General features: G+C 67.9%; 58 protein-coding genes, 1 tRNA gene and 1 pseudogene (1 of these 60 cut by a window edge). 27 read left to right on the top strand and 33 right to left on the bottom strand.

Annotation, left to right across the window (positions count from 1 at the left end; all coding sequences use genetic code 11):
• The 3 genes from ACNSN7_RS11105 to aroA form a co-directional block, all read right to left on the bottom strand.
• Positions 1–210, bottom strand: partial view of a deoxyribonuclease IV gene (locus tag ACNSN7_RS11105; protein WP_418282350.1) — the 5' portion only. It extends 627 nt beyond the left edge of the window; the window shows 210 of its 837 coding nt (coding positions 1–210); its start codon is at positions 208–210; its stop codon lies beyond the left edge, outside the window.
• 66 nt (positions 211–276) lie between these two features.
• Positions 277–1,203, bottom strand: a complete 927-nt coding sequence (locus tag ACNSN7_RS11100) for a lipoate--protein ligase family protein (RefSeq protein ID WP_418282394.1) — start codon at positions 1,201–1,203, stop codon at positions 277–279.
• Positions 1,204–1,366: 163 nt separating this feature from the next.
• Positions 1,367–2,722 (bottom strand): 3-phosphoshikimate 1-carboxyvinyltransferase, encoded by a 1,356-nt coding sequence (gene aroA / locus ACNSN7_RS11095; protein WP_418282349.1) that lies wholly within the window; start codon positions 2,720–2,722, stop codon positions 1,367–1,369.
• Positions 2,723–2,947: 225 nt separating this feature from the next.
• Here aroA and ACNSN7_RS11090 point away from each other — a divergent pair, with 225 nt between their 5' ends.
• The 12 genes from ACNSN7_RS11090 (at position 2,948) to ACNSN7_RS11035 (ending at position 14,449) form a co-directional block, all read left to right on the top strand.
• Positions 2,948–3,475 (top strand): multiprotein bridging factor aMBF1, encoded by a 528-nt coding sequence (locus tag ACNSN7_RS11090; protein ID WP_418282348.1) that lies wholly within the window; start codon positions 2,948–2,950, stop codon positions 3,473–3,475.
• A 34-nt stretch (positions 3,476–3,509) separates the two neighbouring features.
• Positions 3,510–4,043, top strand: coding sequence for a DUF6517 family protein (locus tag ACNSN7_RS11085; protein ID WP_418282347.1), 534 nt, complete (start codon positions 3,510–3,512; stop codon positions 4,041–4,043).
• A 108-nt stretch (positions 4,044–4,151) separates the two neighbouring features.
• Positions 4,152–5,321: a bifunctional phosphopantothenoylcysteine decarboxylase/phosphopantothenate--cysteine ligase CoaBC gene (gene coaBC, locus ACNSN7_RS11080; protein WP_418282346.1), complete on the top strand. Its 1,170-nt coding sequence runs from the start codon at positions 4,152–4,154 to the stop codon at positions 5,319–5,321.
• Between the two features lie 121 nt (positions 5,322–5,442).
• Complete coding sequence (locus ACNSN7_RS11075; protein ID WP_418282393.1) at positions 5,443–6,654, top strand: monovalent cation/H+ antiporter subunit E; 1,212 nt, start codon at positions 5,443–5,445, stop codon at positions 6,652–6,654.
• Positions 6,651–6,956: a cation:proton antiporter gene (locus ACNSN7_RS11070; RefSeq protein ID WP_418282345.1), complete on the top strand. Its 306-nt coding sequence runs from the start codon at positions 6,651–6,653 to the stop codon at positions 6,954–6,956. The genes ACNSN7_RS11075 and ACNSN7_RS11070 overlap by 4 nt, the downstream gene beginning before the upstream one ends.
• Positions 6,956–7,282: a monovalent cation/H(+) antiporter subunit G gene (gene mnhG, locus ACNSN7_RS11065; protein ID WP_418282392.1), complete on the top strand. Its 327-nt coding sequence runs from the start codon at positions 6,956–6,958 to the stop codon at positions 7,280–7,282. The genes ACNSN7_RS11070 and mnhG overlap by 1 nt, the downstream gene beginning before the upstream one ends.
• On the top strand, positions 7,279–7,857 hold the full coding sequence (locus ACNSN7_RS11060; RefSeq protein ID WP_418282344.1) for a DUF4040 domain-containing protein: 579 nt from the start codon (positions 7,279–7,281) through the stop codon (positions 7,855–7,857). Before mnhG ends, ACNSN7_RS11060 begins: the two co-directional genes overlap by 4 nt.
• Entirely contained in the window at positions 7,854–8,447 is a 594-nt protein-coding gene (locus ACNSN7_RS11055) for an MnhB domain-containing protein (protein WP_418282343.1), read from the top strand. The genes ACNSN7_RS11060 and ACNSN7_RS11055 overlap by 4 nt, the downstream gene beginning before the upstream one ends.
• A complete protein-coding gene (locus ACNSN7_RS11050) occupies positions 8,444–8,905 on the top strand; it encodes a cation:proton antiporter subunit C (protein ID WP_418282342.1) in 462 nt (153 codons plus the stop codon). Before ACNSN7_RS11055 ends, ACNSN7_RS11050 begins: the two co-directional genes overlap by 4 nt.
• The gene (locus ACNSN7_RS11045; RefSeq protein WP_418282341.1) at positions 8,902–10,530 is read left to right on the top strand and encodes a proton-conducting transporter transmembrane domain-containing protein; all 1,629 of its coding nucleotides are present in this window, start codon (positions 8,902–8,904) and stop codon (positions 10,528–10,530) included. Before ACNSN7_RS11050 ends, ACNSN7_RS11045 begins: the two co-directional genes overlap by 4 nt.
• Positions 10,527–12,653, top strand: a complete 2,127-nt coding sequence (locus tag ACNSN7_RS11040; protein ID WP_418282340.1) for a cation:proton antiporter — start codon at positions 10,527–10,529, stop codon at positions 12,651–12,653. The genes ACNSN7_RS11045 and ACNSN7_RS11040 overlap by 4 nt, the downstream gene beginning before the upstream one ends.
• Positions 12,650–14,449, top strand: coding sequence for a Na(+)/H(+) antiporter subunit D (locus tag ACNSN7_RS11035; protein WP_418282339.1), 1,800 nt, complete (start codon positions 12,650–12,652; stop codon positions 14,447–14,449). Before ACNSN7_RS11040 ends, ACNSN7_RS11035 begins: the two co-directional genes overlap by 4 nt.
• A 60-nt stretch (positions 14,450–14,509) precedes the next feature.
• Here ACNSN7_RS11035 and ACNSN7_RS11030 read toward each other — a convergent pair whose 3' ends face one another.
• From ACNSN7_RS11030 to ACNSN7_RS11015, 4 genes are all read right to left on the bottom strand, one after another.
• A complete protein-coding gene (locus tag ACNSN7_RS11030; RefSeq protein WP_418282338.1) occupies positions 14,510–15,571 on the bottom strand; it encodes a S66 family peptidase in 1,062 nt (353 codons plus the stop codon).
• Between the two features lie 71 nt (positions 15,572–15,642).
• Positions 15,643–16,782 carry a pyridoxamine 5'-phosphate oxidase family protein gene (locus ACNSN7_RS11025; protein WP_418282337.1) on the bottom strand — a complete coding sequence of 380 codons (1,140 nt, stop codon included), beginning with the start codon at positions 16,780–16,782 and terminating at the stop codon, positions 15,643–15,645.
• 105 nt (positions 16,783–16,887) lie between these two features.
• Entirely contained in the window at positions 16,888–18,711 is a 1,824-nt protein-coding gene (locus ACNSN7_RS11020) for a ribosome biogenesis/translation initiation ATPase RLI (RefSeq protein WP_418282336.1), read from the bottom strand.
• Positions 18,712–19,014, bottom strand: coding sequence for an EMC6-like membrane protein (locus tag ACNSN7_RS11015; protein WP_418282335.1), 303 nt, complete (start codon positions 19,012–19,014; stop codon positions 18,712–18,714).
• Between the two features lie 348 nt (positions 19,015–19,362).
• On the opposite strand from ACNSN7_RS11015, the gene ACNSN7_RS11010 reads away from it, so the two are divergent.
• Entirely contained in the window at positions 19,363–19,644 is a 282-nt protein-coding gene (locus ACNSN7_RS11010) for an ArsR family transcriptional regulator (RefSeq protein ID WP_418282334.1), read from the top strand.
• On the opposite strand, the gene ACNSN7_RS11005 is transcribed toward ACNSN7_RS11010, so the two are convergent.
• On the bottom strand, positions 19,641–19,949 hold the full coding sequence (locus tag ACNSN7_RS11005; RefSeq protein ID WP_418282333.1) for a DUF7536 family protein: 309 nt from the start codon (positions 19,947–19,949) through the stop codon (positions 19,641–19,643). The two genes, ACNSN7_RS11010 and ACNSN7_RS11005, sit on opposite strands and share 4 nt — an antisense overlap.
• 146 nt (positions 19,950–20,095) lie before the next feature.
• On the opposite strand from ACNSN7_RS11005, the gene ACNSN7_RS11000 reads away from it, so the two are divergent.
• From ACNSN7_RS11000 to ACNSN7_RS10990, 3 genes are all read left to right on the top strand, one after another.
• The gene (locus ACNSN7_RS11000) at positions 20,096–20,686 is read left to right on the top strand and encodes a winged helix-turn-helix transcriptional regulator (RefSeq protein ID WP_418282332.1); all 591 of its coding nucleotides are present in this window, start codon (positions 20,096–20,098) and stop codon (positions 20,684–20,686) included.
• An 85-nt stretch (positions 20,687–20,771) separates the two neighbouring features.
• Positions 20,772–20,844, top strand: a tRNA-Gln gene (locus ACNSN7_RS10995).
• A gap of 412 nt (positions 20,845–21,256) precedes the next feature.
• Positions 21,257–21,763: a hypothetical protein gene (locus ACNSN7_RS10990; RefSeq protein ID WP_418282331.1), complete on the top strand. Its 507-nt coding sequence runs from the start codon at positions 21,257–21,259 to the stop codon at positions 21,761–21,763.
• A gap of 44 nt (positions 21,764–21,807) precedes the next feature.
• Here the strand turns inward: ACNSN7_RS10990 and ACNSN7_RS10985 are convergent, their stop codons facing one another.
• The 5 genes from ACNSN7_RS10985 to ACNSN7_RS10965 form a co-directional block, all read right to left on the bottom strand.
• Positions 21,808–22,878 carry an actin-like salactin gene (locus ACNSN7_RS10985; protein ID WP_418282330.1) on the bottom strand — a complete coding sequence of 357 codons (1,071 nt, stop codon included), beginning with the start codon at positions 22,876–22,878 and terminating at the stop codon, positions 21,808–21,810.
• Positions 22,865–23,356: a FlaD/FlaE family flagellar protein gene (locus ACNSN7_RS10980; protein ID WP_418282329.1), complete on the bottom strand. Its 492-nt coding sequence runs from the start codon at positions 23,354–23,356 to the stop codon at positions 22,865–22,867. Before ACNSN7_RS10980 ends, ACNSN7_RS10985 begins: the two co-directional genes overlap by 14 nt.
• Before the next feature lie 89 nt (positions 23,357–23,445).
• Entirely contained in the window at positions 23,446–23,973 is a 528-nt protein-coding gene (locus tag ACNSN7_RS10975; RefSeq protein ID WP_418282328.1) for a DUF7575 domain-containing protein, read from the bottom strand.
• Between the two features lie 80 nt (positions 23,974–24,053).
• Positions 24,054–24,767: an imidazole glycerol phosphate synthase subunit HisH gene (hisH, locus tag ACNSN7_RS10970; RefSeq protein WP_418282327.1), complete on the bottom strand. Its 714-nt coding sequence runs from the start codon at positions 24,765–24,767 to the stop codon at positions 24,054–24,056.
• A gap of 89 nt (positions 24,768–24,856) precedes the next feature.
• Positions 24,857–25,471, bottom strand: coding sequence for a uracil-DNA glycosylase (locus ACNSN7_RS10965; RefSeq protein ID WP_418282326.1), 615 nt, complete (start codon positions 25,469–25,471; stop codon positions 24,857–24,859).
• Between the two features lie 515 nt (positions 25,472–25,986).
• Between ACNSN7_RS10965 and ACNSN7_RS10960 the strand changes: the two genes are divergently transcribed.
• A complete protein-coding gene (locus ACNSN7_RS10960) occupies positions 25,987–27,639 on the top strand; it encodes a GTPBP1 family GTP-binding protein (RefSeq protein ID WP_418282325.1) in 1,653 nt (550 codons plus the stop codon).
• Positions 27,640–27,670: 31 nt separating this feature from the next.
• Here ACNSN7_RS10960 and ACNSN7_RS10955 read toward each other — a convergent pair whose 3' ends face one another.
• From ACNSN7_RS10955 to ACNSN7_RS10945, 3 genes are all read right to left on the bottom strand, one after another.
• The gene (locus tag ACNSN7_RS10955; RefSeq protein WP_418282324.1) at positions 27,671–28,099 is read right to left on the bottom strand and encodes a Zn-ribbon domain-containing OB-fold protein; all 429 of its coding nucleotides are present in this window, start codon (positions 28,097–28,099) and stop codon (positions 27,671–27,673) included.
• A complete protein-coding gene (locus ACNSN7_RS10950) occupies positions 28,096–29,262 on the bottom strand; it encodes a thiolase domain-containing protein (protein ID WP_418282323.1) in 1,167 nt (388 codons plus the stop codon). The genes ACNSN7_RS10955 and ACNSN7_RS10950 overlap by 4 nt, the downstream gene beginning before the upstream one ends.
• A 63-nt stretch (positions 29,263–29,325) precedes the next feature.
• Entirely contained in the window at positions 29,326–30,078 is a 753-nt protein-coding gene (locus ACNSN7_RS10945) for a proteasome assembly chaperone family protein (RefSeq protein ID WP_418282322.1), read from the bottom strand.
• Positions 30,079–30,313: 235 nt separating this feature from the next.
• Here ACNSN7_RS10945 and ACNSN7_RS10940 point away from each other — a divergent pair, with 235 nt between their 5' ends.
• Entirely contained in the window at positions 30,314–30,940 is a 627-nt protein-coding gene (locus tag ACNSN7_RS10940; RefSeq protein WP_418282321.1) for an L-threonylcarbamoyladenylate synthase, read from the top strand.
• Between the two features lie 29 nt (positions 30,941–30,969).
• Here the strand turns inward: ACNSN7_RS10940 and ACNSN7_RS10935 are convergent, their stop codons facing one another.
• Together ACNSN7_RS10935 and ACNSN7_RS10930 are read right to left on the bottom strand one after the other, a co-directional pair.
• Positions 30,970–31,236 (bottom strand): HAH_0734 family protein, encoded by a 267-nt coding sequence (locus ACNSN7_RS10935; protein ID WP_418282319.1) that lies wholly within the window; start codon positions 31,234–31,236, stop codon positions 30,970–30,972.
• Positions 31,237–31,335: 99 nt separating this feature from the next.
• On the bottom strand, positions 31,336–32,076 hold the full coding sequence (locus ACNSN7_RS10930) for a hypothetical protein (RefSeq protein WP_418282317.1): 741 nt from the start codon (positions 32,074–32,076) through the stop codon (positions 31,336–31,338).
• A 224-nt stretch (positions 32,077–32,300) separates the two neighbouring features.
• On the opposite strand from ACNSN7_RS10930, the gene ACNSN7_RS10925 reads away from it, so the two are divergent.
• On the top strand, positions 32,301–32,528 hold the full coding sequence (locus ACNSN7_RS10925; protein ID WP_418282316.1) for a DUF7472 family protein: 228 nt from the start codon (positions 32,301–32,303) through the stop codon (positions 32,526–32,528).
• A gap of 3 nt (positions 32,529–32,531) precedes the next feature.
• Here the strand turns inward: ACNSN7_RS10925 and ACNSN7_RS10920 are convergent, their stop codons facing one another.
• The 7 genes from ACNSN7_RS10920 to ACNSN7_RS10890 form a co-directional block, all read right to left on the bottom strand.
• Positions 32,532–33,791 (bottom strand): DNA primase, encoded by a 1,260-nt coding sequence (locus tag ACNSN7_RS10920; RefSeq protein ID WP_418282315.1) that lies wholly within the window; start codon positions 33,789–33,791, stop codon positions 32,532–32,534.
• A 147-nt stretch (positions 33,792–33,938) separates the two neighbouring features.
• Positions 33,939–34,772 (bottom strand): ABC transporter permease, encoded by an 834-nt coding sequence (locus ACNSN7_RS10915; protein ID WP_418282314.1) that lies wholly within the window; start codon positions 34,770–34,772, stop codon positions 33,939–33,941.
• The gene (locus ACNSN7_RS10910; protein WP_418282313.1) at positions 34,769–35,776 is read right to left on the bottom strand and encodes an ABC transporter ATP-binding protein; all 1,008 of its coding nucleotides are present in this window, start codon (positions 35,774–35,776) and stop codon (positions 34,769–34,771) included. The genes ACNSN7_RS10915 and ACNSN7_RS10910 overlap by 4 nt, the downstream gene beginning before the upstream one ends.
• 86 nt (positions 35,777–35,862) lie before the next feature.
• Entirely contained in the window at positions 35,863–36,516 is a 654-nt protein-coding gene (locus ACNSN7_RS10905; protein ID WP_418282311.1) for an HVO_2922 family protein, read from the bottom strand.
• Positions 36,517–36,549: 33 nt separating this feature from the next.
• Positions 36,550–37,206 carry a protein sorting system archaetidylserine decarboxylase gene (locus ACNSN7_RS10900; protein ID WP_418282310.1) on the bottom strand — a complete coding sequence of 219 codons (657 nt, stop codon included), beginning with the start codon at positions 37,204–37,206 and terminating at the stop codon, positions 36,550–36,552.
• A 1-nt stretch (position 37,207) separates the two neighbouring features.
• The gene (locus ACNSN7_RS10895; protein WP_418282309.1) at positions 37,208–38,257 is read right to left on the bottom strand and encodes an AAA family ATPase; all 1,050 of its coding nucleotides are present in this window, start codon (positions 38,255–38,257) and stop codon (positions 37,208–37,210) included.
• Positions 38,258–38,420: 163 nt separating this feature from the next.
• Positions 38,421–39,185 (bottom strand): VOC family protein, encoded by a 765-nt coding sequence (locus ACNSN7_RS10890; protein ID WP_418282308.1) that lies wholly within the window; start codon positions 39,183–39,185, stop codon positions 38,421–38,423.
• Between the two features lie 136 nt (positions 39,186–39,321).
• Here ACNSN7_RS10890 and ACNSN7_RS10885 point away from each other — a divergent pair, with 136 nt between their 5' ends.
• The 3 genes from ACNSN7_RS10885 (at position 39,322) to ACNSN7_RS10875 (ending at position 41,655) form a co-directional block, all read left to right on the top strand.
• Positions 39,322–39,579: a DUF7123 family protein gene (locus ACNSN7_RS10885; protein ID WP_418282307.1), complete on the top strand. Its 258-nt coding sequence runs from the start codon at positions 39,322–39,324 to the stop codon at positions 39,577–39,579.
• An 85-nt stretch (positions 39,580–39,664) separates the two neighbouring features.
• Positions 39,665–40,099: an EamA family transporter gene (locus ACNSN7_RS10880; protein WP_418282306.1), complete on the top strand. Its 435-nt coding sequence runs from the start codon at positions 39,665–39,667 to the stop codon at positions 40,097–40,099.
• Between the two features lie 113 nt (positions 40,100–40,212).
• Positions 40,213–41,655 (top strand): MATE family efflux transporter, encoded by a 1,443-nt coding sequence (locus ACNSN7_RS10875; RefSeq protein WP_418282391.1) that lies wholly within the window; start codon positions 40,213–40,215, stop codon positions 41,653–41,655.
• Positions 41,656–41,790: 135 nt separating this feature from the next.
• Here the strand turns inward: ACNSN7_RS10875 and ACNSN7_RS10870 are convergent, their stop codons facing one another.
• Entirely contained in the window at positions 41,791–42,087 is a 297-nt protein-coding gene (locus ACNSN7_RS10870; protein WP_418282305.1) for a ribonuclease P protein component 4, read from the bottom strand.
• Positions 42,088–42,216: 129 nt separating this feature from the next.
• On the opposite strand from ACNSN7_RS10870, the gene ACNSN7_RS10865 reads away from it, so the two are divergent.
• From ACNSN7_RS10865 to ACNSN7_RS10850, 4 genes are all read left to right on the top strand, one after another.
• Complete coding sequence (locus ACNSN7_RS10865) at positions 42,217–42,411, top strand: methytransferase partner Trm112 (protein ID WP_418282304.1); 195 nt, start codon at positions 42,217–42,219, stop codon at positions 42,409–42,411.
• 62 nt (positions 42,412–42,473) lie between these two features.
• Positions 42,474–43,055 (top strand): DUF7524 family protein, encoded by a 582-nt coding sequence (locus tag ACNSN7_RS10860; RefSeq protein WP_418282303.1) that lies wholly within the window; start codon positions 42,474–42,476, stop codon positions 43,053–43,055.
• 81 nt (positions 43,056–43,136) lie between these two features.
• Entirely contained in the window at positions 43,137–43,325 is a 189-nt protein-coding gene (locus ACNSN7_RS10855; protein ID WP_418282302.1) for a DUF1918 domain-containing protein, read from the top strand.
• A 24-nt stretch (positions 43,326–43,349) separates the two neighbouring features.
• Positions 43,350–43,793, top strand: a complete 444-nt coding sequence (locus ACNSN7_RS10850) for an RNA-binding protein (RefSeq protein WP_418282301.1) — start codon at positions 43,350–43,352, stop codon at positions 43,791–43,793.
• Positions 43,794–43,996: 203 nt separating this feature from the next.
• Here the strand turns inward: ACNSN7_RS10850 and ACNSN7_RS10845 are convergent, their stop codons facing one another.
• From ACNSN7_RS10845 to acs (ACNSN7_RS10815), 7 genes and pseudogenes are all read right to left on the bottom strand, one after another.
• Positions 43,997–44,416, bottom strand: a complete 420-nt coding sequence (locus ACNSN7_RS10845) for a DUF8119 family protein (protein ID WP_418282300.1) — start codon at positions 44,414–44,416, stop codon at positions 43,997–43,999.
• Between the two features lie 77 nt (positions 44,417–44,493).
• Entirely contained in the window at positions 44,494–44,955 is a 462-nt protein-coding gene (locus tag ACNSN7_RS10840; RefSeq protein ID WP_418282299.1) for a universal stress protein, read from the bottom strand.
• Between the two features lie 2 nt (positions 44,956–44,957).
• On the bottom strand, positions 44,958–46,664 hold the full coding sequence (locus tag ACNSN7_RS10835; RefSeq protein ID WP_418282298.1) for a VC_2705 family sodium/solute symporter: 1,707 nt from the start codon (positions 46,662–46,664) through the stop codon (positions 44,958–44,960).
• Entirely contained in the window at positions 46,661–47,131 is a 471-nt protein-coding gene (locus ACNSN7_RS10830) for a DUF4212 domain-containing protein (protein ID WP_418282297.1), read from the bottom strand. The genes ACNSN7_RS10835 and ACNSN7_RS10830 overlap by 4 nt, the downstream gene beginning before the upstream one ends.
• 164 nt (positions 47,132–47,295) lie before the next feature.
• Positions 47,296–49,287 (bottom strand): acetate--CoA ligase, encoded by a 1,992-nt coding sequence (gene acs, locus ACNSN7_RS10825; RefSeq protein ID WP_418282296.1) that lies wholly within the window; start codon positions 49,285–49,287, stop codon positions 47,296–47,298.
• A gap of 75 nt (positions 49,288–49,362) precedes the next feature.
• Positions 49,363–51,234, bottom strand: coding sequence for a bacterio-opsin activator domain-containing protein (locus ACNSN7_RS10820; RefSeq protein ID WP_418282295.1), 1,872 nt, complete (start codon positions 51,232–51,234; stop codon positions 49,363–49,365).
• 216 nt (positions 51,235–51,450) lie between these two features.
• Positions 51,451–53,448 (bottom strand): annotated as a pseudogene (gene acs, locus ACNSN7_RS10815) (acetate--CoA ligase).
• A 212-nt stretch (positions 53,449–53,660) separates the two neighbouring features.
• On the opposite strand from acs (ACNSN7_RS10815), the gene ACNSN7_RS10810 reads away from it, so the two are divergent.
• Entirely contained in the window at positions 53,661–53,939 is a 279-nt protein-coding gene (locus ACNSN7_RS10810) for a DNA-directed RNA polymerase subunit L (protein WP_418282294.1), read from the top strand.
• Positions 53,940–54,304: the final 365 nt, after the last annotated feature.

The raw sequence follows: 54,304 nt of genomic DNA, 5'->3' as shown, positions 1-54,304 counted from the left end.
GGAGGTGTGGATCACCCACGGGCCGTCCAGGTCGCGGTCGGTCCCCGACCGGAACGACTCGGCCTCCTCGTCGCCGATGTTCGGGTCCTGCCACACCTGCGGTGAGTGGGTGAAGATCTGTCCGCAGTTGCCGCCGACGTCGGTCTGGTTGCCGACCGCGTTGTCGACGCCGCCCGCGATCGATACGTGTGCTCCGACTCGAAGGGTCATACCCGTCCCACGTGACGGACTCAAAAAGCCGCTTCGGAAGCGGCGCGTCGGGAGCGGCCGACGCGATCAGGAGCGGTCGCCGGGGCGCGTCCGGACCCACTCGTCCGCGCGGTACTTCTCCGCCACCAGCTCCCGTGCCCGGTCGAGCTCCGCGGCGGTCCACGAGCCGTCCGGATCCAGGGTTGCGCCGTTCGCGTTCCCGCCGACCCACTCGGCGAGCGACTCCTCGAACGCCCGCACGGCCTCCGTGCGGTCGACGTCGGCGAGGTCGTCGATCCCGACGACCCGGTCCTCGAACCGCTCGACGGATACCGGCGGCTCCGCGAACGTGCCGAGGTGTCGCTCGGCGTCGACGGCGTACGTGATCGAGCCGTGCTGGATGACGGCGTCGCGCTTGCGGTACTGGGCGTTGCCCGCGATCTTTCGACCGCGAACGCCGCCGTCGCCGTCACCGTCGCCGTCGCCGTCGTCGTTGTCGTTGCAACCGCCCGTCGAATCGCCGAGGCCTCCCGCCACCATGTCGTGTGCGGGATGGAGCTCGCGGAGGTAGCAGGCGGGGTGGTAGATCTCGGGGACCGTGTCGTCGACGTAGTCGACGTCGAGTCCGAGCGACTCGAACGCGTCGAGGACCGGCCGACAGAGGAGGTGATAGCAGTCGAGCAGCTCGCCCGGGACTCCCGAGGCGGGCGTCGCGATCGAGTAGGCGACGTCGCCGTGGCCGTCGTGGTAGATCCCGCCGCCGCCGGTCTGCCGTCGGGTGACGTCGATCCCCTCGCGATCGCAGAACCCCCAGTCGACGGTGTCGGGGTCCTGGTGGTAGCCGAGGGTGAGACAGCTCGGATCCCAGCGGTAGACCCTGACGGTCGACGGTCCCCCCGCGGCGGCGGTCTCGGCGGCGACCTCGTCGAGCGCCATCTGCATCGGTCCCGGTCGCCGCTCCTCGCGGATCAGTCGCCAGTCGCCGACGGGTGCGGTCGACTGCTCGTCTCCCATCGACCCCGCGTCGCGATCCTCGTCCGATGCGGTCATACCGTCGGGTCGGCCCGGCGGGAGCAAAGCGGTTGCGCTCCACGGGTCGCGTCCGTCGGGGGGCGAACGTTCGCTCCCATCGTGGCGCAAACGGCTCGCTCACGTCGCGACCGCGGACCGACCGCCCTCACTCCTCCCGATCGATCCGAGCCCCCAAGTCGTGGAGCGTCGAGAAGAAGTCGGGGAAGGAGACGTCGACGTGTTCGCCGCCGCGGATCGTCGTCGTCCCGTCGGCGACGAGGCCGGCGACCGCCAGCGCCATCACGATCCGGTGGTCGGCGCGGCCGTCGACGGTCGCCCCGCTGAGGTCGCTCTCGGAGCCGTGGACCGTCAGGACGTCCGGCTCCTCGGTCGTCTCCGCGCCGAGCTTCGCCAGCTCCTCGGCCATCGCGGAGACCCGGTCGGTCTCCTTGTATCGGACGTGTTCGCAGTTGACGATCCGCGTGTCGCCGTCGGCGATCGCGCCGAGCGTCGCGATCGTGGGCAGGAGATCGGGCGTGTCGCCGACGTCGACCTCGACTCCCGACAGCGCGGAGCGCTCGACGGTGATGACGCCGTCATCGCGGTTCCAGTCGATCGCGGCACCCATCCGCTCGGCGATCTCGACGATCGCGGAGTCGCCCTGTGCGCTCGGGCGCGCGCCCTCGATCCGGACCGAGTCGTCGGGATGGGCCGCGACCGCACCCGCGGCGACGAGATACGAGATCGACGAGAAGTCGCCGGGGACGGTGTAGGTTCCGCCGTCGGGTTCGTACGTCTGTCCGCCCGGCACGGAGAAGCCGTCCGCGCCCGCCGCACTCGTCGCACCCGTCGCGCGCTCCGCGTCCCGCGCGTCGCCGCCGATCGGCGTCGCCTCGATCCCGAACTCGGCGAGCAGTTCGAGCGTGATGTCGACGTACGGAGCCGATTTGAGCTCGGTCGTCAGCGCCACGTCGATCCCCTCGTCAGTGACCGCGCCGGCCATCAGCAGGGCGGTGACGTACTGCGAGGAGACGTCGCCGGGGATCGCGACGTCGCCGCCGGACAGCGGACCGAACACGACCAGCGGTGCCTGCCCGTTCCCCCGGGTCGACTCCGCGCGGACGCCCAGGTCGGAGAGGGCGTCGAGCAGGGGGCCCTGCGGACGCGACCGAAGCGAGGCGTCGCCAGTGAGCACGGTGCCGCCGTCCGCGAGCGCGGCGGTCGCGGTGACGAGCCGCGTCGTCGTCCCGGAGTTCGCACAGTCGATGACGTCGTCGGGGACGTCCGGGCGGCCCCCGAAGCCGTCGACGACGAACGCGTCGGCGTCCCTGTCGCGGTCGACGTCGCCGCCGAAGGCGGTCACCGCGCGTGCGGTCGCCTTCGTGTCCGCGGAGACGAGCGGCGACCGGACGGTCGCGCCGTCGCTGTATCCTGCCGCGAGCAGTGCGCGGTGCGTGTAGCTCTTCGATGGCGGTGCGCGGGTCGTACCCCGAACGTCGGAGCCGGTGACGTGAACGTCCATACCATCCCCTGCCGCACGCGGGGGTAAGTCGGTACCGGACGCGAGCCAGCATCGGACGCGAGTCGGTACTGGACGCGAGCCAGCATCGCCCGCGAGTCCAGCATCGGACGCGATGCTGTGCCGGACGCGACACGGCCCGCAGCGCGATCGCTCGAGCCGTCACCGGTGGGACCGACGACCGGTCGCGGCGTACCCTTTATACGACCGGGAGCGTTACCTCCGCGTATGCCCCAGTGTGAGATGTGTGGTGCCGATCAGACCTCGCTGACGACGACGAAGGTCGAAGGTGCCGAGTTGGAGCTGTGTAGTTCCTGTACCGACTTCGGCACGGAGGTCCGCGAGGAGCCGAGCACCGCGGGCGGGAGCAAGTACTCGACGAGCTCCAGTTCCGGAACGCCGTCCTCCTCGTCATCGTCGTCATCGTCGGGATCCGGCTCCTCGGGCGGGTCCAGCCGTCGTCGAGACATGTTCGACGACATGGAGGAGATCGCCACGGACTACGACGACCGCATCCGGACGGCCCGGGAGTCGGAGGGCCTGAGCCAGGAGGAACTGGCCGATCAGCTCAACGAGAAGGCGAGTCTCATCCGGAAGCTCGAACGCGGCGACACGCTCCCGACCGACGAGGTCCAGCGAAAGCTCGAACGCGCGCTCGACATCTCGCTCGTCGAGGGAGAGGACGTCGACGCCGAGTGGGAGTCGGGCGACTCCGGAACGATGACGCTCGGCGACGTCGTCAAGCGAAAGGACTGACGCGTCCCTCCGTTTTCGATCAGTGTGTCCGAACATGGATCCGCCGTCCGTCCCGACCGATCGGCTCGACGGATGGCGGCGCGTCGCGGAGACCACGGAGGTGCCGTTCTCGGCCGGTCCGGTGTCGGTGACCGCGGCGACGGTCCGATTCGAACCGGTCGACGACGCCGACCCCCGACCGTTCTTCTTCGCGAGTCGCCTTCGGATCGAACCGTCCGTCGCTCCGAACCCGGTACTCACCCGGCTCGTGGAGCGTCGGGCTCGCGCCGGGTTCCGCACCCGGCTCGCGGACAACGACATCCGCGACGTCGACCACCTCGATGATCGCGAGGTGAGGATCGACGATCCGGCGGCCTCGGCCGCGGCGCTGTCGACGTTTCGGGGGGAGTGTACGGTTGCCGATCGGTCCGCTGCCGGGGGCCGAACGGTGCCAGTCGAGGCGCTGCTCGCGGTCTGGTCGGTCGACGACTACCGGCTTGCCGGGGGCGCGTATCCGCTCGTCGGTGACGCCGACCGCGCTCGCCGCGATCTGCTTCGACTGATCCGTGGCGTTCGTTCGGCCCCGTGACGCTCGCCCGCGTGGCTCTGGCACCGAGACGGTCTCCCGGTCTCGGGGGCGTCGTCCCGGCTCGGTGACGCGACGATATTTAACGTCGGGGCGGCAACGTCTCCAGTAATGTTACAGGGGGTCAACGTCGCGCTCGGCGTGTCGGGCAGTATCGCGGCGGTGAAGGTCGTCGAACTCGCACACGAGCTCCGCCGTCACGGCGCGAGCGTCCGCGCCGTCATGTCTCCGGCCGCGACGAACATCGTCCACCCGTGGGCGGTCGACTTCGCGACCGACGAGCCCGTCGTGACCGAGATCACCGGCGACGTCGAACACGTCGAGCTGTGCGGGGCGGACGGCTGGGCGGACGTCCTCCTTCTGGCACCCTCGACGGCAAACACCGCGGGGAAGGTCGCCGCCGCCGTCGACGACACGCCGGTCACGACGTGTGCGACCACCGCGCTCGGGGCGGGGGTCCCGGTCGTGATGGCCCCGGCGATGCACGAGCCGATGTACGACCACCCGGGCGTGCTCGAGGCGCTCGACACGCTCGCGGCGTGGGGCGTGACGTTCGCCGATCCGCGAGTGGCGGAGGGGAAAGCGAAGCTCGCCGCCGAGGAGACGATCGTCACGGAGGTCGCGCGGGCGACGACGCCCGACTCGCTGTCGGGGACCCACGTCGTCGTCACCGCGGGCGCGACGAAAGAGCGGATCGACCCCATACGGATCCTCACGAACCGCGCGTCCGGCAAGACCGGCCGCGCCGTCGCTCGCGCGCTGTACATCCGCGGTGCGGACGTGACGCTCGTCCACGACGGGCCCGACGTCGAGTACGCCGACGTGATCCGCGTGGAGACGGCGGACGAGATGATGGCGGCCTGTCGGGAGGCGGCCTCGACGGCGGACGCGCTCGTGTCGGCGGCAGCGATCTCCGATTTCACCGCCGATGCGGTCCAAGAGAAGATCCGATCGGGCTCGCCGCTCGCGTTGGATCTCGAGCCGACGCCGAAGCTCATCGACTCCGTCCGCGAGGCGCATCCGGATATCCCGATCGTCGGGTTCAAAGCGGAGACGTCCGGCGACGACGACGCGATGATCGCGGAGGCCGAACGGATCCGCGACCGAGTCGGCCTCGCGTTCGTCGTCGCCAACGACGCAAGCGTCATGGGCGACGACGAGACGCGCGTGCTGCTGATCGGCGCGGACGGTGACGAACCCGAACCCGTAACGGGGACGAAAGACGCTGTCGCCGGGCGGATCGCCGAGAGACTTGGTCGGTTTTTGAACCGTGACGGATGATTCGGAGTATCGATGATCGATCGATCAATCCGTTGCGGGAGCGGGGAACTCGCATTCGGAAGCACTCCGAGTTGGCTGAGATAAGAACTGTTTTGAGTCGTCCGATCGACCCCTCGTGTAGATACCTACATGTGCATCGTCACAGTCGTTACCGACGCGTCCGGGGGTGAGGCGGGTGGCTGACTCCGACGACGGCGGTGGAGGCGGGGTCCTCGTTCCGGTCGATCGGACGTCGACGCTCCGTGCGACCGTCGCGCACGTCGCGGAGGCCGCCGCGCGTGGGGAGTACTCGTCGCTTCACTTCATCGCGCTCGCGTCGTGGCGTGACGACGACCCGAACGTCCGGTATCGGCGCGAGGCGGCCGAACAGCTCCTGAAACGGGTCGCGGTCTGGGCCGAGACGGACCTCGCAGACGCCGGCGTCGAGGACGTCGATATCGTCACCGGGATCGTCGGATCGGAGTCGTATCTGTTCGGCCCGAGCGACTTCGCCCGGAAACTGGCCGAGTACGCCAGCACGCACGACCTCGGGTCGGTCGTGCTGGATCCCGAGTACACGCCGGTCGGTAACACGACGCTGCTTCAGCCGCTTGAGTTCGAGCTCGCGAGCACCTCGCTGGACGTCATGGAGGCACCCGTGGACCGGCCGACGCGCCGCGAGCGACTCGTTCAGGAGGCGACCGGGATCCGATTCGCGGCCACGTTCGGCGTCTCGTTACTGTTCTATTTCGTGCTTGGCGATCCGCTCTACTGGTTCGACTGGGTGACCGGCGTCGCGACGGCGACGATCGTCGCGATCACCCTTTCGCGGATCAGCGTCGACAACGACCCGAGGTTCCCGGAGACGCCGCTGGTTCTCGCTCGCATGGCGGTGTACGTTCCCGTCCTCCTCATCGAGATCGTGCGGTCGAACGTCGTGGTCGCGCGCGTCATTCTCGATCCGCGACTCCCGATCGATCCCACGCTGAACCGTATGCGCGTGCTCGTCGGGAGCGGCGTTCCGCTCACGACGCTGGCGAACTCGATCACGCTAACGCCGGGGACGCTCACGGTTCGCGCCCGCGACGAGAACCTCTACGTTCACTCGCTCATCCCGTGGGCTCGCGAGGGGCTGTTCGACGGGTCGCTCGAACGATGGGTACGGTTGGTGTTCTACGGTCGGGAAGCGGCTCGTCTCCCGACCCCTCGCGAGCGCGACGACGTGGCGGTCCTACAGGGACCGAACGCGACCGAGGATCTCCCCATCGCGCGGGCGGACGGCGGTCCCGGCGCTGGACCGGAGCGTGCCGATGATCGGAGCTGTCGGAGCGACGAGGAGGCGATCGACGAATGAGCTTCGTCGACGCCACCGTGGTCGCCGGCTACTCCGTCGGCGACTTTCTGCTTGCGTCGGCAGCCGGCTTCGTCGTCCTCGCGATCGGTATGCTGTACCGCGCGGTGAAGGGCCCGACGATGCAGGACCGCGTGCTCGCCGTCAACGTGCTCGGTACCAACACCGTCGTGATCCTCGCGATGTTGGGAGCAGCGCTGTCGGAGCCGACGTTCCTCGACATCGCGCTGATCTATGCCCTGTTGAACTTCCTGATGGCGATCGCCATCTCGAAGTTCACCGTCGAACGGGGTGGTGTCCTGTGATCGACGCGCTCGAACCGGTTCGGCTCGGGCTCGTCGTCCTGTTCGTCGTCGTCGGACTGTTCTTCACGTTCGTCTCGATGACGGGCGTGATCCGGCTGCCCGACGTGTACTCGCGGGCACACACCGCATCACAGGCCGACACGCTCGGTGCGGGCTTCGCGCTGGCGGCCGTCGCGCTGGTGATCGGCTGGGAGGGTGCCGGGTTCAAGAGTCTCATCCTCCTGTTTTTCATCTTCGTGACGAACCCGACGGCGGCACACGGAATCGCCCGTGCCGCCCTCGAACAGGGGATCGTCCCGTGGACCGAGGGGGATGATCGCCGATGACGGGAGTCGCTCCCGTTCCGTCACCCGTCGTTGCCGAGATCACGGCCGTCGAGGCGAGCCTGTTCGTCTTCGTCGTCCTGACGGCGATCGTCACCGCGCTCGCACGTGACGTGCTCGCGGCCGTCATCGTCTTCGGTGCGTACAGCCTCGGAATGGCGGCGCTGTATACGTTCTACCGCGCCCCTGACGTGGCGATGACGGAGGCCGCGATCTCGGCGGGCATCACGACGATCCTGTTGCTTCTCACGCTCGCGAAGACCACGCGGATCGACCACGACGTCGCCTTCGAGTCGGTGAACTGGCCCGCGCTGGGGGCTGCCGGAGTGCTGTTCGCCGGCATGCTGTTGACCATGTCGGACGTTCCGGCCGTCGGCGACGCCGACGCGCCGGTGTGGAGCAACGTGGACGTCACGCAGTACTACATCACCAGTACGTACGCCGACACCGGCGTCGAGAACGCGGTGATGGCCGTGCTCGCCGCGTATCGGGGGTTCGACACCTTCGGCGAGGCGGTCGTCGTCTTCGCCGCCGGCGTCGCTGCGATGATCGTCCTTCACAGGGAGGTGTTCGCATGAGCGACCCGGACGCCGATCACGGCGTCGACATCGACCCGGCCGACGTTTCCTCGGCCGAACCGGATCGCGAGACGGAGATGGCGGGGGCCCGCGACCGTCCGCGTGTCTCCGAGATCGAACGGCAGAGCTCGCCGTACACGGAGAGTCAGGTGATCATGACCACGGTGAAACTGGTCGCACCGTTCGCGTTCACCTACGGGCTGTTCGTGACGTTCCACGGCGGCGGCTCTCCCGGCGGCGGGTTTCAGGGCGGTGCGATCATGGCCGCCGTCGTGTTCATGATCGCGTTCGCGTTCGGTATCGACTCGACGCGTCAGTGGCTCGCGAACACCGTCGTCGTCGGCCTCGCGGTCGGGGGGACGTTGATCTTCGCCGGCATCGGGCTGGCGACGATGGCGCTCGGCGGGGCGTTCCTGCAGTACGAGCTGTTGCCCATCCCCAAACCAGTCACGTACGGGATGGAGGGAGTGGAGATTCTCGGTATCGCCGCCATCGTGAGCGGGGTACTCATGGGACTGTTCTTCCTCCTCGCGGTCGGATTCGACCGGGGAGCGGATCCGACGTTTACCAACGACGGAGGCGATCAATGACGACATCACTGTTCATCGACGTACTGACAACGCGCCACGCCTACGTGGCGTTCTCGCTCCTGCTCTGTATCGGCCTCTACATGATGATCGCGAACCCGCACCTGGTGAAGAAGATCATCGGGCTCAACCTGTTCCAGACGGCGATATTCTTGCTTTTCGTCGCCGCCGCATACGTCGAGGGAGGCGCGATCCCGATCATCCCACCCGGAACGGAGACGGGTGCGGGCTACGTCAGCCCGCTCCCGCACGTGATCGTCCTCACCGCCATCGTCGTCGGCGTGAGCCTCACCGCGGTCGGGCTCGCGCTGTGTATCCGCATCTACGACGAGTACGGCACCCTTCGGGTGGACACGCTTCGCGACGTGCTGCGTGACGAGGGGACGCTCCCCGGCGGCGAGTACGACGGGGCGAACGGTTCCACGGCTGCGGGCGATGACGACGGAGGGACGGATCGATGATCGACCTCCTGCTCCCGCTTTTGGTCGTCGTCCCGATCGTCGCCGCGACGGTGCCGCTCGCGCTCGGCTTACGGTACGAAAACGTCGGCTGGCCGATCGCCGCCGGGACGACCCTCGGACTGGTCGGGCTCGCCACGGCGGTCGCCGTCGAGGTGTACACAGGCGGCGGGTTCAATCACGAACTCGGCGGCTTCGCGCCCCCGGTCGGGATCGAGCTCGTCGCCGACGAGCTGTCGGCGGCGGTGCTCGTGTTGATCGCCATCGTCTCCGTCCTCACGCTCGCGTTCTCTCGGGTCGCCGGGCCGCGCGGGAACGCGTTCTACAGCGGGTACCTGCTGCTCACCGGCGGCCTGATGGGCGTCGCGCTCACGGGCGACCTGTTCAACATGTTCGTCTTCCTCGAGATCGTCGGGCTGACGACGTACGCGCTCATCGCTGCGGACCGGTCCGGGGCGAGCGCGTACGCGTCCGTGAAGTACCTCGTGTTGGGCACCGTCGGCGCGTCGCTGTACCTCGTCGGCGTCGGCTACGTCTTTCTCGCGACCGGGACGCTGAACATGCTCGACCTCCAGTCGAGCATCGCCGCGGTCGGCTACACCGACCCCTTGATCCAGGCCGGTTACGCCTTCATCGTCGCCGGCTTCGCGCTGAAGATCGCTCTGTTCCCGGTCCACACCTGGCAGCCGGACGCCTACCAACGCGCGCCGGACGCGGTGACGGCGTTCGTCGCCGCGCTCGTCTCGACGGCGGGCGCGTACGCGCTCATCCGCGTCACGTACACCGTGTTCACCGTCGACTTCCTCGCGGCCAACGAGGCGATCACGGCGGGCGTGCTCGTCGTCGCCGGGGTCTCCATCCTCGCGGGGTCCGTGCTCGCCGCGATGCAGTCGGACCTCAAGCGGATATTCGCGTACTCCTCGGTGGCGCAGTTCGGGATGATCGCCGCCGCGGTCGCGCTCGCGAACGAGACCGCTCTCCTGGGCGGGATCGTTCACCTGATCGGTCACGGACTGTTGAAGTTCGGGCTGTTCCTCGCGGCGGGTCTGCTCGCGCTCGGCTACGGCGCTCGCCGGGTCGAGGACCTCGCGAGCCTCGCTCGCCGTGCCCCTTACACCGCGGGGTCCCTCGCGGTGCTCGGACTCGCTCTCGTCGGCATTCCGCCGTCGATCGGCTTTCTCGGCAAGTGGTACATCGCCTTCGGAGCGGTTCAGGAAAGCGGTGCCGGCGGCGGCGTGGCCGGGATCGCGATCGCGGGCGTGGTCTTCGTCAGCACGCTGTTCACGCTCGTGTACGTCGCACGGCTGATCGAGCAGCTCTACTTCGCCGGCGTCGGCCTCCCCGAGGCCGGGCACGGCGGTGATGGCCACGGCCACGACGACCACGGCCACGACTCCGATCGGCACGGTGACGCGGTCGCCGCCGACGGCGGTCACGACGCGGTCGCCGCCGACGAGCCCGTCGCGCCGAAGCCGGACGCACCGGATCCGACCGGGATTCCGGACCGCGTCCCGACGGCGGCGTTCCTCGTCCTCGTCGGGACGACGGTCGCTGCGGTCGCGCTCGGCTTCGCCGGAATCGTGTTCGCGGAGCTGTTCGATCCGTTCCTCACGGAGGTGTTCGCATGACTGAAGCCCCGATACAGGACCTACGTCCGCTACTGGCCGTTCTCGTCTCGTTCGTCGCGACCGTCTTCATCGTCGCGTCGTACCGCTCGCCGAACGTCCGCGAGGGCTGGACGATACTCGCGGCGGTCGTCAAGTTCGGCGTCGTCGCCTCGATGTTGCCCGGCGTGCTGGACGGTGTGACCTACGAAACGAGTATCGCGACGTTCCTGCCAGGCATCGAGTTCGCGCTCCGCGCCGACGCGCTCGGCATGCTGTTCGCGTTCCTCGCTAGCGGGCTGTGGATCATCACGTCGTTTTACAGCATCGGCTACATGCGCGGCAACGACGAGATCAACCAGACCCGGTACTTCGCCGCGTTCGCCGTCTCGCTGTCGGCGACGATGGGCATCGCGTTCGCGGGTAACCTCGTCACGATCTTCGTCTTCTACGAGCTACTGTCCATCGCGACGTACCCGCTCGTCGCTCACGACGAGGACGAGAAGGCCCGATCGGCGGGGCGGAAATACCTCGCGTACACGATGTTCGGCGGCGGCGTCCTGGTGCTGGCCGGCACCGTCATGGTGTACTGGCTCGCCGGGACCGTCGCGTTCACGCCCGGCGGCATTCAGGAACTCGCGAACGCCGACCCCGGCCTCGCGATGCTCGCCTTCTTCCTCCTCGCGATCGGGTTCGGCGTGAAAGCCGGGATCATGCCGCTTCATCAGTGGCTCCCCGAAGCGATGGTCGCGCCGACGCCCGTCTCCGGACTCCTCCACGCGGTGGCGGTCGTCAAGTCCGGCGCGTTCGGCGTCTCGCGGGTGATACTCGACGTGTTCGGTCCCGAACTCACGTTCGCGTTGTCGCTCCCGTTCGGATTCACCGCCGGTCTCGTCATGTCGATGATCGGCGCGATCACGCTGACTGCGGCCTCCTTGATCGCCTTACGGAAGGACCATCTGAAACAGCGGCTCGCCTACTCGACGGTGAGTCAGCTGAGCTACATCATACTCGGGCTCGGCCTGTTCGGCTGGTACGGGCTGATCGGTGCGCTCCTCCACATTCCGGCGCACGCGTTCATGAAGCTCACCCTGTTCTTCTGTGCGGGGGCGATCCACGTCGAGACGCACACCGACTACATCTCGGAGATGGCCGGGATCGGCAAGCGGATGCCGGTGGTGATGGGCGCGTTCACCGTCGCCGCCGCCGGGATGGCCGGCATCCCGCTGCTCGCCGGCTTCGTCAGCAAGTACTACATGCTGATCGGTGGGATCCAGATGGGTGCGGAGCTGACGCCCGTCGCCTACTACCTCGTCGGCGCGTTGCTGCTGTCCGGCGTGCTCAACGTGGCGTACTTCTGGCCCGTCGTGTACACGGCCTTCTTCGAGGCCGAGGATGACCACGACGCGAAACCGCTCGTCGACTTCCGGCTGGGCGGCGAGAGGCGGTCGACGCTCCCCGCGACCGACGGTGGTCGCGCAGCGGACGACGCGGCCACGGATGGAGGTCGCGCAGTGGACGACGCGGCCACGGATGGTGGTCGCGCAGTGGACGACGCGGCCACGGATGGTGGGCAACCGCGAGACGACGACGACGAGGAGATCGATGACGCCGAGATCCCCGACGCGGAGGGCGATGGCGCTCCCACGGACGAGGACGGCGTCATCCGTCCGGATTTCGACACCTCCGAACGCGACTTCTCGAAGCCGGCAGAGCGGGTCGACACGGGGGATTACGCCGTCGACCAGAAGCCCTCCGACGCCGACGTTCCGTTCGGCGTCGGTCGGGATCGTGACGCGTACGATGAACACGAGACCTCGACGGACCACGACGACGGGGTGCACGGACACGACGACCAGGAGCCGCATGCGGAGGACGACCACGACGACCAGGAGCCGCATGCGGAGGACGACCACGACGACCACGGGCACGGTCATCACGGCGGTCCGCCGCCGGGCGGTTGGGATCGCATCCGTGGACTCGCCGCCCTCCGCGGTGGCGAGTCGACGTGGTTCATGCTCGGACCCATCCTCTCGGCGATGGCGCTCGCGGTGATGCTCGGCGTGATCCCGTACGAGATGGGCTTTTTGGAGCTGATCGAGCTCATCGTTGACACGCGGCTCCCCGAGGAGGTGGCTCGCCCATGACCGCGCTCGACGCGCTGGTGACCACGGTCCCGCCGTGGCTCCTGCTCACGATCGCGGCGGGGCTCGCGGTCGTGCTGCCGCGGGTGCTGGGGCACGCCGCCGGCGTGCTCGCGACCGGATTCGTGTTCGTCCAGGCGTACCTCGCACCCGAGGGAACCCACCTCGCGACGGAGTTCCTCGGGTTCTCGGTCGTCCTCTTACACGTCGACGAGTTCTCCGCGATGATGGGGCTGGTCGTCGGCTTCCTCGCGACCGCCGCGGTGTTGTACGCGTACGGAAGCGGCGCACCGCGGTGGATGACCGGTTTCGCGCTGCTGTACGTCGCCTCCACTATCGGCACGATCTACGCCGGCGACTGGCTGACCGTGATCTTCTTCTGGGAGCTGATGGCCGTCACGAGCACGCTCCTCGTCTGGCACTACGGTGGCGAGGCGGTCCGTGCGGGTTACCGGTACGCGATCTTCCACGGCGTCGGCGGGACGATCCTGCTCGGCGCGGTCGTGGTCCACTTCGCTGCCGTCGACAGCTTCCTGTTCACGGCGGCGACCGGTATCCACGCCTCGGCGGCGCTGCTCGCGGCGATCGGCATCGGGATCAACTGCGGGTTCGTCTTCTTACACACGTGGATCCCGGACACCTATCCGCGTCCGCACATCGCCGCGTCGGTGTTCCTCTCGGTGTTCACGACGAAGACCGCGGTGTACGTGATGTACCGAGCGTTCCCCGAGGGCGGCTGGTGGCTGGCGTATCTCGGCGGTTTCATGGCCGTCTACGGCGTGTTCTTCGCGCTCCTCCAGTACGACCCGCGCCGGCTGCTGTCGTATCACATCCAGGCACAGGTCGGCTACATGCTCGCGGGGATCGGTCTCGCAACGCTGGGCGGACAGTGGGGCGAGTTCGCCGTCGCCGGCGGGTTCGCGCACCTGTTCAACAACGTCCTCTACAAGAGCCTGCTGTTCATGGCCGTCGGCGTCGTGATCTACCGCACCGGATCGAACTACATCAAGGAGATGGGCGGGCTCTGGAAGGTGATGCCCGTCGCGTTCCTGATCTACGTGATCGGTGCGGCGTCGATCACGGCGATGCCCGGGTTCAACGGGTACGTCTCGAAGGGGATGGTGCTGGACGCGACCGAACAGGTGAACAACGTCCCGCTGCTGTTCGGCTATGACCTCCTGTGGTGGCTGCTGATGATCGGCGCGGTCGGGACGTTTATGTCCTTCATCAAGCTCGGCTACTACATCTTCTTCCACGGGGAACCCTCGCGGGAACACCGCGGGCTCGCCGACACGACGCCGTTCCAGCTCGGCGGGATGTCGCTGGCGGCGGTCGCGTGCATCGCGCTCGGGGTCTCCTGGCAGACCCAGATCGGACTGCTCCCGTTCACGGAGTCGGCGATGGCGCTCGCGGACCCGTACAGCTGGTACGCCGACCCCCTCTACTTCGGCCACGTCGAGAAGGCGCTGGTCCTGATGACCGTCGGCTTCGTCGGGTTCTTCTCGCTGAAGCGCCCGCTCGGCTGGCTCGCCCACCACGTGCGTGACGTCGACGTGGTTCTCAACCCGGCGGTCTTCTACGCCGGTCGTGGCGCGGTGTGGGGCGTCACGGAGACCTGGGCCGCCGTCGACCGCTTCACGATGGCGCTCGCGGGCGTCACGATGTGGACGGCGATGCACCCGCGGGAGTTCCTCGTACGGGCCGGCGTCGACGCCGAGATCCGGACCGGTATCGGTCGAAGCGTTCTGTTCGTGACGCTGATCGCCGCCGCGGCGCTGTACGTGCTGCTGCTCGGGTGAGGCGATCGGCCGGGGTCGGTCCGTCATTCGACTCACGTGACGCGTCGAATACCGTCGGTGTCAGGCTTCGAGACACCGGACGCCGTCCGTATCGGGATCCAGTCGGATCCGCCCGCCGATCGGCAGCGGCGCGATCGGCGTGGTGTGTCCCCAGTCGAGACCGAGCACGACCGGCGCGTCCGGATTGTACCGGTCCACCTGTGCGACGATCGCGTCGTACAGCCGCTCACGGTACGCCATCCGTCCTTCCGCCGGCGGCTCTCGCAGGAAGCTTCGAGTCGGTGGACGGCCGACGACGACGCCGTCGAACCGCTCCAACAGTCCGCGCTCGCCGAGACACAGCAGCGTCGCGCCGACCGCCTCCGGTTCCGGGACCGTCTCGGCGGTTTCCAGACAGAGCACGGCTCCGTCGAGCTCCGCCGGCTCCGGGAGATACCGATCCGCCGCCAGCTGCCACTCAACGATCGCCCGCGATCCGCCCCACAGCCGACCCTCGACCTGTCGGTCGGCACCCTCCCACCGCCGGCCGGGGTTCGGCTCGTACGCCGGCGACGATCCCATCTCCGAGGGGTCGGTCCACCACGTCGACGGCTCGTCGGTCCACTCGTCGGCGGGTTCGATCGCGCCGATCGACGCGTCGAAGAACGCACGCCGACAGTAGCGTTCGGTGTACGTGGGCAGTTCGCCCGGGACCGCGAGCTCGTTCATCAGCTGCCCGCCGTTGTACGAGACGATCCCCGCGTTCCACAGCAGGAGCTGGAGGTTGGTGTTGTCGCTCATCCCGAAAAACCGGGGCGGGTTCTCGCGGAGCGTCTCGGGATCGAGATGCTGTAACACCCGCAGCTGGTCGCTCCCGCCGATCGTGGCGATTACCCCTCGGATATCGGGGTCGCGGAAGGCGGCGTGGACGTCTGCAGCGCGGGCACGCGGGTTCGCGGCGAGAAACGCGTCGCCCTGTCTGGCGGTCGGATAGACGACCGGTTCGAGGTCGAACCGCTTGCGGAGTCGACGCAGACCGAGATCGAACACGTGTCGGGCGTTCTGTGCCCCGCCGCTCGAGGGCGCGATCACGGCGACGCGATCGCCGGCCTCCAGCGGCGGCGGCGTCACGAACTCGCTCATGCGGGAGGGGTGACGCGTCGTCTACTTAAAACCGCTCGTGAGTGGTATCATACCACACACGAAGTCTCGTCTCACATCGATCCTGCACTCCGTCGGCCGGTGATCTCGGTCGGTTCGAGCACGTACCAGTCGAACTCGACGGTCGACGGATCGCGACTGAACACGTCGACCGAGGCGAGTTCGCTGTTGGCGAACACGGTCAGCGCGTCGCCGCTCCGGACCTCCTCCGCGGACAGCCGCGTCAACGACCCGACGACGACAACGCTGCGCCACCGGTCCGGTCGTTCGTATCGCGAGACGACTAGCGACACCGACGCCGACTCATCGAGACGGGCGCGTTTCTCGCTCCCCTCGAACCTCGACATGTGCGTGTATGCCACCCGCTCGTCGGGGTCGTACCCGTACGACATCGGAACCGCGTACGGCGGGTCCCCGCCGAACGCGAGCGTTCCGTACCCCTGCTCGGCGAGGAACGCGTCGATCTCGGCGTCGGTCATCGTCGCGGTCCGAGCCACGTCGGGGTCGGCCGGTGACGAGTTTGGGTTCGACTCGGATGCCGACGAGTTCGGTTCCGAACCAGGTCTCGTCGCTCCGGCGTCATCGCTCGGCGTGGTCGTGTCGTCGATCGTGTCACCGTCCTCGACGACGTGCGCGAAAAGCGACGTCAGCATGTGCAGCGTCGCGTCGTCTATCCCCGCCGGGTCGAGGTGTGCGTGCACGTCGGCTCCGGCTCCCTGTAGCGTCGCGAGAACTGTGTTGAGAAAGCGATAGATGAGGTCCGAATCGTGGTACGGGAGCAGTGACTCGAGGTCGCGCAGGCAGATCCTCACCGGCTCCTTCCCGTCCTCCCAGTGTTCGAGGAGACGGGAGAACGCGACGGAGATACCGGTCAAATCCTGTGGATCCACGCGAGAGGCGTACAGCGGGGTTCCCTCACCGACTTCCGAGGACTCCGACTCCTCGTCCGCGCGCGGCGTCATGATGATCACCGCGGCCTCGGAGGGGTCGTTGATCTCGCGCAGCTGTGCGTCGAGCGCGTCCCTGAGTTCGTCGAACGACTGTGCAGTGGTGAACTGAACCACTCGATACGGTCGGTCCGTCTCGTCGAACACCTCCGTACAGAACGCCTCGGTCGGATCGAGCGACTCGGACTCGAGGTGTAGCGCCGGTCCGGATGCGACGTCGTCGCTCCCGCCGTCGGTCTGGCTCATACCGGAACCGACAGCCCGTCCCGTAATACGTCTTGGTGAATCCCGGCGACCGCTCCGGCCCCGGGCGACTACGGTGCCGTCGCGAACCGCTCCGGCTCCGGGCGACTACGGCGCGTAGTAGTACTCACCGTCGCGTTTCTGCTGGCGGTCCTTCTGGGAGTCGGGCTTGTTGATCCGGGGGCGACCCGTCCGCTCGTCGCGGCGGAACGTGATGTCGAGGTCGGCGAGGAACTCGTTCATCCCCTCCCGCATCTCCTGTGGCGGTGTGGCGTGTCCGCGCTCGGCGGGCTCGCCGTCGAACACCATCAGGCGGTCCGCGAGGAGGTCGATCATGTAGATGTCGTGGTCGATCACCATCACGGTCGCGTCGTGGTTCTCCGCGTATCGACGGATGGCGGTCGTCGCGCGAACCCGCTGTTCGACGTCGAGATGCGCGGACGGTTCGTCGAGCAGGTACAAGTCGGCGTCCTCGGAGAGACACGCCGCGATGGCGACGCGCTGACGCTCGCCGCCGGATAAGTCGTTCAGGTTCTGTTCCATGATCCGGTCGAGCTGGAGGGGTTGTGCGACCTCCGTGTTCCAGTACGAGGAGCCGAACTCGTCGGTGATAGACGAGAGGAACACGTCGACGCGCATCGGCTGATCGATCTCGATGTACTGCGGCTTGTACGCGATGTCGAGCTCGAAGTCGAGTTCGCCGCTGTCGGGGTCGAGAGAGCCGGCGAACAGCTTCGCGAGCGTGGACTTTCCGATCCCGTTCGGGCCGACGATCCCGAGCACTTCGGACTCGTGGATCGCGCCGCCGTCGACGTGAAGCTCGAACTCTCCCTCGCCGTACGACTTCGAGAGGTCCGGGTACTCGACCAGCGGCGTCCCCTTCGAGGAGACGCGGGGGGCGTGCTCCTCGAAGGTGATGGCGCTCGGTCGGATCCGCATGTTCTCGTTGTCGAGGTAGCCTTTGAGGTACTCGTTGATCCCGTTGCGCACCGACTTCGGGTCGGTGATGACACCGTACGCGCCCGGCTCACCGTACGCGACGTGGAGGGTGTCGGCCAGGAGATCGAGGATCGCGAGGTCGTGCTCGACAACGAGCATCGAGCGGTCGGTCGTCTCGTCGTTCGCCAGCTCCTGGATGAGTCGCGCGGCGACCATCCGCTGGCCGATGTCGAGGTACGGCGTGATCTCGTCGAGGAAGTAGAAGTCGGCGTCGCGAGCGAGACACGCAGCGATGGCGACGCGCTGGAGCTCGCCGCCGGAGATCGAGTCGATGTCCTGATCCATCACCGGTCGGATGTTCAGCCGGTCGATGAGCCCGTCGAGCGCGCCCCGCTCGTCGGTTCGCTCCAGCAGATCCCGGGTGTTGCCGTCGAACTGCTTGGGGATCTGGTCGACGTACTGCGGCTTACGCGCGACCGTGACGTCGCCGCCCTCCAGCGCGGCGAGGTAGTTCTGTAATCCGGTGCCACGGAAGCGGTCGAGCACTGCCTCCCACTCGGGGTCCTCGGTTTCGTGGGACCCGAGGTTCGGAACCATCTCGCCCGCGAGCGCGTGGACCGCGGTCGACTTCCCGATCCCGTTGGGGCCGAGAATACCGGTGACGCTGCCGGGCTCCGGCGTCGGCAGGCCGTACAGCGCGAAGGCGTTCTCGCCGTATCGGTGGACGGGATCCTCCTCGAGCTCCGAGGGGAGGTTGATGATCTCGATCGCGTCGAACGGGCATTTCTCGACGCAGATACCGCACGTCTCGCCGAGACAGATCTCCTCGGAGATCCGGATCTGGTCCGGGTCGCCCTCGATCGTGTCCTCGCCGCGCTCGGTGATACACTCCTTGCCGGTCCGGTTCGGCGGGCAGTAGTTCGCACACTCGTAGCTGCATCGGTCGGGCTGACAGCGGTCCAGATCGACGACGGCGATGCTGTCGTCGGCCATCTACAGCGTCACCGCCGAACTGAGCAGGATCGTGTAGCTGATGAACCACAGCGTGAACGTCATAAACGCCACGTAGAGGTTGTCCTTTACGCCGAAGTCGCTGACGCCGATGACCTTGTACAGGGGGTACTGTGCGAGGACGAACACGCCCATCACCAGCACGGCCATCGTTTCGCCCGCGTTGGCGGGGTCGGTCCCGACGTAGACGGCCGACACCACGCCCGCAGCGATACCTGCGAGACAGCAGATCGTGGTAACGACCACGCTTCGGGTATGACCCGTGATTCCCGACTCGTCGCTCATACGTACGTGTCCGCTACCGCCCGTGAAAAGGTGTTCGTTCCGCCGAGCCGGGAGCCGACCGACCGCAACGGAATGACACGGTCCGCAACGAGGGATCGATCCGATCCCGAGTCGATGACCGACCCGACCGTCCGCCGATCGATCCCCTCCACCAGTGACACCCATCAGTGACACATGCACCGTCCGCGCGCGAGCCGATCCGCTGACTGACTGGTCAGTTCAACCCGTGATTACCGGCAGATATCACCCACACATGGGGTAGTATTAGGCTTATTTTGCCGGTTTCTGCGTCGGATCGGTCGGTGCTCCATCAACATTTATGGCTGTGTACGGTTTGCATCCGTCACGATGGCTGGAACCCAACAGGAGAGTCTCGACGACCTCCCACCGAGCGCGAAACTCGTCTTCAAAGTGCTCGAGTACAACGGTCCGCTGACGCAGAAGGGGATCGTACAGGAGTCGATGCTGTCCGCCCGAACGGTCCGGTACGCGCTCGAACGACTGGAGGGTATCGGGGTCGTCGACGAGGACGTCTACTTCGCGGACGCCCGACAGAACCTCTATCAGCTCACCGAGCCGGCCCAGGAGCTTACCGGCGACGACTGCGAGGCCTCGTGTACGGCTGACTAGCTCCGCTCTTCCGCCGAGATATTCTTTGCGCCACGGATCGCCTCGCCGATCGTGAGTGTCACGGCGACCAACAGCGCAAACGTCACCGTCAACACGACCGCCAGCAGCAGGAACCACAGCTCCGGGCCGACGATCGGGTAGTCCCGCGCCTCCGTCAACGGCCCCAGCAGTTCGAACGTCCGGACGAGGTACAACCCCGCCGCGAGAACGACGCCGGCAACGGCACCGATCCGGACGTTGCGGTAGAACTCCAGCGACTCGAGCAGGACGAGCATGGGCGGTTTCTCCGGTTCGTCGTCGCTCACACGTGGGCGTAGTTCCCGCGACAGCAAAGACGCATCGGACCGTCCCAGCGACTGGGACCGCCCGTGATCGCGAGGGGCACCACACACCGCGTGGGATAGCGAGAATCGACCGGACACTTTTACGTGTTCCTCGGAAATCTCGAGATATGCGCACGCTCGACGAGACGGACAGAGAGATCCTTCGGCTCCTGCTGGCGGACGCCCGCCGCGCGTACAGCGACATCGCCGACCGCGTCGGACTCTCGGCACCGGCGGTCTCCGACCGCATCGATCGCCTGCGGGAGGCGGGCGTCATCGAGGGGTTCACGGTGCGGATCGACGGCCGTGAACTGTCGGCCGGACTGGAGACGCTCGTGACGATTCGGTCCGCTCCGGCGGACGCGGCGGACGTGTACGAGTCGCTCGTCGACCACGAGCGCGTCGAGCACGTCTTCCTCACCGCCGAGGGCGACGTGACCGTCTCAGCGCGGATCCCCGACGGCGACGTCCGGGGACTGGTCGACGACGCGGTCGGTTTGGCGTCGGTCCACGAACTCTCCGTTCGGGTCGTCGACCGAGCCGACTGGTCGCCCGCGCTCGGCGACGTCGACCTCGCGGTCGACTGCGTCGAGTGCGACAACACCGTCACCGCCGAAGGGGAGTCCGCCCGCATCGACGGCACGCTGTATCACTTCTGTTGCGGCTCCTGTCTGCGCAACTTCGAGGAGCGATACGACCGCCTCTCCGAGGGAGCCTGACGCGATCGACGGGAGCGACGTCGCGGTCGGGGCGGTCGAAACGGAAAGTAACCTACTTGAGTCCGGGCGGGTTACGCGTACTCGCAGTCCCGTGGTGTAGTGGCCAATCATAATGGCCTTTGGAGCCATTGACGGCGGTTCGAATCCGCCCGGGACTATCCTGCGGCGAGCAACCCGCGAGCCGCAGATATCCGACGGATTCGAACCGCACTCGCTCCCGTTCGCTCGCTTTGCTCGCTCACCTCCCGCTCCCTGGTTCGAATCCGCCCGGAACGACGTACTCGGCGGTATCGTCGGCGAGTCGATCACTGCAGCGCCGGTTGGAGAGCCGTCTTCTCGGCGTTGTGACGGTCCCCAGACCGATGAGTGCGGACGTACCTGCGACGATCAACGCCAGTTATGAGTTCGCCAGCCTCTCCGCAGCCCCTTCGGGGAGTTCTTCGCGTCGGGAGTGTTCCGGACGTGACAGCTCGTTGCCTCCTCGTATCCGACGAGGGACGCGTATCGACGACGATCGCATGCCTCGTGATCACATATATCATTTTTAACCATGGAGTACGGACGACGGCCATGGATCACAGCCGGTACCACGATGCGGTCGTCGCCAAGCGACGGGAGCACGGGTTCGACGTCGTCGACGAGTGGACGAACGGGTTCGATCCCGTGTGGGCCGCTCGCGACGAGGATCCGACCGTCGGGGACGTACATCTGCTCGCGACCGTCGTCGACGGCACCGACTACGGCCCGTCGGCGGTGGTCGAGACCGCAGACGACTTCCGCGAGCTACTGCTCGAACGGGTCGTGAACCCCGGCGGCTCGACGACGCCGATCGGCTACGTCGTTGTCACCGTCCCCGCCCCCGACGAGGCGCTCGTCGAACGGGCGACGTCGTATACGGTCGCGAAGCGCCGGACGAACGTGTTCCCGCTCGTGTACGACCGCGCGGCGCGGCGGCTCCACACGCACTCGATCCCGCGGCTCAAGGGACGTGGGATCTACCGGAGACAGGTCGACGACGCCGAACGACTGTTCGACGTCCCGGACGTCGACGGTCGCTCCCGTTCGCGGTCACCGTAGCACGGACCAGTCAACGCCCGAGCCGACGCTCGCTCGGACCTCCGTTAGCTGGACGGAGACGCGAAGACCAATCGCGTGGCGACGCGTGCGGCACCCTCGGTGGCGGCCTCGGCCGGATCGTCAGGCGTGATGACCTCGATATCCCGGTCGAGCTCCTCGCTCAGTCGATGCTCGAACGCCTCGGCGAGTCCGGGGATACACGCCATCCCGCCGGTGACGACGACGGGCCGGCCGAGGGCGATCTGGGACGATTTCAGGTGGTCGGTCGCGAGTTCGGGCAGAAACTCGTTTGCGACGGCGTCGACCGCGTCGTCGATGTACCGCTCGACCGGCTCCCGAACGGCGCGGTCGACGGTGAACTCGCGGCTGTCACCGTCGGGCCCGTTGACGACGTCGGTGAACGGCTCGAAGTCGGACACGTCGGCGTGCTCCTCTTTGTACTCGCGGGCGGTCGTTCGATCGACGTGGACGCGTCCCTCAGTCTCCGCGTCGATGGCGGCGGCGATCCGACGGTCGACCTCGGTCCCGGTGACCGACTCCGTCGAGAACGGCGAGAGCTGCTCGCCGCGACGGTACGCACACGCCGTGAGCGTCGTCGCACCCGTGTTCACGGATACGAACACCTCGTCTATCGCGTCGAGACCGTCACCGAAGGCCGGAATCGCTCCGCACAGGGATTCTGGGAGGCATCGAACGGCGGCCTGACCGATCTCGGATCCCTCGATCACCACCTTCAGGTTTCGTATCCCGGTCTCGGTGTCGACGGTCGGGACGGCGTACACGACGGCGCTGTTCGCGGGAACGTCGTGGGCGTCGACGAGCGCTGCGAGGAAGCGCTTCGCGTCGGCGACGCGCTCCGCGTCCACGGGGAGCCCCGATCGAAGCATGAACCGTTCCGTCTCGGGACGCTCGGTCGGTGCGCCGTGGCCGAACCGGGCCCGCTCTTCGCCCGTGGTCTCGTCCCCGTCCGTCGCCGGACGGGTGAGCACGGAGTGACGCTCGCGCGTACCGTTCCCGTCCGGGAGATCGAGCACCGTTCGGGTGCTGCCGAGTTTCACGCCGACCGGAGCCGGGGCATCGCCACCGTCGAGCCGCGTGGGTTCATCGTCGCTCATGGTCGTCGCTCACGTACGAAGCGAGCCGAACAAGGGAGACGAGACTGATCCGGTGGTCTGCGGGAGTGAATGGCCTGTCGTGACGTGGCGTCTCGAAGCCGTGCAGGCGGCGTTCGAACGCGTCCGCGACCGCCGGCGCGATCCAGCCGATCTCCGTGTAGTACGACAGCGCGTCTCGGCTCCGAACGTGTCCTCCGACGTCGACGAGGTAGCCGAGCCACTCGCCGATCTCGTGTTCCGCGCCCGGCGATGCCGGGACCGCCGAGAGGTACGGTCGCTCGCCGTCGGTGACCTCTCGGAGGCCTCGTTGGCGCTGGAGGAGTTCCGTGAACGCCGCCGAGCGGACCGCCTGCTCCGTACGGGTTCGGCTCGGCTCACGGGCCGTCCGGCTACGAGGCGCGCCGTCGGCGGCGGGTCGGCGAGTTCCCGCAATCGATCGCAGCTCCCGCACGTCGTATCGTCGTGGATCCAGGGTCATGTTCGGTCCGTGGCTCGCGTTCCTACGGGAACCGTCACGAACACGGTATATGAGGGTTCGGCCGTGGCTATCAGAACTGAGAGACGTGGCTACTCGTCGTCGGCCCACGGGAGTGGTTCGGTACACCAGTGACAGAAGTCGATTTCGGCGTCCGTCTCGCGTCCGCAGTTCGGACACTGGATCGCCGATGGGACCTCGTCGCCGGCGGGTGCGTCCGCAGTCACCGCTCCCTCGGCGGGCGACGACTCGTCGATGACCGACCATGCGGCGTCGTCGTCCGCCGAGGACCGTCGACGAATCACCGCCTCTGCCGCCTCCGCCCGTGCCGCGGCCGTCTCGTCCTCCCGGCCGATGAGGTACGCGTCGATCGCGGACAGCGTCACGAGGACGGCGACCGGCAGCGACACCTCGAGCGGAACCGCGGTGGCGAACGTCGACGGGGCGGCCAGCGGGTCGATCGGCTCCACGTCGTAGAGAAGATACAGCGCGATTGTACCGCCGACGATCGTACCGTGCCACACCAACGCACGGCCCCAGCGTCGCACCAACACGTGTCCGAGCCCCGGCAGAACGAACGCGAGAAGCGCCGCCAGAAGGGGCCGGAGCCTGTTTCGCATACGACCCGCTTTCGGTGGGACGTATTTACCGACTGCGGTGTTCGGTTCAGCGGGGGTCGCCCCGACGGTACCCGATCCGGTCAGCGATCCGCGCAGTACTCGACGAAGTTACGGAGGATCCGAAGCCCAGTCTCGCCGCTCTTTTCGGGGTGGAACTGCGTGCCGAACACGTTACCCGCCTCGTTGGCGACGACGGCCGGGAAGTCGATGCCGTAGTCCGCCGTCGCGACGACGGCGTCCGGGTCGTCCGGTTCGGCGTAGTAGGAGTGAACGAAGTAGGCGTACTCGCCGTCGACGGACCCGCCGACGGGTCCACCCGTCTGCGAGGCCGCTGATCTCGCTTCGTCAACGCCGTCGACGATCGGGTGAGTACGGACGACCGAAAGCTCGTTCCAGCCCATGTGTGGCACCTTGCGGTCGATATCGAACCGAACGTTCGTTCCGGGGATCAGATCGAGGCCGGTCACTTCGCCTTCCCCCTCGTGATCCGCCTCCTCGCTCGTGGTGAGAAGCATCTGCATCCCGAGACAGATCCCGAACAGCGGTCGCCCCGCCTCGGCGTGGTCTGTCAGCGCCTCGCGGAGCGGTCCCGCGTTCTCCATGCCCTCGCGGAACGCACCGACGCCGGGTAAGACGACGCCGTCGGCGGCCGCGAACGCCTCGGGATCGTCGGTTATCTCCACGCTCGCGCCCGCTCGCTCCAGTCCGCGGGTCGCGGAGCGGAGGTTTCCCAGACCGTAGTCGACGAGGACGACGTCGGCCAGCGTCTCCGCGGGCGGCTCGAAGGTGCTCATAGGTCACGTTCGGTCGGCAACCGAGAAGTCGGTTTCCCTTCGTACAGACGAGGGGTGGCGAAACCACGGGGTGCGTGGGCGTCGACTCGTCAGAACTCGCCGAGCCGAGACTGTCCGCCGGAGCCGTCCGCGATCCCGGCCAGCTCCGCGGCGCGAGCGATCGTGTCGAAAAAGCCCTCGCGCTGGCTTCGGTCGTACAGCGTCGCCGCCGGATGGACGGAGAGCAACACTCGTCGCGACGCACCGGCGAGCCGGGCGTCGACGACGTCTCCCGATTCCGCGGTGATCGCGACCGAGCGATCGAGGAGGTGCTCGCTCGGGACCTTCCCGAGCGTCACGACGAGTTCGGGATCGAGCCGATCGATCTCCGCGTCGAGGTAGCCGCGGCAGTTCGCCAGCTCCTCGGCCCGCGGATCGCGGTTCTCGGGGGGTCGACACCGGACGCAGTTCGTGATGCGCACGTCGGTGCGTGCCAGTCCAGCGTCCCGGAGCGCCTCGTCGAGCACGTCCCCGGACCGCCCGACGAACGGCTCGCCCCGCTCGTCCTCGTTCGCGCCGGGTCCCTCGCCGACGAACAGCAGGTCGGCGTCGATCGGGCCGACGCCGTTCACGATCCGGCTCCGCGAGTCGACGAGCGCCGGACAGCGCTGGCAGGCAGTCACGCACAAGTCGTCGTCGAGACCGGGGCCCTCCTCGTCGGTCATGTCGCTCCGTCCGTCGCGGTCGCTTATAAGGGCGGGCGATCGGCTCGGCTCGTGCTTATAAGGGCGGGCGACCAGTCGGCTCGTGCTTATAGGAGCACGTGCGCGTCTCGACTCACACTCATAAGCGATCGCGTGGTGAACGGGGATACACGGCGACCGGGCCGACCGCACGGCCCCGCACCTCACTCCTCCCCAACCTCGCAGCCAGCCGGTCGCCGGACCGTTCGGCGACCGGCTGGCGGCTCCCTCGCGGACGGTTCGCACCCATGGGCGCGAACCGGCACGCCGACCGCGGTGGCGTTTATAAACCGGGGTCGACGTTCGGTTCCGGAATCCGCCCGCCGTATGTGGGGTCGAATCGGTCGCGCGGAGTCGGATCGGGTCGCGCGGAGTCGGACGGGTGGCACGGAGTCGGATCGGGTCGCGCGGAATCGGATCGGATCGCACGGAATATCGTGGGTACGAGTGACACACTCACGAAAACGGTTAAAGCCCGCTACCGCTTACGAGCGGGTATGAGCGCTGACCGGTCCGCGTTACGGCGGACCATCGAGCGTGGCGAGCGCGACGGCGGCGCGATCGAGTTCAAGGAGCGGCTGACACGCGAGGTCCACCTCTCGGAGGGGCGCATGGAGTCGCTCGTGGCGCAGCTGCGCCACCGAGTGCTCTCGGGGGACGGCGAGGCCACCTACGTCCTCGGCGTCACCGACGACGGGGGGCTCGCGGGCATCGATCCCGACGCGTTCTCGGAGACGATGGACGTGTTGTCGCTGCTCGCGGAGGAGGCGGACGCCCACATCGCGGACGTGGAGACGTGGAGCGCCGGCTCGGCCGGCAACGGCGACCGGGAAGGGCTCGTCGGGCTGGCGACGTTGCGGGAGGGCGGCATGTTCGAGGCGGACGACGACCACCTCGTCGTCGGCACGGCGGGCCACGTCGATCACGGCAAGTCGACGCTCGTCGGAACGCTCGTCACCGGCCGCGCCGACGACGGACAGGGAGGGACTCGCGGGTTCCTCGACGTACAGCCCCACGAGGTCGAGCGAGGGCTGTCCGCGGACCTGTCGTACGCCGTCTACGGCTTCGCGGCCGACGCCGACGAGCCCGTTCGGATGGAGAACCCGCACAGAAAGAGCGACCGGGCGGGGATCGTCGAGCGTGCGGACCGGCTCGTCTCGTTCGTCGACACCGTGGGCCACGAGCCGTGGCTCCGGACGACCATCCGTGGGCTGGTCGGCCAGAAGCTCGACTACGGGCTCCTCGTCGTCGCGGCCGACGACGGACCCACGAGGACGACGCGGGAGCACCTTGGGATCCTCCTCGCGACCGAGCTCCCGACGATCGTCGCGATCACGAAGGCGGATGCAGTGAGCGACGACCGACTGGCCGAGGTCGAACGCGAGGTGGAGTCGATGCTACGGGACGCGGGCCAGACCCCGCTTCTGGTCGACCGCCACGGCGTCGACGTCGCGATCGCCGAGGTCGGCGACGGCGTCGTTCCGCTGCTCCGGACCAGCGCCGTCACGAAGGACGGTGTCGACGAACTCGACCGACTGTTCGAGGCGCTCCCCAAGCGGGCGACGCCCGAGCGCGAGACGTTCAGGATGTACATCGACCGCAGTTACAAGGTGACCGGCGTCGGCGCGGTCGCCTCCGGGACGGTGCACTCCGGTGCCGTCGAGGCGGGCGAGGAGCTCCTGTTGGGGCCGATGTCGGACGGCTCCTTCCGCGAGGTGGAGGTCCGCTCGATCGAGATGCACTACCACCGCGTCGACGAGGCGACCGCGGGTCGGATCGTCGGCATCGCCCTGAAAGGCGTCGCCGAGGAGGAGATCGAACGCGGCATGGCGCTCGTCCCGCGCGACGCCGATCCCGAACCGACCCGGTCGTTCGAGGCGGAGGTAATGGTGCTCAACCATCCGACGCGGATCCGTGACGGGTACGAACCCGTCGTCCACCTCGAGACGCTCTCGGAGGCGGCCGTCTTCTCGCCGGAGGGGGGACGGTTGCTTCCCGGCGACACGGGACGGACGCGCGTTCGGTTCAAGTTCCGACCGTACCTGATCGAGGAGGGGCAGCGGTTCGTCTTCCGGGAAGGGTCGAGCAAGGGCGTCGGCACCGTCACCGACGTCGGCGGCACGACCGACGGGAACGCCGTGAGCGAGTAGGGTAGGATAGGGTAGGATAGGGTAGGGTAGTTCACTCGGGACGGAGGACGACGACCCGCTCGCCGTCGGTCTCCCGGTGCTCGACATCGACCTCGACCGCCAGTCCGAGGGGGATCGCGTCGTCGTCGGGTTCGACGCCACGAAGCACGCCCGTGATCCGGACCGGGCCGAAGTCGGCGATCGCCGTGACGTACGGCGCGTCGTCGGCGAATCGCGGCGGCGGGACGTGGACGACCGTGAACGACTCGACCGCGCCGACGTCCGGTAACGATTCCTCCGAGAGGTCGGTGGACCCGGAGTGCGGACACACTCGACGGGGCGGGAGCGACCCGTGGCCCTCGGGGGACTCGAGGTAGTACCCGTCGCCCTCGGCGAGCGCGTCGAGCCAGTCGTCGTAGCCGGCGTTGCGGACGGCGTCGGCTTCGGCGGCACCGTTCGAGCGGTCGGATGACTCGGTCATTCCGCCACCTCCAGCACGTGGACAACCGCGCTCGCGACGGTCCCGCCCGCATTGTGCGTGACGCCGACCGTCGCGTCGGATACCCGGTCACTGTTCGGATGATCGCCGCGGAGCAGCCGCGTCAGCTCGACTATCTGTGACCCGCCGGTCGCGCCGACCGGGTGTCCCTTCGCCTTGAGTCCGCCCGAGAGGTTGATCGGGAGGTCGCCGTCGGCGGTCGTCTCGCCGTCACGCGCGGCCGAGATCCCCTCGCCCGGCTCGAAGAAACCGAGCGACTCGATCGCGAGCACCTCCGCGATCGTGAAACAGTCGTGGACCTCCGCGACGTCGACGTCGTCGGGACCGATCCCCGCCTCCCCGTAGGCGGTGGCGGCCGCATCGGCGGCGGCGGGCGTCCGAGCGAGGTGTTCGCGATCGGCGAGCGCCATGTTGTCCGTCCCCTGCCCCGTCCCGGTTACGGCGACCGGGGCGTCGAGGTCGTGGGCGGCCGCGTACGACTCGGAGACGAGCACCAGCGCGCTCGCGCCGTCCGTGATCGGGCAGGCGTCGTACAGGTGAAGCGGGGTGGCCACCGGCGGCGAGCCGAGCGCCTCCTCGACCGAGACGCGGCGCTGGTACTGCGCGTACTCGTTATCGAGGGCATTCTCGTGGTTCTTCGACGCGATGTGTGCCAGATCCGTCCTATCGCCCCCGTAGGCGTCGAAGTACGCTCGAGCCATCAGCGCGTACGCGCCGGGGAACGTCGTCCCGGCGTTCACCTCGAAGAGGTCGTCGGCCGCGATCGCGAGCGCCTCGGTCGCCCCGTCGGTTCCGAGATTCGTCATCCGTTCCATGCCGCCGGCGACGACCACGTCGGCCTCGCCGCTCCGGATCGTCCGGACCGCCTCGCGGACCGCCACGCCGGCGGAGGCACACGCCTCCTCGTAGCGCGTCGCCGGACAGCCGAGCCCGGCCGCCTCGGCCATGAGCGGTGCCTGATGGCCCTGTCGCTCCGCGATCGCACCCATGAAGTTGCCGTAGTTGAGCTGATCGACGTCCGATCGCGGCACGCTCGCGTCCTCGAACGCGCGAAGCGCGGCCGCCGCGAACAGGTCTCGGCCCGTTCGTTCCGGATGATGTCCGAACCGCGTGAGTCCGACGCCGGCGACGCGTACTCCGGTCATACGTGATCGGTGGTCGACGACGAGCCATATGTCTGCCGGCCGTTCGTCCGGGACGGCGGAGCGCTACCCGATGTATCGCAGTTCGTCGTCCGCGGCGCTCGGCCCCTCCTGCATCTCCTGTATCTTGCCGATCACTTCCTCCATCTCCTCGGCGCGGTCCTCCAGGCTCTCGTAGCCGACTTCGAACGCGAGGAGCGTTTCGAGCACCTCCAGCACGGCCCGGGCGCTCTTCGGGTCGACGAGGTAGCCGCTCGTCTCGCCCATCAGACACGCCGCCTCGAGCCCGCGACGACCGCCGAGTCCGAGGACGAGTCCGGAGACGCCGACGATGCCGCCCGCGGGCTCGTCCGGCCGGAACTCGACGCCAGCGTCGGACAGATCGGCTTTTCCCTCCGCGTCGGACACCGCGCCGAGAACCGTGTACTCCTCGACGAGCTCGCCGGTCGGGACGCCGCCGAGCGCGAACGCCCGTTCCACGCCGAACGACTCCGCGACGTCGAGGAACGTCGACGTGAGCTTGTAGTGACCGGCGTTCGTTCCCGCCTGGTGGTCGCCGGTCAACACGAGCATGTCCGCGCCGTCCGTCCGCACCGCGTGGAACTCCGCGCAGGTGAGCTCGGCGACGCCCTCGTCATCGACGTTCACCTGCGGCGGGAACTCCGTCGCGTACACCCGCCGGACCAGCTCCCCGTCGAACTCCTCTAACAGGTGCTCCGCCGCGAGCTTCCCGACGTGGCCGACGCCCGGCAACCCCTCGATCAGTACCGGGTCGTCGAGCTCCGGCGTCGCGACCTCGTCGATCTCGATGTCGTTCATACCGTACCCGTCCGGGCGGCGGTCACAAGAGCATGGCTATTCCGTACGATGCCCGCAGCGAGCAGACGCCCACCTCGACAGAAACGGGCGTATACGACGGCACGCCTCCCCGATCCGCGCGCTACAGGTGTGCGATCACTCGACACCCTATCCCGTCGGCTCGTGACGGTCGATCACCCCGAGAACCGCTTCCGAACCCGTGACCCTTTTTCAGGTCGGCCCCGAACCGACGGTCGTGACCGTCGACGACAGCGATCGGATCCCGGCGGAAACCCGTGCGTCGATCGGCCGGGCCGCCGCCGCGGTCGCGGACGGAGAGGCCGTCGTCTATCCGACGGAGACGGTGTACGGGCTCGGCGCGGACGCGCTGGACCCGACGACCGTCGAACTGGTCTTCGAGTTGAAGCGACGCGACCGATCGGACCCGCTCTCGCTCGGCGTCGAGAGCGTCGATGCGGCGCTGGAACACACCCGACCGAGCGACGCGGCGACCGCGTTCATGCGTACGTTCCTGCCGGGCCCCGTCACCGTCGTCGTCGAGCGCGGGCCGTCCGTGCCGGACGCCCTGACCGGCGGCCGTGACCGGGTTGGGATCCGCGTCCCCGACCACCCCGTCGCGCTCGCGCTGCTCCGGGAGACCGGACCGCTCACGGCGACGAGCGCGAACGTCTCCGGGTCGGGGAGCGTGCGGCGAGTCGGGGAGCTCGACGCCCGGATCCGCGCGGGCGTCGCCGCGATCGTCGACGACGGGGAGACCGCCGGCACGGAGAGCACGGTGGTCGACCCCGAAGCGGGGAGGATCCACCGGCGCGGCGCGATGGCGGACGCGATCGACGCGTGGCTCGCGGACCCGCCGATATAAGTAATTCCGCCGGTGTGAGTACCGCCCGATCAGACGGACAGCTCGCCCTTCGCTCTGATCACGTCGAGCTCCTCGGCGTCGATGGTGTCGACGTCGAGCCAGTGGGGAACGTACTCGCGTTTCTCGTACGCCTCGCGCTCGTCCTCGGTGCCCACGGTACACCAGAGCTGCGGCTCGTCGGGGCCGTGCCACTCGCCCTGTTTGTTGATCGAAAAGCAGATCAGCTCCTCACCCTCGTACTCGATGATCGCGTCCTTGCGGATCCCGGGGTCGCCGCGGACGATGAGGTGTTGCATACCTCGGGGTTGGCGGGTTCGGCGCTTAATCGCTTCGATACCTGCGACCGTCCTCAACTCGGACGTCGCCGGATCGGCCTCGACCCGACCGTCGCCGAGTCAGCGCCGATCCCCGGCCACCCGAACCAGTCGCGACGCCGGGAACCCGTACCGCTTCGCGTCGGTGATCCCGCGGCCGTCCGACTCCGGACGGAGCGACTCGACGTACACCGCCTCGACGACCGGCTCGTGAGCCCCGTAGTCCGCGTTGGTGGGGTACGACGCGATGATCCGGTTCTCCTCGGTCCGATACTCGTCCGCTCGCTCGTCGGTGACGGCGAGCACGACGAGGCGGTTCCCCGTCTCTCGATCGCGGACGATGGCCCCGGGGTCGTGCCCGTGGTCCTCACACAGCGCCGGTCCCGTTGCAGCGGACGGGACGAACGTCTCGCCGCCACAGACCGCACAGACGCCGACGCGCTCGTCCGGGGCGGGCACGGTTCCGTCGGTCACCTCCATGGCGACCCGCCGGAGGTGCTTGCAGTGTGAACCCCTGATCGCGTGGTCGGGGCAGGTACAGGTGCCCGCATCGAGCGCAACGACGTACGTTCCGCCGGCCGTCTCGACGACGTACCGACGGTCGCGAAGCGGGCGGACGGTCATCGACTCCGTCCGGGCCCTGGTCGATCGATCCTCCCGGTCGACGGACGCCTCTTCTCGGTCGACGGACGCCTCTTCTCGGTCGACGGACGCCTCTTCTCGGTCGACGGATCCCCCCTCCGGGTCGGACGTGGGCGGGGAGACGGACGGAATCGTCCTGTCGACGGCGGATGACGCGGACGGGTTTCGCGTGTGCGTCATGAGTTGATCACGGAGGTGTGGCCTCCAACGTGTGATCTAAGGGGCTGAACGGAGTTAAGCATGCGGCTGAAGTTGCCGCTTTTGGTGCGCTCGGTACGTTCGTGTGGGTCCGACGTCGACCCCTCGTCGTTCGATTGCGGTCCATCGACCGGGTGCCGCGAGCGCCTTCGGCCCCCGTCAGGGGCTTCGAAGTCCTTTTTTAGCGGCGACGGGAACCCGCAGGCATGGAAATCGACGCGGAGCTCCGTCGGCAGATCACCGTCTCCGTACTGGCGGCCGCGGCCTTCGTGGCCGGGCTGATCGCCATCGGGATGACGTACGGCGAGCCGAACGGGCTGCCGGAAGACGGCGCGCTGGCGCTTCTGGGGTTGCTCACGGGGTTCGTCCTGTTGATGGCTGTGGTCGGCGCGTACCTCATCCGAGCGAGCGCGGCCGGCTCGGACGACGAGTAGCCGTCACGATCGCTCCGTCGTCGATCCGGCATCTCCGCGGTCCTCGCCCGCGCTCTCCTCGTCCGTGCGATCCGCGTCAGCAACCGCGTCGCCCGTGCTCTCCGCGTCAGCAACCGAGTCGCCTGCGCTCTCCGCGTCAGCAACCGTGTCGCCCGCGCTCTCCTCGTCCGTACCGCGTCGGTCCCGCCAATCAGTCACGTCGTCGGCGTCGTCGAGCCGCGTCCGGTAGTACGCGAGCGGATCGACCGCGTCCCGCATGTGGTCGTCCTCGTTGTGACAGATCCCGTAGTTCGACAGCGTGTCACAGGTCGGCGGCGGATACTGGCTCCCGCGATCGTCACGGAGGTACTCGGTCTGGTACCGGATCCCCTCGGCGTCGAGGCTCGTGTCCGCACAGAACTCGACGACCTCGTCCGGCGTCATCCCGATCCCGACCAGAAACGCCATCAGCGCGAAGCTCTCGGGGGCCGATAGCTCCACGTCGCGTTCGGCCTTCTCGATCAGGTTCGTCATACAGGGGGCGAACAGCTCCGGCGCGATCACGTCGACCGGTTCACCGTACGTCCGCTCCGAGAGGAGTCGCTTGAGGTCCGCGACCTGCGATTCCAGTTCCGCCGCGATCCCCTCGCCGGCCTCCAGCTCGAAGGGGAGCCCCTCGCGAACGCGCTCCTCGACGGCCGCCTCCAGCGCGTCGAGCAGCTCCGCCCGCTCGACCCGAAGCTCCCCGTTCGCCAGTTCGCGATTGACGAGCCGCCACGAGGGGCCCCAGGACGGCGACGTGAGCCGGAGATACGGCCCGACCGCCATCCGGTAGCGAGCGGGGGTTCGCGACCGCCCGGTGGACTCCGGGCGGACCGCACCGTCGAGATCGAACTCCGCGAGGACGTCGTCGAGTTCGACCGTGGGCGTCGACCGCGACCGCAGTTCGTCGTCCCGGTCGAAGTCCTCGTGGAACCGCTCGGCCGCGGTCGCCGCCTCCGCGGCCGCGTACTTCTCGATCGCCGGCGACGAGTCGAGCAGCGACACGAGGATCCGCGCGATCGGGTACGAGAGCAGCTCCGCCTGTACGCCGTACCCCGAGTCGCCGAACTCGCCGCTTTCGGACTCGACGGTCCCCTCCATCAGGGCGCGCTCGACGCGCTCGCGTGCCCGCTCGACCGCCGGCGCGTCCGTCGCGACCAACTCCGGGAGCGACACGGTCGCCTCGGCGACCGCACCGCGGGCGGCCTCGAAGAACGGGTACTTGGCGTGGAGCGCGTCCATGTCGGCCTGTGGTAGTGAGGGGTCGCGAATAAGCGGTGCGATCGGTCCTCGAACCGGGCAGGCCCGATCCTCGGGGCAGTCCGCGAACTCCGAGTCGCGCCAGTCCGTCAGCCCGGAACCGTGTCAGTCCGCGAACTCCGAGTCGCGTCAGTCCGTCAGCCCGTAGCCGCGCTTGAACATGACGACGTCGATGGTGACGGCGACGGCGGTCATCCCCGACAGCACCGCGAGCGAGAGCTGTGGGCTGACCTCCGCGACGCCGAGGAAGCCGTACCGGACGCCGTTAACCATGTACACCATGGGGTTCATCAACGAGATATCGCGCAACAGCGGCGTCAGGTCCTCCAGCGAGTAGAACACCGCGCCGAAGAACACGAGCGGGCGGAGGATGAACTGGTTCATCACGGTGAGATCGTCGAAGTCGGTCGCGATCAGTCCCCCGATGACACCGAGGCTGGCGAAAAGCAACGTAATGACGACCAGGAAGGCGATCAGGTACAGCGGCTCCTCGACCGGAACCGGCTGATACAGCCCGGAGATGATCCCCCACCCGAGCACGGCGATGAGTCCGCCAACGAGGAGTCCGCGGGTCGCCGCCGAGAGGACGTACGCCCACACCATGCTCGTGTACGAGAGCGGTGAGGTCAGCACCTCGTGGATGTACTCGTTCCATCGCCCGTGGAAGATGGAGAAGGAGGCGTTCTCGAAGCTGTTCGACACCGCACCGAGAACGATCAGTCCGGGGAGAATGAACAGGATGTATGGGACGCCCGTGATCGTTCCGACCCGCTCGCCGAGGATGACGCCGAACACGGAGAAGTAGAGGACGTTCGTGATGAGCGGCGGCGCGAACGTGTTGGTCGGACGGCGGATGAATCGAAGGACCTCCCGTTTCGTCAGCGTGAGGAAGCCGGTACGATCGACGATCCGTGCATCGCTGGCGACGGGTCCATCGGGGCCGTCCGGCGCGTCAACGCTCATTCGGCACCCTCCCCGGCTGTGACCGTGTGTGGGCCGTTCCCGTCAGCGTCCGTCTCACCGTCCGCCTCACCGTCCTCGTGGCGCGTCATCTCCACGAACACCTCCTCCAGAGAGGTGCGCTTGATCTCCAGATCCACGATCCCGAACCCCGAATCGTCGAGTTCGCGGACGATGTCGGGAGCGACGAGCCCCCCCTGACGGGCGGTGACGACGAGCCGATCGTCGTCCAGATCGACCGCCTCGATCCGGTCGTCCGCAGCGAGGTCGTCGGGCAGGTCACGGGCGCTCGCGGGGGGCTCTCGGAGCCGCACGACGACGTGGTCGGCACCGCGGTCCATCAGTTCGTCGGGGGAGGCGACGGTGAGCACTCGCCCCGAGTCGAGGATCGCCACCTCGTCACAGAGGCGTTCGGCCTCCTCGATGTAGTGGGTCGTGAGGAGGACCGTCGTTCCGCGCTCGTTGAGTTCGATGACGAGCTCCCACAGGTCCCGACGCAACTGGACGTCGACGCCTGCGGACGGCTCGTCGAGGATGAGGAGATCCGGATCGGTGACGAGCGCCCTCGCGAGCATGAACCGACGCTTCATGCCGCCGGAGAGCCAGTCGAACCGGGTGTTTCGCTTGTCGTGGATGCCGACCTGCCGTAACGCGCGGTCGGCCCGCTCGGCGGCCGCCTCGTGGGAGACGCCGTGATATCCCGCCTTGTGCTCTAACACCTCGTGGATCGGGAAGAACCGATCGACGTTGAACTCCTGTGGCGCGACTCCGACGCGGTCGCGCGCCTGCCGGTAGTCGTCCTCGACGTCGTGGCCGAACACCCGCGCGGACCCGCCGGACGCGCGGACGAGCCCGACGAGGACGTTGATGAACGTCGTCTTGCCCGCGCCGTTGGGGCCGAGGAGCCCGAAGAAGGAGCCCTCCGGAACCGTCAGCGAGACCCCGTTCAGGGCGTCGACGTCCCCGTAGCTCTTCCGGAGGTCCTCGACCTCCAGTGCGTTCGTCATGGACGAGCCGATGCCGTCGTCGGGGTTAAACGGTACGAACTCGGCGAGTGCGCTCCCCGATCGCCGGCGGTGCCACGCTGTCCTGCCTACTCGTCAGTCTCCTCGACGGCGGCACCGGGCGCGTTCGCCTGCACGCTTCGGAGCCCCTGTTTCGCCTTCTGCTTCGAGGAGTACCCCTGCCCGCCGTCGGCGATGACGTTCCCGTTGTCGTGGGCGAGTCGCCATCGCCACTCGCTCGCGGCGTCAGCGAACAGCTCGAACGTGGCGTTGCTGCCGCCCTCCTCCGGAGCCGCCTCGTCTTTCGACTCGTCGACGACGTGTGCGCCCGGTGCGTTCCGCTTGACGCTCGCGAGCCCCTTCTCGGCGTTCGCCTTGGAGGCGTACCCCTCCCCGCCGTCGGCGATGACGTTCCCGTTGTCGTGGACGAGTCGCCATCGCCACTGGTCCGCGGCGTCCTCGTACAGCTCGAAGGTCGCCTTGCTCGCGGCCGCGTCGGTGTCGACGTCGCCGTCCCCCTCCGGCCACTCCATCTCGACGGCGAGGCTCACCGAGCCGTCCGCTCCCCGCTCGACCTCGACGCCGAGCTCCGGTTCGGCGTCCGGATCGACCGTCACGGTTCCCTCCTCGTCGGCGGGGACCGGTTCGCCGCGCCCAAGCGCGTCGGCGATCCGGCGGAAGTACGTGGCGATCGCCTGTCGGCTGCGGGACCGTTTCGACTCGTGGATCGTTTCCTCGGACATACGGGTACGAGGTCGATCGGACGACTGTTAACTCTACTGCTCCTCGGAGTCTCCCGGCCGCTCCGCGATGATCGTCTCGCCGGCCCGCACGTCGTCGCCCTCGTGGACGAGCAGGTCCTCACGGTCGACGTCCGCGGGCAACACCACGTCCGCGCGCGAGCCGAACGAGACGTGGCCGACGCGGTCGCCTCGGTCGACGACGTCGCCGACGCCGACCGACGGGTGGATCCGGCGGGCGAACCAGCCGGCGATGATCAGGAGCTCGTACTCGCCGAAGTCGATCGCGACCTGCTCGTTGCGGTCCGACTCCTTGTCGAACGCGGGCCGATTCGCTCCCGGCCGATGTCGGATCTCGCGCACCTCGCCCGAAAGCGGCGCGCGGTTGACGTGGACGTCGGTGACGTTCATGAACACGCCCACTCGGAGGCGCGTCCCCTCCTCGCGGACGACGGAGACGGTGCCGTCGGCGGGAGAGACGACGCCGACCGCGGGGGTCTCACGCTCGGGGTCGCGGTGGAACCAGAGGACGCCGACCGCGAGCGCGAGGAGGCCGAGGCCGACGGGCGGAACGAAGGGAAGCGCGACGGCCGCCGCGAGCGCGGGGTACAGCGCCAGCCGCCACCCCCCGTCGACGACCGGGAACGGGAGGAGCCGCGCGAGCAGGGGGCGGCGAGTGCGGGACCCGGCCATCCTACGCCTCCACCGGATCGCGGAATCCGGCGCGCAGTTCGGTCCGTCCCGCGGCCCACGCTGCGAGCAGGTGGGTCAGATGGAGCCGGTCGTCGAGTCCCTCGGTGAGATCGAGGTCGGCCTCCCCGGCGAGTTCGTGGAGCCGGGCGAGGTCGTCGCCGCCGTACTCGGAGCCGGCCCGAGCGACTCTGAGCGTCTCGCGGAGCAGGTCGTCCCCGTCGTACCCCCCGTCGTCGAGGAGGGAGCCGAGCGTCTTTCGCGCGTCCTTCAGATCGCCGGCTCGTGCGTCGGCGAGCGCCCCGCGGATCGCGTCGTCGTCGCCGACCTCGCCGAGCGTTTCGTAGGCCGTCGCCATCGTGATCTCGCCGCCCTCGACCGCGGTCGTCTGCGCCGAGAGGATCGCCCGTCGGAGGTCGCCGGCGGCCGCGCTGGCGACGAACTCCAGCCCGTCGGCGTCGTACTCGACGTCCTCTCGCTCGCAGATCGTTTCGAGCACGTCGATCGTCTCGTCGGTGGTCGGTGCCCGAACCGGGACCGGAAAACAGCGCGATCGGATCGGGGCGATGAGCTTCGACGGCTGACGCGTCGTGATGACGAACTGCGTCGTGCGGTGGTACTGCTCCATCACGCGCCGGAGCGCCTGCTGGAAGTCCTCGCGGATCGCCTCCGCGTTGTCGAGGAGGACCGTTTTATACGTGCCGGACATCGGCGCGTACGCCGCCGACTCTTTTAACACGCGATTGATCATGTCGCGTTTCGCCATCCGGCTCCGTCCCGCCAGAAACCCCTCGAAGCGCGGGTCCGTTCGGATCTCCTTTTTGCTCCGATCGAAGAAGTCGGCGACGTTGATCTCGATCAGGTCGTTGTCCGGGTCGGCGTGGGCCTCGCGAGCGAGCGCTCGCGTCGCGGCGGTCTTGCCGACGCCCGGCGGTCCCTGCACGACGAGGTTCATCGGCTCGTCGACGGCGCGCAGAAGCCGGTCGCGGGCGTCGTCCTGCCGTATCTCCCCGAGGTCGGGTGCGTGCGTGTCGATCCACAGCGGTCCGTCCATTACCGGATCCTCCGTCCCGCGCGCTCAAGAATCGGTCGGTCCGAGGGGCGTTCGGCGTCGTCCTGCCGTCGCCGTCCCGTCGCGTTCTCGGATGCTTCCGTCGCCGTCCCGCCGCGCTCCCGGATGCTTTTCCGTCGTCGGACCGTCGCGCTGCGCCGCCCGACTACTCCCGGACGATCAGTTCGATCTCGTGGCCGTCCTGGTCTTTGGTGAACGCGTAGTTGTGATCACACGACTCCGGGTCCCGGTAGTCGGGCGCTTCCCGCTCCATCAGCCGCTCCCACGCCTCGTCGAGGTCGTCGACGCGGACGCAGAGGTGCCCCCACGCGTCGCCCATCGTGTACGTCCGCCCGTCGTAGTTGTACGTGAGTTCGAGCGACATCGCCTCCTCGGGCGCGTCGACCGGCTTCATGAAGTAGTTCGCGAACGTGTCCGACTCCCAGCGACCCGTCTCCGCGTAGTCGAACTTCCGGGTCCAGTAGCCGAGCGCCTCGTCGGCGTCCTCGACGCGGACCATCGTGTGATCGATGCTCCACTTCGCGCCGTGATCGCGTTTCACGATCTCGATCTCGTGGCCGTCGGGGTCTTTCACGAACGCGTACCGGTTCCCGCACGACTCCGGGTCACGGTAGTCGTCGACGCCCGCCGCCATCAGCTGGTCGTACGACTCCTGCAGTTCGTCCTCGGGGACGCGCACGGCGATGTGTCCCCACGCGTCGCCCAGTTCGTAGGTGTGATCGCCGTGGTTGTAGGTGAGCTCGAGCAGCGCGCCGTCCTCGTGGACGTCCTCGGGACCGAGATAGACGATCGTGAACGTCTCGGCCTCCCAGCGATCCTTCTCCTCGTAGTTCAAGTGCGTTTCATACCAGTCGAGACTCTCCTCGAGATCCTCGACGCGGATCATCACGTGATCGAACAGACCGGACATACCCGAGGATCCGTCCGCTCGCCTCAAAAGGATACTGACCGCTGACGTCGGGAGACGGATCACCTGCGAACGGATAACGAAAACCGTCGTTTGTGCCTTCACCGTCTATTTGAAACGCGTCGTCGTACCGGCGTGCATGAGACGCGGAACGGCCACGGCCGACGACGGCGAACAGGACCTCGCCCCCGAGACGCGACTCGAACGCTACCTCGCGCGTCGCGCCGCCGACGGAGAGTTCTACTTTAAAGGGAAGTTCATCGCCGACGACGTCGGGCTCACTGCCTCCCAGATCGGGACGCTCATCGGCCGGATCCGGGAGTCGGAGACGGCCGTCGAGATCGAGCCGTGGTCGTACGCCAACGCGACCACGTGGCGGGTCCGCCCCGCGGACTGATCGAGGACGTGGACCGGTCGACCGGTCGAACGAGGACGCTTCCGGGTTCGGCAGGCACAAGTCGCCGCTCCGTGAGGGTGTCGATATGACGACCACCACGTACCTCCCGTATGCCCTCATCGCCATGGGCGCGTACGCGCTCGTCTCCCCGCTCATGCGCGTCGCGACCACCGGACCGAACGCCGTGCCGAGCGACGTCGCAGTCGTGATCTCCAACACGCTGCTCGTCACCATGGCCGGCGGCCTCCTCTGGTACACCGGACAGGGGTTCACGGCGCATCTCGGCTCGCCGAAGGTCGTTCACGTGCTCGCCGCCGGCGTGTTCCTCGGGATCGGGATCCTCGCGCTGTATCGGTCGCTCGCGCTCGGACCCGTGAGCGTCGTTACCCCCATCTTCGCGATGTTCCTCGTCTTCTCGTCGGTGATCGGCTTCCTCTTCTTGGGCGAGTCGTTCACCGCGCGCAAGGCGCTCGGGATCGTGTTCGCCGCGCTGGCCGTGTATCTCGTCTCCGGAACGTGATCGGTCGACGCAGAGACGGCGCTCCGGGGAACCGGTCCGCGGGCATCGTTCCGGAGGTGACTGCCGCGTGAGGAAGTCCCTTTAGGACGGCTCGGGAAGTGACGGTGTCCGCAGTGTCCCGTCTCCCCAACCCGTTTCGGCTCGCGATCCTCGCCATCGGTTTCGCCCTCGCTCGGGTGGGTCTGATAGACCGCGAGCGCGTCGTCCGGACGACCGACCTCGCGTGGCCCCGGATCGTCACCGGGATCGCCCGGATGTCGAAGAACGCGGTCGACGTGGCGATGGTCGGCGTCGCCGTCGGAACGAGCGCGGTCGCCGGCGTCGGCTTCGCGGGGCCCTTTTGGGGGCTCGCGTTCGCCATCGGCGGCGGCGTCGCCGGCGGCACCATCGCGTTGGTGTCCCAGCGCTACGGGGCCGAGGCGTTCGACGAGCTCGGCGACGCCGTCCGAGCCAGCACGCTCCTCGTGGTCGTCGTGTCGCTGCCGGTAACCGTCGCGTTCTGGACGTTCCCGTACGAGCTCATCTCGCTTATAAGCAGCAACGAGCGCGCGATCGAGCTGGGTGCCGCCTACCTTCGGATCGTCGGGCTGGGCGTCCCCTTCGCCGGACTCAACCTCGTCGGCAGCCGAGCCCTCGTCGGCTGTGACGACGCGTACACCGCGATGCAGCTCCGCGCCGGCGGCGCGGTCGCGAACGTCTTTCTCAGCGCGTGGCTGGTGTTCGGGATGGGGCTCGGCGTCGAGGGGGCGGCGTGGGGAACGGTGCTCTCCAACGTCGCCGTGGCCGCCGCGTTCGCCGCCGGGCTCGCCGCCGGCTCGCTGCCCGGCGTAGGCGCGCTTCCGGTCGCCGTCGACCCGTTCGGGTCGTACCGCAACCCGGAGATGCTCCGGGACCTCGTGGCGATCGGTGCCCCCGTGGGACTGCGGAACCTCGTCTGGACCGTCGCCGAGTTCCCGATGCTCTCCATCCTCGACGTCTTCGGGGAGAACACCGTCGCGGCGTTCGTCATCGCCCGGCGCATCTGGGGGATCATGAACACCCCCGGCTGGGGGTTCGGTCTCGCCTCCTCCAGCCTCGTCGGACAGGAACTCGGAACGAACGACCCGGCCGAGGCGGAGGCGTACGCCCGCGACATCATCCGCTTTTCCGTCGCGACGTACGTCGTGAGCGCGGTGCTCATCGCGTTGTTCGCGACCGACATCGTCGTGCTGTTCGCCGACAGCGCCGACAGTCCCGAGGTCCCGATCGCGGTCGATCTGGTGTACGCCGCCTGCTTCGCCGTGGTCTTCCAGGGCGTCTCGGGCGGCGCGGCGGGACCGCTCGACGCTGCCGGTGACACGCGGATCCCCTTCGCCAGCCAGTTCGTCGGGATGTTCTGCGTCTCAATTCCGCTCGCGTATCTCGGCGCGACGACGGCGCTCGGACTGTGGGGGCTGTATCTCGCGTTCGTCGCCGAGACGACCGTCCCCGCCGCGATCAACTACTGGCGGTTCCGAACCGGGAAGTGGAAGGCGATAAGCGAGTCGTACCGGCCGGACGCGGCGGGGACGGAGTAGTCGAGACGACGCCGTCGGTGGCTCGGGTCGGTCGTCGGTTCGGCGTCGGTCGTCGGTCCGGCGTCGGTCGTCGGCCCGGGGTCGGTCGTCGGTTCGGTGTCGGTCGTCGGCCCGGGGTCGGTCGTCGGTTCGGTGTCAGTCGTCGGTTCGGCGTCGGTCGTGCGGGTATCGGGCCGTGGTCCCGCACTCCAGACATCGGACGACGACGTGGCCGGGCTGGAGCCGGACTCGACTCGTTTTCCCCGGCCGGAGGTACACGTCGCAGCCGTCGCACGTCTTGCGCTCGAACGCTCGGGGGACGCCACAGCGGTTTCGCTCGGCGATCCGGCGGGCGAGTCGGACGTACTCCCGGGATCGGTCGTACTCGTCGTCGACGACCGCCTCGCGAGCGAGCGCGAACAGCCGGTCGATGCGTTCCCCCGGGATGCCCATGTCCGGTCGGGCGGGACGGCGCGGCAAAGGCGTTGCCATCCGCATCGCGTCGATGGGGAGCGCACCCGTCTCACCGGGCGTTCGGGGGCAACCCGCAGGCTTTTGACCGGGCCCGCCGAACGCCGCGGTATGAAGGAGTCGCTGATGGACATCATCTGCTGCCCGCTCGACAAACACGACCTCGAACTCGACGTCGACGAGCGAGACGGCGAGGAGATCCTCGAGGGCACGCTCACGTGTACGGAGTGCGGGGAGACGTACCCGATCGAGGACGGCATCCCGAACCTGCTTCCGCCGGACATGCGGGAGGAAGCGACCGCCTGATCCGACGGATCGCCCCCCGATCCGAACGAATCTTTTTCAATTCCGCCTCCGACAGGTAGCGTGTGCCGACTCTGCCCGTCGAACTGAACGGTGACGGCGTCCACTCGATCCGGGCTCCCGACCGGTTCACGACGACTCAACCGTTCGCCGTCGAGTTCGAGAACCTTGGGCGCTCGACGCACGTCCATCTCCACCTCGACGACGAGCTCGATCGGGCCGCATCGATCGGGACGGCGAACCACTACGTCGAGGACGAGTCGATCCGCCGCGTTCACGTGTCGGTGACCGCCGTCGACGAGACGGTCCGGGGGAAACTGAAGATCGTCACCGGCTACGGCTCCGGCGTCGAGTACGTCGACGTTCGGATCGATCCGCCCGTCGAGACGGGCGCGGACGGGGTCGTCGTCGACGAGACGCTCTCGAAGCCGCCGGAGCGATCGCCCGATCCCCCGCCGAAAAAGCGTCTGGCGATGGCGATCGACCGAACGATCGAGGCCGGGGGACTCCCCACGATCACGGTCGCGCTCGCCGCCGCGCTCGCCGCCGTGGTGATCGCCGTCGCCGTCGACAGCGTGCTCGTCTCCCTGCTCGTCGCAGTCGTGTTGACGGCCGCGGTCGCCGCCGTCCTCGTCGCGGTGTGGTGAACCGCCTCGGCGTCAAGCCCCGAGGCGGCCGTCGCCGACCGGGATCCGCGCGCTTTTAGGTGTCCCGACGGAACGAAGCCCATGAGCTTCGAGAAGGAAGACGAGGTCGTACTCGATGACAAACACAGCGAGTACGACGGCGAGGTCGGCACGGTCACGCAGGTGATGGAGACGATGTTCGGCGATGCGACCTACACCGTGAGCTTCGAGGACGGACAGGAGACGGGCATCCCCGAGGACGCGCTCGAACTCGCCGAGAGCGAAGCGTAACCCGACACAGAACCGACGCAGCGCATGCCCAAGATCCCCTTTCACTACGTCGACCTCCGCACGTTCGCATACGCGACGGAGGACGAGAAACGCGTCGAGCAGGCGCTCCGGGCGTTCCTGCCCGACGACGCCGAGATCGACCGCGTCGAGAACGTCGGCCACCACGGCGATCGGATCGTCGTGTTGTCGACACGGATAGAGACCGCCGACGGGATGCGCCACGTGCTCGACCGGCTCGCGGAGGTCGACGAACTCGACCGGGTACTTGACGAACTCGAGGAGCGCGTCGACGACAACTGCGCGATGTTCCTCCGTTTGGACAAGCAGGCGGCGTTCCGCGGCAACGTCCGGCTCGGACCCGGGATCACGTTCCGGACGAAGGTGGAGGCGTATCCCGCCCGCAAGGAGGCCGCCGTCGAGAACGCTCGCGAGACACTCGAACGGCTCGCCGACGGCGACCGCCTGTAGCGTCCGCACCCGATCGCGTCCGCGTTTCACGGAGCCGTTCGAGTTGATACACATCCGGTTCGAGACGGTCGAGAGCGACGGCATTCGGGTCGGAAAGATCGAGTTCCGACACTGCTGACCCTCCGACACCCAAAAGCGGCGCGGAATCAGCCGGGCGAGCGCGCGGATCAAGGACGCGCGCGTCCCGCGTTCTCCGAGATGTCCTACTGGCTTCTCGCGATCGACAGCGAGACGAGAAAGCCGAAGTACGCAGGGATCCCGGCGAGCATGAACATGTAGAACACCCACGTCGGCGCGCCGATGAAGACGAACTCGAAGAGAAGCGACACCAGCCCGACCCACCCGAGCGCGAACAGGAGGTCCAGGACCATCCCCGCGTCGTTCTCGCGGACGTACGAGCGGACGCGCTCCGCGACGCTCGCGTCGGACGACCGATCGGAGCCGGAGCCGCCGTTCGGATCGTCGGGGGCGTCGCCGTCGTCGAGAGCGTTCGAGTCGTCGCCGTCGTCGAGAGCGTTCGAGTCGTCGCCGTCGTCGAGAGCGTCCGGATCGTTGCCGTCGTCGAGAGCGTCCGGATCGTTGCCGTCGTCGAGAGCGTTCGAGTCGTCGGATGAGGTGATCATGAGTACGTCACGTGGGACGGTTCGGTCGACCGTCCGAAAGCGGTTCGATGTGGAGTGCGATCGGTTCGTCGAGCGGCTCAGCGTCCCTCGACGTAGTCGACGACGAATACCGGGACGTGCGTCGACCGGAGCGTCCGCTCCGTGACGCTCCCGAGCAGCGCCCGACGCACGCCGGACCGACCGTGACTACCCATCACGATGAGATCGATGTCGTGGTTCTCCGCGTAGTCGGCGATCATCCGGTGAGGCTGTCCGCCCGCGTGGCGTTCGACGACGTCGAGACCGGCGGCCGCCGCCCGATCTCTAACGTAGCCGGTCGCCTCCTCGGCGTCCTCCCGGAGCTCCGTCATCTCGCCGAACTTCCCCTGTCGGATCCGGTCGACCTGCTCGGTGCCGAGGCTGTACGCGACCATGTCCGTGTCCGCCACGAACAGCGCGTGGACCTCCGCACCGTACTTCTCCGCGAGGTCGATCGCGTGGTCGACCGCGTTGTTCGCTACGTCGCTACCGTCCGTCGGAACGAGGATTCGCTCATACATGATTAATCGTCTGCTGGCGCGTTGCCGTTCTTTTCGGAGACGACCTGCGCGGCCGTTTTGTCTTTCGGCATCGGTTCGGGACTGTGACACTGACGGACCATCTGTTTGGTCCGCAGCGGCGGCTCGTCGGTCACGTACGAAACGAATATCGTTACGGCGAACACGATCGGGACGCCGATCAGCGCCGAGCCGATGGCGGGCATCCACGTTTCGAGCACCGGGATGAACGCGGTCTGCCCCTCAGGCGTCGTCAGCAGCCCGAAGTTCGCCTCGTTGAGCATCGGAACGAACCAGACGATGAGACCGGTCACCATGCCGGCCAGCGCGCCCGGCCGGTTGGTGTTCTCCCACCAGAGTCCGAGGAAGAACATCGGGAACAACACGATCGCGGCGAGCGAGAACGCGAACGAGACCAGCGCGGCGATCGGCTGTTGGGGATCGAGCGCGAACACGATCGTCAGGAGGCCGATCGCGACGATGCTGAGGCGACCGACGAACACCTGCTGGCGCTGCGTCGCGTCCTCGTTGATGATGTTCGCGTAGATGTCATGAGAGATCGCCGACGACGCGGCGATGAACAGGCCGGCCGTCGTCGCGACCGCGGCGGCGATGCCGCCCGCGGCGACGAACCCGATGAGCCACGGCGGGAGGTTCGCGAGCTGTGCCGCGAGCACGACGATGACGTCGGCCGCCGCACCGCTCATGCCGGGATCACCGTACACCGCGCGGACCTCGTCGCCGTACAGCGCCGTGCCGAACGCGGCGAACGCGGGCGCGGAGAGGTAGAGCACGGCGATGAAAAAGAGCCCCCACGTGCACGACCAGCGGGCCATCCGTTCGTTCTCGACGGTGTAGAACCGAACGAGCACGTGCGGCAGCCCACACGTCCCGAACACGAGACTGAAACAGGTCGCGATCCACAGGTAGTAGCTCCCGCCCGCGAACGGGTCGGAGAACTCCGCGCTCAGGTCGTTTATCAACATGCCGTACTCGATCTGCGGCAGGATCGTCGAGTAGCCGCTCACCCAACCGGTCGCCAACAGTCCGATCAGGAACGCACCGATGAGGATGACGTACTGGAGCGCCATGTTCTTCGTTGCGCCGAGCATTCCCGAGAGGGTGAGATAGCCGACCGTGACGACCATGAACAACACCATCATCGCCTGATACGCGCTGAGCCCGGGGAGCGGGATCACGTTGTTGATGTCGCCGAGGACGTACATCCCGACGAGTCCCATACCGCGAGCCTGTCCAAGCGCGTAGACGAAGCCGATGAGGAAGGTGGTGATCGCCGCGAGCGCGCGGGCGGTGTCGGAGTTGAACCGATCGCCGACGAAGTCCGGCGCGGTGTACTTCCCGAACCGGCGCATCTGGGCGGCAAGGAAGATGAGCAGGACGAAGTAGCCCGTCGTCCAGCCGACGACGAATGCGAGGCCGTACACGCCGGACAGGGCGATGAGCGCGGCCATCCCGAGGTACGACGCCGCGGACATCCAGTTGGCACCGATCGCCATTCCGTTCTCGAGGTTGCCGATCGACCGGCCGGCGACCCACATGTCGTCGGTGTCGGCGACCTTGAACACGAACCCGACCGCGAGAAACAGCGTCATCATCGAGACGACGATGATCCCGGGAACGAGTTTGAACCCGATGTCGAGCCCCTCGGGCAGCAGCTCCTCGGCCTGAAGCGGGACGAGCGAGGCGATCACTCCTCGACACCTCCGTCGGCGGCGGTCGCCTCGTCGACCGCCGCGTCACCGTCAGCGTCGGTCGCCTCGTCGGAGACCTGTGTGATACCGTACTTCTCGTCGATCTCGTCGCGCTTTCGTGCGTACCAGACGGAGAGTATCAGCGCCGCGCTCGGGCCGCCGACGGCGATCGCGAAGTAGTGGAACGGGAACCCGATGATCGGCATCTGCGTCGTCATCACGTTCGGCGCGATCCGAGTCGCCGTGATCGGGCCGAACGTCGTGACCGCCCAGATCGCGAAGCCGATCCACACCACGCGAAGGTGGTCCCGCATGAACGGCGTCGCCGGGTTCAACAGGTTGATCTCGACGTCGAGGTAGTCGATCCGCTCCTCGCGTTCGACGTCGCTCAGTCCGCCGTCCGTCCGTATCTCGCCGGCGGCCGGTCCGTCGGTGGTCGGTTCGTCTCGTGTGTGATTCTCTGACATGGTTGATCGATGTCGTCTCGTCCGTGTCTCGTCTGTATCTCGTCTGCGTCTCGTCCGTGTCTCGTCCGTATCTCGTCTGCGTCTCGTTCGTGTCTCGTCCGTGCCCCGTCCGCAGTCTACCCTGTTCGCGGCGGATCGAGCGTGAAAACCGACGGTCGACCGCGCTACTCTCCGACCTGTTTCTGGATGTCCTCGACGATCTCGGGGTTTCGGAGCGTGCTCGTGTTGCCGATCTCGTCGCCGTCGGCGATGTTCTCGAGCAGGCGGCGCATGATCTTCCCCGACCGGGTCTTCGGCAGGTCGGGCGTGAACACGACCTGTTCAGGTCGGGCGATCGGGCCGATAGCGTCCTCGACGCCGGCGACGATCCGGTCGCGGAGGTCGTCGTCACCCTCGTAGCCGTCCTCGGTGATCACGTAGGCGTACACCGCCTCGCCTTTGATCTCGTGATCGCCGCCGACGACCGCGGCCTCGGCGACACCCTCGACGCCGACGATGGCGGACTCGATCTCCATCGTTCCGAGCCGATGGCCCGAGACGTTGATCACGTCGTCGACGCGACCGAGCACGGTGATGTAGCCGTCCTCGTCGATCTTCGCGCCGTCCTCCGGGAAGTACACCCAGTCGTCGGGGTCGTCGCTGTCGACGTCGGAGTACTCCGCCCAGTACTCCTCGATGTAGCGCTCGTCGTTGTTGTACAGGGTCCGAAGCATGCCGGGCCACGGCTTCTGGATCGTGAGATATCCCGCCTCGCCGGCCGATATCTGATCGCCCACGGTGTCGACGATCCGGACGTCGAGCCCGGGAAGCGGCGGTCCCGCCGCACCCGGCTTCATGTCCTTGATCCCGGGCAGCGTCGTGATCATCATCCCGCCCGTCTCCGTCTGCCACCACGTGTCCACGACGGGACACTCCTCGCCGCCGATGTGCTTGTAGTACCACTTCCACGCGCGGGGGTTGATCGGTTCACCGACCGTGCCGAGCAGCCGCAGTGATGACAGGTCGTGGGCGTCGGGGTACTCCGCGCCCCACTTCATGAACGCGCGGATCGCCGTGGGTGCCGTGTACAACTGGGTCGCGTCGTACTCCTCGATGATCTCCCAGAGTCGGTCCCTGTCCGGATGGTCCGGCGTGCCCTCGTACATCATCGTCGTCGTTCCGAGCGCGAGCGGTCCGTAGACGATGTACGAGTGGCCCGTGATCCAGCCGATGTCGGCCGCACAGAAGTACGTGTCCTCGGGCTTGACGTCGAGGACCGCCCGCGACGTCCACGACGCCCACGAGAGGTAGCCGCCGGTCGTGTGTTTCACGCCCTTCGGCTTGCCCGTGGTTCCGGACGTGTACATCAAAAAGAGCATGTCCTCGGCGTCGCGGACGACCGGCTCGACGTCCGCGCCCGAGTGCTCGTCGACCAGTTCGTCGTAGTCGACCTGGTCGTCGGAGAGGTCGTGACCGAAGCCGTCGCCGTTCCGCCCGAGCCGATCCACGACGACTGTCGTGGCGTCGCCGTCGACGTCCGCGAGCCCCTCGTTGGCCTTCTCCAGATGGTCGAGCGGGTCACCGCGACGGTAGTAGCCGTCACAGGTGACGAGATACTCGGAGTCCGCGGCGTTCATCCGGGTCGCCAGCGCCTCCGCGGAGAACCCGGCGAAGACGACGCTGTGTGGCGCACCGATACGCGCACACGCCAGCATCGCGATCGGGAGCTCCGGGATCATCGGCATGTACATCGTCACGACGTCGTCCTCCTCGACGCCCTGATCGCGGAGCGCGGCCGCGAACTCGTTTACCTCCCGGTGAAGCTCCTCGTAGGTGAACGACCGATCGTCCTCGTTGACGGGTTCGCCGATCCACTCGATGGCCACCTCGTCGCCCCGATCGTCGAGATGGCGGTCGAGACAGTTCGCCGACGCGTTCAACGTTCCGTCGGTAAACCACTCGTAGAAGGGCGGGTTGCCGTCGTCGAGCACCTGATCGTAGTCGGACTCCCAGTCGAGCAGATCGGCCGCGACCTCCCAACACTCCGGCCAGTTCTCCTCGAACTCCTCGTAGATCCCGGGATCGGAGACGTTCGCTCCCTCGACGAACGCCTCAGGGGGTTCGAATACCTCCTGTTCCGCCAGCCGCGCTTCCAGTTCACCGTCACCCTCTGTCATGATACGAACGTACACAACGGACATCCCCATATAAACGGTCGCGCTAAATACGAAAAATCGTGAAGGATTCGGTGGCTACAGGCGCTTCCGGCCGCCCCCCTCGTCGTCGAAGACCGCGTCCAACAGCGCGCGTTGCGCCTTTCGGAGGTGGTTGTGGAACGTCGGCGAGGAGACGCCCATCGCGTCGGCGACCTCCTCGGCGGTGCTGCCGCGGGGCCAGTCGAAGTACCCGCCGTGGTACGCCGCCGACAGCGCGGCCCACTGGCGGTCGGTGAACCGCTCGGTGACGTCCTCGCGGAGCGCCGACTGCGTGGTCGGCGAGCGCGCGACGGACTCCTTGCTGGCGAGCCGTGCGTCCGGGAACGTCGCCCGCAGCGCGTCCGCGATGGGGCGGACGTCCGTTCCGGCGGGAACCGCGGCGACGACGCGAGCACGACCGTGTTCCGCGGTCGCCGACCGGACCGTCGCGCCGTGTTCCGTCAGCGTGTGAACCGTCGAACCCCCCCGGACGAGCACCGACACCGAGCAGCCGTCCGCGTGCGTCTCGATCAGTTGCATGTCCGAGACGTCCGACGTGGCGTCGACGACGTCGGCGAGCGCCCGTGGGCTGGCCCCCTCGATCGCGAGATAACAGCGGACGGCGGCGTCCGACACGGACACGATCGAATCCAGCGATATCCGGCAGTCGAGGTCGGCGCTCGCCGAGGCGAGCCACGCCGCCTCGGTCGCGGTGTGGAACTCGAGTTCGGTCACGGCGTCGGAGTGAAGCAGGTCCCGCCACCGGTCCGCGGTCACCGCCCAGCCGAGACAGCGTCCGAGTAGCGAGAGGTGACTGCGCTCGTCGTCCGACACAGCCTCCGTGTCCGTCGCGAGGACGCACACCGTCCCGTAGGTCGCGCCGCGGTACGACACCGGAACCGCGACCAGCGGTCGGTCGTCCGGCCCCGCACCGACGCGAACGTCGCCCTCGGAGAGCGCCCCGGTCCACGGGCCCTCTCCGTCGACGAGCCCTCGATCGATGAGGTCGTCGCGGTCCGCCCCGGCGACGGCTTCGACGCTCCCGGTTCCAGCCAGGGTCGGTCCGTCGATCACCCACGCGAGCGACCACCGACCGGCGTCGGTCAGTCGGTCGACCACCGACGCGAACAGCGTCTCGCGGTCGGCGGCGTCGACGATCGCCTCGAACGCCTCGACGACGACCGGGTCGCGGGGCGAAGCCGAGGATTCGTCCGTTCCGACGACCGCCGCCGCGATCGCCTCGCCGTCGAGCGGATCGAGATGCGTGTCCAGCGCGTCCAGCGACCCCCATCCGCCCGTTTCACGGACGACGTGCGTATCGACGCCGCGGTCAACGAGGAGTCGTCGCGCGGAGAATCGTCGGAGGTCCCGTGGCGTCACCGCGGTCAGGTCCGCGTCGTCGAGGCGGTCGGTCGCGCGGTCCGCCGTTTCGCGCACCAGCATCTGGATGCGACGCGGGGTGACATCGACGAACCGATCGCCGTCACCGAGGTCGTTCGCGTCCGCGTATCGGCGGAGTTCGGACGCCACCGACGCGGGCAGATACGCCTCGCGGTCTATCGGTTCGTGGCCGTCCACGTTCGCGACCGACTCGTCGTCGGTGACCGCCTCGTCGTTCGCGACCGCCTCGCCGTTCGCGACCGCCTCGCCGTTCGCGACCGCCTCGCCGTTCGCGACCGCCTCGCCGCTCGCACTCACCCCGTCGTCCGTGACTGCCGCTCCGTTCCCACGTCCGTCACCCTCGGGGACAGCGATCAGGTACGCGCCCGAGGTCGACGACGACTCGCGAACGTGACGCGGACGGATCCGCGCGATCTCGCCGGTCCGGAGCCCGACCTCGCCGGCCAACCGGACGACCAGCGCCGACCGGTACGTCTCGGCGGCCGCCACCAGCGCGTCGTACTCGGCCGGCGTGAGGTCTCTCCCCATCTTTCGTAGATCGTTTTCAAGCCGAAACAAGAACGTTTCGCGTTCGACGGCTCTCGGATCGCCTCGGTACCGTGAGAGGAGGCCACTGATTCCATCGAGAGTGGGTAGGTAAGCGGGACGCGAGCGGTGGCGATCCGCGGAATCGTTTCGTGAGTTCGAATCGCTCCGAAACGGATGGAGACGCGAGCGCGTCTCGGGTCGAACCGGGCCGGCCGCTCATCGCTCTCCGTGAACCGTCGACTGGATCTCGCCGACGACCTCGGGGTTCCGGAGCGCGCTGACGTCGCCGAACTCCTCGCCCTGCGCGATGTCCTCGAGCAGGCGGCGCATGATCTTTCCCGACCGGGTCTTTGGGAGCTCCGGCGTGAACACGGTCCGGTCCGGTCGTGCGAGCTCGCCGATGGCGACCGCGAGGTGGTCACCGATCGCCCCACGGAGTCGGTCGTCGGGCTCGACGTCCCCGCGAGTCGTGGCGTACGCGACGATACCGCCGGTATCCCCGATTCCGTCGGGGTCGCCGCCGGCGACGACCGCCGCCTCCGTTATCCCGTCGACCTCGACTATCGTCGACTCCAGTTCGGTCGTGTTGAACCGCCGGGTCCGAACGTTGATCACGTCGTCGACGCGACCGAGGATCGTGACGTAGCCGTCCTCGTCGACGGTCGCGCCGTCGCCCGTCCGATAGCGCCAGCCGTCGTCGGTTTCGATCCAGTACTCGCCCCGGTATCGGTCGTCGCCCTCGCGGAGCCCGCGCAGCATGCCGGGCCACGGCCTCCCGATCGTCAGGTACCCCGTCTCGCCGGGGTCGACCGGCGCGCCCGCCTCGTCGACGACGCGGGCGTCGATTCCGGGGAGCGGCGGGCCGACCTTCCCCGGCTTCATCGGTGTGACGCCGGGAAGCGTCGCGATGGTGATCGCGCCCGTCTCGGTCTGCCACCACGTGTCGACCACCGGCGCGGTGCCGCCGCCGACGTGCTCGCGATACCAGTGCCACGCCTTCGGCGTGATCGCCTCGCCGACCGTCCCGAGCAGGCGGATCGACGAGAGGTCGTGTGCGTCCGGGTACTCCGCGCCCCACTTCATGAAGGAGCGAACCGCGGTCGGCGACGTGTAGAAGACGCTCACGGCGTTGCGCTCGATGAGGTCCCACACGCGGTCGCGGTCGGGGTAGTCCGGCGATCCCTCGTAGAGAACCGTCGTCGTGCCGGCCGCGAGGGGGCCGTACACGCCGTACGAGTGACCCGTGATCCAGCCGATGTCGGCGGCACACCAGTACGTGTCGTCCGGGCGCACGTCGAGGACGTGTTTCGTCGTCCACGCGACGTGCGCGAGGTAGCCGCCCGTCGCGTGTTCGACGCCCTTCGGACGGCCCGTCGTCCCCGAGGTGTACATCACGAACAGGAGGTCGGTTGCGTCCCGAGCGACCGGCTCGACGCTCGCTCCGTCGTGGGCGTCGACGAGGTCGCCGTAGTCGTACTCGTCGTCGCCGAGCGGGACGTGGAGCGCGTCTCCGAGCCGGTCGACGACGACCGTCGCCGCGAGGTCCCCGTCGATCCGGAGTCGGGCGTTGTCCGCCTTCGACTTCTGGTTGAACGCGTCCTCGCGTCAGTAGTAGCCGTCACACGTGATCAGGAACTCGGAGTCCGCGGCGTCGATCCGGGTGGCGAGCGCCTCCGCCGACAGGCCCGCGAAGACGACGTTGTGGGGCGCGCCGATGCGCGCACACGCCAGCATCGCGATCGGAAGCTCCGGGATCATCGGGAGATAGAGCGTGACGACGTCGTCCTCCTCGACGCCCAGATCGCGGAGCGCGGCCGCGACGGCGTTCACCTCCCGATGGAGGTCGAAGTACGTGTACGACCGTCGCTCGCCGCGCTTGCCGAACCACCGGATCGCGAGCTGGTTCCGCCGATCGTCGAGGTGACGGTCGACGCAGTTGACCGCGGCGTTGAGCCGGCCGTCGGGAAACCACTCGTAAAACGGGGGCGTCGAGTCGTCGAGAATCCGCTCGAAGGGGCGATCCCACTCGAGGAGGTCGGCCGCGGCCGCCCACGCGTCCGGCCACTCCTCGTCGAACGTGTCGTACACCGAGGCGTCCGTCAGCGCGGCCCCATCGCGGAACCACGCGGGAGGCTCGATCGCCCCGCCGCGATCGGGATCGTCGCCACCACCCCCGCGATCGGAGTCGTCGCCACCACCCCCGAGATCGGTCATGTCCGACAGACGGGGGCGCAGACCCGTATACTTTGTCCGCCCCGCGCCCGTTGCCGGTTTCCTCGACCGGGCGTCCGCGGTCTCGGTCGGACCTCCGTGATATCGGTCGGAGCTCCGTGGTATCGGTCGATCGGAGCGGGCGGCGATCGACCGCCCCGCCACGAGAGTCCCGGAGACGAAAGGTTGAAACGCCGCTCGGGCGGATCCACGGTATGGAACTGCGGGTCATCGAGAAGACCGACACGGAACTCCGCATCGAGATCGCCGGCGAGGACCACACGTTCATGAACGTGTTGAAGGGTGCGCTGCTGGAGGCCGACGAGGTCGCCGCGGCGACGTACGACGTCAACCCCGAGCAGTCCGGCGGACAGACGGAGCCGATCCTGACCGTGAAAGCCGAGACCGGCGATCCCCTCGACGCCGTCGAGGCGGCCGCCGACGAGGTCACCGAGCGCACGACCGCGCTCCGTGACGCCGTCAACGCAGCGTAGGAGCGCCGGTTCGGAACGATCGTCGACGGGCGTTTTAAACTCGTTACAGAACTTCGAAGAGAAACCCCACGACTAAATTCGTGGGGCTCCGCTGAAATTCTTCACCTCTGATAAGAACCGAGTGCTGATATCGGGACGGTGGCGATCGATCTCGGGAGTATGTGTTGCAGGTCGCCGGTCGCGATCGATTATTTAAATGGCCGTGAGTAGCGGCGATGGCTACTTATAAAGAACGCATGCGGTGGCGTGCGCCCGTGAGCGGCCGCCAGGCCGCGAACGGCATCGCGCGAGGGAGTCAGGGGCGGTCGCCGGAACCGCTCGGCGACCGCCCCTGACGAGGCTGGGGAGGCGTGAGGTGCGGGTGC

The sequence above is a fragment of the Halorubrum rarum genome, assembly GCF_048380895.1.
Lineage (GTDB): Archaea > Halobacteriota > Halobacteria > Halobacteriales > Haloferacaceae > Halorubrum.
Note: the sequence above shows the minus strand (reverse complement) of the source record. Positions and strands in the feature narration are given on the sequence as shown.

Bases quoted from the DNA above. Each gene is read 5' to 3' on its own strand.
- ACNSN7_RS11100 (WP_418282394.1), bottom strand. From the start codon at position 1,203: ATGGGAGACGAGCAGTCGACCGCACCCGTCGGCGACTGGCGACTGATC.
- aroA (WP_418282349.1), bottom strand. From the start codon at position 2,722: ATGGACGTTCACGTCACCGGCTCCGACGTTCGGGGTACGACCCGCGCA.
- ACNSN7_RS11090 (WP_418282348.1), top strand. From the start codon at position 2,948: ATGCCCCAGTGTGAGATGTGTGGTGCCGATCAGACCTCGCTGACGACG.
- ACNSN7_RS11085 (WP_418282347.1), top strand. From the start codon at position 3,510: ATGGATCCGCCGTCCGTCCCGACCGATCGGCTCGACGGATGGCGGCGC.
- coaBC (WP_418282346.1), top strand. From the start codon at position 4,152: ATGTTACAGGGGGTCAACGTCGCGCTCGGCGTGTCGGGCAGTATCGCG.
- ACNSN7_RS11070 (WP_418282345.1), top strand. From the start codon at position 6,651: ATGAGCTTCGTCGACGCCACCGTGGTCGCCGGCTACTCCGTCGGCGAC.
- ACNSN7_RS11060 (WP_418282344.1), top strand. From the start codon at position 7,279: ATGACGGGAGTCGCTCCCGTTCCGTCACCCGTCGTTGCCGAGATCACG.
- ACNSN7_RS11055 (WP_418282343.1), top strand. From the start codon at position 7,854: ATGAGCGACCCGGACGCCGATCACGGCGTCGACATCGACCCGGCCGAC.
- ACNSN7_RS11050 (WP_418282342.1), top strand. From the start codon at position 8,444: ATGACGACATCACTGTTCATCGACGTACTGACAACGCGCCACGCCTAC.
- ACNSN7_RS11045 (WP_418282341.1), top strand. From the start codon at position 8,902: ATGATCGACCTCCTGCTCCCGCTTTTGGTCGTCGTCCCGATCGTCGCC.
- ACNSN7_RS11040 (WP_418282340.1), top strand. From the start codon at position 10,527: ATGACTGAAGCCCCGATACAGGACCTACGTCCGCTACTGGCCGTTCTC.
- ACNSN7_RS11035 (WP_418282339.1), top strand. From the start codon at position 12,650: ATGACCGCGCTCGACGCGCTGGTGACCACGGTCCCGCCGTGGCTCCTG.
- ACNSN7_RS11030 (WP_418282338.1), bottom strand. From the start codon at position 15,571: ATGAGCGAGTTCGTGACGCCGCCGCCGCTGGAGGCCGGCGATCGCGTC.
- ACNSN7_RS11025 (WP_418282337.1), bottom strand. From the start codon at position 16,782: ATGAGCCAGACCGACGGCGGGAGCGACGACGTCGCATCCGGACCGGCG.
- ACNSN7_RS11020 (WP_418282336.1), bottom strand. From the start codon at position 18,711: ATGGCCGACGACAGCATCGCCGTCGTCGATCTGGACCGCTGTCAGCCC.
- ACNSN7_RS11015 (WP_418282335.1), bottom strand. From the start codon at position 19,014: ATGAGCGACGAGTCGGGAATCACGGGTCATACCCGAAGCGTGGTCGTT.
- ACNSN7_RS11010 (WP_418282334.1), top strand. From the start codon at position 19,363: ATGGCTGGAACCCAACAGGAGAGTCTCGACGACCTCCCACCGAGCGCG.
- ACNSN7_RS11000 (WP_418282332.1), top strand. From the start codon at position 20,096: ATGCGCACGCTCGACGAGACGGACAGAGAGATCCTTCGGCTCCTGCTG.
- ACNSN7_RS10990 (WP_418282331.1), top strand. From the start codon at position 21,257: ATGGATCACAGCCGGTACCACGATGCGGTCGTCGCCAAGCGACGGGAG.
- ACNSN7_RS10985 (WP_418282330.1), bottom strand. From the start codon at position 22,878: ATGAGCGACGATGAACCCACGCGGCTCGACGGTGGCGATGCCCCGGCT.
- ACNSN7_RS10980 (WP_418282329.1), bottom strand. From the start codon at position 23,356: ATGACCCTGGATCCACGACGATACGACGTGCGGGAGCTGCGATCGATT.
- ACNSN7_RS10975 (WP_418282328.1), bottom strand. From the start codon at position 23,973: ATGCGAAACAGGCTCCGGCCCCTTCTGGCGGCGCTTCTCGCGTTCGTT.
- hisH (WP_418282327.1), bottom strand. From the start codon at position 24,767: ATGAGCACCTTCGAGCCGCCCGCGGAGACGCTGGCCGACGTCGTCCTC.
- ACNSN7_RS10965 (WP_418282326.1), bottom strand. From the start codon at position 25,471: ATGACCGACGAGGAGGGCCCCGGTCTCGACGACGACTTGTGCGTGACT.
- ACNSN7_RS10960 (WP_418282325.1), top strand. From the start codon at position 25,987: ATGAGCGCTGACCGGTCCGCGTTACGGCGGACCATCGAGCGTGGCGAG.
- ACNSN7_RS10955 (WP_418282324.1), bottom strand. From the start codon at position 28,099: ATGACCGAGTCATCCGACCGCTCGAACGGTGCCGCCGAAGCCGACGCC.
- ACNSN7_RS10950 (WP_418282323.1), bottom strand. From the start codon at position 29,262: ATGACCGGAGTACGCGTCGCCGGCGTCGGACTCACGCGGTTCGGACAT.
- ACNSN7_RS10945 (WP_418282322.1), bottom strand. From the start codon at position 30,078: ATGAACGACATCGAGATCGACGAGGTCGCGACGCCGGAGCTCGACGAC.
- ACNSN7_RS10935 (WP_418282319.1), bottom strand. From the start codon at position 31,236: ATGCAACACCTCATCGTCCGCGGCGACCCCGGGATCCGCAAGGACGCG.
- ACNSN7_RS10930 (WP_418282317.1), bottom strand. From the start codon at position 32,076: ATGACGCACACGCGAAACCCGTCCGCGTCATCCGCCGTCGACAGGACG.
- ACNSN7_RS10925 (WP_418282316.1), top strand. From the start codon at position 32,301: ATGGAAATCGACGCGGAGCTCCGTCGGCAGATCACCGTCTCCGTACTG.
- ACNSN7_RS10920 (WP_418282315.1), bottom strand. From the start codon at position 33,791: ATGGACGCGCTCCACGCCAAGTACCCGTTCTTCGAGGCCGCCCGCGGT.
- ACNSN7_RS10915 (WP_418282314.1), bottom strand. From the start codon at position 34,772: ATGAGCGTTGACGCGCCGGACGGCCCCGATGGACCCGTCGCCAGCGAT.
- ACNSN7_RS10910 (WP_418282313.1), bottom strand. From the start codon at position 35,776: ATGACGAACGCACTGGAGGTCGAGGACCTCCGGAAGAGCTACGGGGAC.
- ACNSN7_RS10905 (WP_418282311.1), bottom strand. From the start codon at position 36,516: ATGTCCGAGGAAACGATCCACGAGTCGAAACGGTCCCGCAGCCGACAG.
- ACNSN7_RS10900 (WP_418282310.1), bottom strand. From the start codon at position 37,206: ATGGCCGGGTCCCGCACTCGCCGCCCCCTGCTCGCGCGGCTCCTCCCG.
- ACNSN7_RS10895 (WP_418282309.1), bottom strand. From the start codon at position 38,257: ATGGACGGACCGCTGTGGATCGACACGCACGCACCCGACCTCGGGGAG.
- ACNSN7_RS10890 (WP_418282308.1), bottom strand. From the start codon at position 39,185: ATGTCCGGTCTGTTCGATCACGTGATGATCCGCGTCGAGGATCTCGAG.
- ACNSN7_RS10885 (WP_418282307.1), top strand. From the start codon at position 39,322: ATGAGACGCGGAACGGCCACGGCCGACGACGGCGAACAGGACCTCGCC.
- ACNSN7_RS10880 (WP_418282306.1), top strand. From the start codon at position 39,665: ATGACGACCACCACGTACCTCCCGTATGCCCTCATCGCCATGGGCGCG.
- ACNSN7_RS10870 (WP_418282305.1), bottom strand. From the start codon at position 42,087: ATGGGCATCCCGGGGGAACGCATCGACCGGCTGTTCGCGCTCGCTCGC.
- ACNSN7_RS10865 (WP_418282304.1), top strand. From the start codon at position 42,217: ATGAAGGAGTCGCTGATGGACATCATCTGCTGCCCGCTCGACAAACAC.
- ACNSN7_RS10855 (WP_418282302.1), top strand. From the start codon at position 43,137: ATGAGCTTCGAGAAGGAAGACGAGGTCGTACTCGATGACAAACACAGC.
- ACNSN7_RS10850 (WP_418282301.1), top strand. From the start codon at position 43,350: ATGCCCAAGATCCCCTTTCACTACGTCGACCTCCGCACGTTCGCATAC.
- ACNSN7_RS10845 (WP_418282300.1), bottom strand. From the start codon at position 44,416: ATGATCACCTCATCCGACGACTCGAACGCTCTCGACGACGGCAACGAT.
- ACNSN7_RS10840 (WP_418282299.1), bottom strand. From the start codon at position 44,955: ATGTATGAGCGAATCCTCGTTCCGACGGACGGTAGCGACGTAGCGAAC.
- ACNSN7_RS10830 (WP_418282297.1), bottom strand. From the start codon at position 47,131: ATGTCAGAGAATCACACACGAGACGAACCGACCACCGACGGACCGGCC.
- acs (WP_418282296.1), bottom strand. From the start codon at position 49,287: ATGACAGAGGGTGACGGTGAACTGGAAGCGCGGCTGGCGGAACAGGAG.
- ACNSN7_RS10820 (WP_418282295.1), bottom strand. From the start codon at position 51,234: ATGGGGAGAGACCTCACGCCGGCCGAGTACGACGCGCTGGTGGCGGCC.
- ACNSN7_RS10810 (WP_418282294.1), top strand. From the start codon at position 53,661: ATGGAACTGCGGGTCATCGAGAAGACCGACACGGAACTCCGCATCGAG.